The 57,671-nt window shown below is 69.0% G+C and carries 49 protein-coding genes (1 of these 49 running past the window's edge); 31 read left to right on the top strand and 18 right to left on the bottom strand.

The genetic code is table 11. The features are described 5' to 3' along the window. Nucleotides 1-210 precede the first annotated feature (210 nt). The gene (locus WBG06_RS01395; protein ID WP_336734379.1) at nucleotides 211-831 is read left to right on the top strand and encodes a 50S ribosomal protein L25/general stress protein Ctc; all 621 of its coding nucleotides are present in this window, start codon (nucleotides 211-213) and stop codon (nucleotides 829-831) included. A gap of 7 nt (nucleotides 832-838) precedes the next feature. Continuing rightward, nucleotides 839-1,459: an aminoacyl-tRNA hydrolase gene (gene pth / locus WBG06_RS01390; protein WP_336734377.1), complete on the top strand. Its 621-nt coding sequence runs from the start codon at nucleotides 839-841 to the stop codon at nucleotides 1,457-1,459. Here the strand turns inward: pth and WBG06_RS01385 are convergent. After that, a complete protein-coding gene (locus WBG06_RS01385) occupies nucleotides 1,449-2,057 on the bottom strand; it encodes a response regulator transcription factor (RefSeq protein ID WP_336734375.1) in 609 nt (202 codons plus the stop codon). The two genes, pth and WBG06_RS01385, sit on opposite strands and share 11 nt — an antisense overlap. A gap of 419 nt (nucleotides 2,058-2,476) precedes the next feature. Between WBG06_RS01385 and WBG06_RS01380 the strand changes: the two genes are divergently transcribed. The 5 genes from WBG06_RS01380 (at nucleotide 2,477) to WBG06_RS01360 (ending at nucleotide 8,606) form a co-directional block, all read left to right on the top strand. After that, the gene (locus tag WBG06_RS01380) at nucleotides 2,477-3,484 is read left to right on the top strand and encodes a sensor histidine kinase (RefSeq protein ID WP_336734373.1); all 1,008 of its coding nucleotides are present in this window, start codon (nucleotides 2,477-2,479) and stop codon (nucleotides 3,482-3,484) included. Next, nucleotides 3,465-4,157 (top strand): response regulator transcription factor, encoded by a 693-nt coding sequence (locus WBG06_RS01375; RefSeq protein WP_336734371.1) that lies wholly within the window; start codon nucleotides 3,465-3,467, stop codon nucleotides 4,155-4,157. Before WBG06_RS01380 ends, WBG06_RS01375 begins: the two co-directional genes overlap by 20 nt. Before the next feature lie 140 nt (nucleotides 4,158-4,297). Next, complete coding sequence (locus tag WBG06_RS01370) at nucleotides 4,298-5,644, top strand: sugar transferase (protein WP_336734370.1); 1,347 nt, start codon at nucleotides 4,298-4,300, stop codon at nucleotides 5,642-5,644. 81 nt (nucleotides 5,645-5,725) lie between these two features. Next, entirely contained in the window at nucleotides 5,726-7,801 is a 2,076-nt protein-coding gene (locus WBG06_RS01365; RefSeq protein ID WP_336734368.1) for a serine/threonine-protein kinase, read from the top strand. A gap of 10 nt (nucleotides 7,802-7,811) precedes the next feature. Beyond that, nucleotides 7,812-8,606, top strand: coding sequence for a 3'(2'),5'-bisphosphate nucleotidase CysQ (locus tag WBG06_RS01360; protein ID WP_336734366.1), 795 nt, complete (start codon nucleotides 7,812-7,814; stop codon nucleotides 8,604-8,606). A 630-nt stretch (nucleotides 8,607-9,236) separates the two neighbouring features. On the opposite strand, the gene WBG06_RS01355 is transcribed toward WBG06_RS01360, so the two are convergent. Continuing rightward, nucleotides 9,237-9,728, bottom strand: coding sequence for an SRPBCC family protein (locus WBG06_RS01355; RefSeq protein ID WP_336734365.1), 492 nt, complete (start codon nucleotides 9,726-9,728; stop codon nucleotides 9,237-9,239). 24 nt (nucleotides 9,729-9,752) lie between these two features. On the opposite strand from WBG06_RS01355, the gene WBG06_RS01350 reads away from it, so the two are divergent. Next, on the top strand, nucleotides 9,753-10,499 hold the full coding sequence (locus WBG06_RS01350; protein ID WP_336735636.1) for a dienelactone hydrolase family protein: 747 nt from the start codon (nucleotides 9,753-9,755) through the stop codon (nucleotides 10,497-10,499). Further along, nucleotides 10,499-10,996 (top strand): gluconokinase, encoded by a 498-nt coding sequence (locus WBG06_RS01345; RefSeq protein WP_336734363.1) that lies wholly within the window; start codon nucleotides 10,499-10,501, stop codon nucleotides 10,994-10,996. The genes WBG06_RS01350 and WBG06_RS01345 overlap by 1 nt, the downstream gene beginning before the upstream one ends. Nucleotides 10,997-11,169: 173 nt before the next feature. Here WBG06_RS01345 and WBG06_RS01340 read toward each other — a convergent pair whose 3' ends face one another. Beyond that, nucleotides 11,170-12,069, bottom strand: coding sequence for a crotonase/enoyl-CoA hydratase family protein (locus WBG06_RS01340; protein WP_336734361.1), 900 nt, complete (start codon nucleotides 12,067-12,069; stop codon nucleotides 11,170-11,172). Nucleotides 12,070-12,182: 113 nt separating this feature from the next. Between WBG06_RS01340 and WBG06_RS01335 the strand changes: the two genes are divergently transcribed. Beyond that, nucleotides 12,183-13,334 carry a sensor histidine kinase gene (locus WBG06_RS01335; protein ID WP_336734359.1) on the top strand — a complete coding sequence of 384 codons (1,152 nt, stop codon included), beginning with the start codon at nucleotides 12,183-12,185 and terminating at the stop codon, nucleotides 13,332-13,334. Further along, nucleotides 13,331-14,011 carry a response regulator transcription factor gene (locus tag WBG06_RS01330; protein ID WP_336734357.1) on the top strand — a complete coding sequence of 227 codons (681 nt, stop codon included), beginning with the start codon at nucleotides 13,331-13,333 and terminating at the stop codon, nucleotides 14,009-14,011. Before WBG06_RS01335 ends, WBG06_RS01330 begins: the two co-directional genes overlap by 4 nt. Here WBG06_RS01330 and WBG06_RS01325 read toward each other — a convergent pair whose 3' ends face one another. The 3 genes from WBG06_RS01325 to WBG06_RS01315 form a co-directional block, all read right to left on the bottom strand. Continuing rightward, on the bottom strand, nucleotides 14,012-14,788 hold the full coding sequence (locus tag WBG06_RS01325; RefSeq protein ID WP_336734355.1) for an ABC transporter permease subunit: 777 nt from the start codon (nucleotides 14,786-14,788) through the stop codon (nucleotides 14,012-14,014). Continuing rightward, nucleotides 14,788-15,513: an ABC transporter ATP-binding protein gene (locus WBG06_RS01320; RefSeq protein WP_336734354.1), complete on the bottom strand. Its 726-nt coding sequence runs from the start codon at nucleotides 15,511-15,513 to the stop codon at nucleotides 14,788-14,790. The genes WBG06_RS01325 and WBG06_RS01320 overlap by 1 nt, the downstream gene beginning before the upstream one ends. A 99-nt stretch (nucleotides 15,514-15,612) precedes the next feature. Next, nucleotides 15,613-16,971 (bottom strand): LCP family protein, encoded by a 1,359-nt coding sequence (locus WBG06_RS01315; protein WP_336734352.1) that lies wholly within the window; start codon nucleotides 16,969-16,971, stop codon nucleotides 15,613-15,615. A 112-nt stretch (nucleotides 16,972-17,083) separates the two neighbouring features. Here WBG06_RS01315 and WBG06_RS01310 point away from each other — a divergent pair, with 112 nt between their 5' ends. The 8 genes from WBG06_RS01310 (at nucleotide 17,084) to WBG06_RS01275 (ending at nucleotide 27,756) form a co-directional block, all read left to right on the top strand. Further along, a complete protein-coding gene (locus WBG06_RS01310; RefSeq protein ID WP_336734351.1) occupies nucleotides 17,084-18,595 on the top strand; it encodes an LCP family glycopolymer transferase in 1,512 nt (503 codons plus the stop codon). Between the two features lie 83 nt (nucleotides 18,596-18,678). After that, entirely contained in the window at nucleotides 18,679-19,614 is a 936-nt protein-coding gene (locus WBG06_RS01305; protein ID WP_336734350.1) for a glycosyltransferase family 2 protein, read from the top strand. After that, nucleotides 19,611-20,528, top strand: a complete 918-nt coding sequence (locus WBG06_RS01300; RefSeq protein WP_336734349.1) for a glycosyltransferase — start codon at nucleotides 19,611-19,613, stop codon at nucleotides 20,526-20,528. The genes WBG06_RS01305 and WBG06_RS01300 overlap by 4 nt, the downstream gene beginning before the upstream one ends. Nucleotides 20,529-20,565: 37 nt before the next feature. Beyond that, nucleotides 20,566-21,759, top strand: coding sequence for a UDP-galactopyranose mutase (gene glf / locus WBG06_RS01295; RefSeq protein ID WP_336734348.1), 1,194 nt, complete (start codon nucleotides 20,566-20,568; stop codon nucleotides 21,757-21,759). Further along, complete coding sequence (locus WBG06_RS01290) at nucleotides 21,756-23,771, top strand: glycosyltransferase (RefSeq protein ID WP_336734346.1); 2,016 nt, start codon at nucleotides 21,756-21,758, stop codon at nucleotides 23,769-23,771. The genes glf and WBG06_RS01290 overlap by 4 nt, the downstream gene beginning before the upstream one ends. After that, nucleotides 23,755-24,654: an ABC transporter permease gene (locus tag WBG06_RS01285; protein ID WP_336734344.1), complete on the top strand. Its 900-nt coding sequence runs from the start codon at nucleotides 23,755-23,757 to the stop codon at nucleotides 24,652-24,654. Before WBG06_RS01290 ends, WBG06_RS01285 begins: the two co-directional genes overlap by 17 nt. Beyond that, nucleotides 24,651-25,448, top strand: a complete 798-nt coding sequence (locus WBG06_RS01280) for an ABC transporter ATP-binding protein (protein WP_336734343.1) — start codon at nucleotides 24,651-24,653, stop codon at nucleotides 25,446-25,448. Before WBG06_RS01285 ends, WBG06_RS01280 begins: the two co-directional genes overlap by 4 nt. A gap of 163 nt (nucleotides 25,449-25,611) precedes the next feature. Then, nucleotides 25,612-27,756: an N-acetylmuramoyl-L-alanine amidase gene (locus tag WBG06_RS01275; RefSeq protein ID WP_336734341.1), complete on the top strand. Its 2,145-nt coding sequence runs from the start codon at nucleotides 25,612-25,614 to the stop codon at nucleotides 27,754-27,756. Nucleotides 27,757-28,307: 551 nt separating this feature from the next. Here the strand turns inward: WBG06_RS01275 and WBG06_RS01270 are convergent. Continuing rightward, complete coding sequence (locus tag WBG06_RS01270) at nucleotides 28,308-29,018, bottom strand: TIGR03089 family protein (RefSeq protein WP_336734339.1); 711 nt, start codon at nucleotides 29,016-29,018, stop codon at nucleotides 28,308-28,310. Nucleotides 29,019-29,041: 23 nt separating this feature from the next. Between WBG06_RS01270 and WBG06_RS01265 the strand changes: the two genes are divergently transcribed. Continuing rightward, a complete protein-coding gene (locus tag WBG06_RS01265; RefSeq protein WP_336734337.1) occupies nucleotides 29,042-30,151 on the top strand; it encodes a mannose-1-phosphate guanylyltransferase in 1,110 nt (369 codons plus the stop codon). 153 nt (nucleotides 30,152-30,304) lie between these two features. Here WBG06_RS01265 and WBG06_RS01260 read toward each other — a convergent pair whose 3' ends face one another. The 3 genes from WBG06_RS01260 to cofD are packed head-to-tail and all read right to left on the bottom strand — an operon-like array spanning nucleotide 30,305 to nucleotide 33,139. Continuing rightward, nucleotides 30,305-31,087, bottom strand: coding sequence for a DUF3105 domain-containing protein (locus tag WBG06_RS01260; RefSeq protein WP_336734334.1), 783 nt, complete (start codon nucleotides 31,085-31,087; stop codon nucleotides 30,305-30,307). A 40-nt stretch (nucleotides 31,088-31,127) separates the two neighbouring features. After that, nucleotides 31,128-32,105, bottom strand: a complete 978-nt coding sequence (locus WBG06_RS01255) for a coenzyme F420-0:L-glutamate ligase (RefSeq protein ID WP_336734332.1) — start codon at nucleotides 32,103-32,105, stop codon at nucleotides 31,128-31,130. Between the two features lie 20 nt (nucleotides 32,106-32,125). Beyond that, the gene (cofD, locus tag WBG06_RS01250; protein WP_336734330.1) at nucleotides 32,126-33,139 is read right to left on the bottom strand and encodes a 2-phospho-L-lactate transferase; all 1,014 of its coding nucleotides are present in this window, start codon (nucleotides 33,137-33,139) and stop codon (nucleotides 32,126-32,128) included. A 352-nt stretch (nucleotides 33,140-33,491) separates the two neighbouring features. Here cofD and WBG06_RS01245 point away from each other — a divergent pair, with 352 nt between their 5' ends. From WBG06_RS01245 to WBG06_RS01235, 3 genes are all read left to right on the top strand, one after another. Beyond that, nucleotides 33,492-33,746, top strand: a complete 255-nt coding sequence (locus tag WBG06_RS01245; protein ID WP_008361238.1) for a WhiB family transcriptional regulator — start codon at nucleotides 33,492-33,494, stop codon at nucleotides 33,744-33,746. A gap of 176 nt (nucleotides 33,747-33,922) precedes the next feature. Then, entirely contained in the window at nucleotides 33,923-36,829 is a 2,907-nt protein-coding gene (locus WBG06_RS01240; protein WP_336734322.1) for a glycosyltransferase family 2 protein, read from the top strand. Then, entirely contained in the window at nucleotides 36,826-38,688 is a 1,863-nt protein-coding gene (locus WBG06_RS01235) for a DUF5719 family protein (RefSeq protein WP_336734320.1), read from the top strand. The genes WBG06_RS01240 and WBG06_RS01235 overlap by 4 nt, the downstream gene beginning before the upstream one ends. 611 nt (nucleotides 38,689-39,299) lie before the next feature. Here the strand turns inward: WBG06_RS01235 and WBG06_RS01230 are convergent. After that, complete coding sequence (locus WBG06_RS01230; protein WP_336734318.1) at nucleotides 39,300-40,979, bottom strand: DUF885 domain-containing protein; 1,680 nt, start codon at nucleotides 40,977-40,979, stop codon at nucleotides 39,300-39,302. Between the two features lie 111 nt (nucleotides 40,980-41,090). On the opposite strand from WBG06_RS01230, the gene WBG06_RS01225 reads away from it, so the two are divergent. Beyond that, complete coding sequence (locus WBG06_RS01225) at nucleotides 41,091-41,630, top strand: SigE family RNA polymerase sigma factor (RefSeq protein WP_336734316.1); 540 nt, start codon at nucleotides 41,091-41,093, stop codon at nucleotides 41,628-41,630. Beyond that, on the top strand, nucleotides 41,623-42,900 hold the full coding sequence (locus WBG06_RS01220) for a hypothetical protein (RefSeq protein ID WP_336734315.1): 1,278 nt from the start codon (nucleotides 41,623-41,625) through the stop codon (nucleotides 42,898-42,900). The genes WBG06_RS01225 and WBG06_RS01220 overlap by 8 nt, the downstream gene beginning before the upstream one ends. Here WBG06_RS01220 and WBG06_RS01215 read toward each other — a convergent pair. Continuing rightward, nucleotides 42,867-44,213, bottom strand: a complete 1,347-nt coding sequence (locus WBG06_RS01215; protein WP_336734312.1) for a hypothetical protein — start codon at nucleotides 44,211-44,213, stop codon at nucleotides 42,867-42,869. The two genes, WBG06_RS01220 and WBG06_RS01215, sit on opposite strands and share 34 nt — an antisense overlap. A gap of 112 nt (nucleotides 44,214-44,325) precedes the next feature. On the opposite strand from WBG06_RS01215, the gene WBG06_RS01210 reads away from it, so the two are divergent. After that, entirely contained in the window at nucleotides 44,326-45,534 is a 1,209-nt protein-coding gene (locus WBG06_RS01210; RefSeq protein WP_336734310.1) for a cation:proton antiporter, read from the top strand. Nucleotides 45,535-45,751: 217 nt separating this feature from the next. On the opposite strand, the gene WBG06_RS01205 is transcribed toward WBG06_RS01210, so the two are convergent. Continuing rightward, nucleotides 45,752-45,976 (bottom strand): acyl-CoA carboxylase subunit epsilon, encoded by a 225-nt coding sequence (locus tag WBG06_RS01205; protein ID WP_336734307.1) that lies wholly within the window; start codon nucleotides 45,974-45,976, stop codon nucleotides 45,752-45,754. Further along, the gene (locus WBG06_RS01200) at nucleotides 45,973-47,592 is read right to left on the bottom strand and encodes an acyl-CoA carboxylase subunit beta (protein WP_336734305.1); all 1,620 of its coding nucleotides are present in this window, start codon (nucleotides 47,590-47,592) and stop codon (nucleotides 45,973-45,975) included. Before WBG06_RS01200 ends, WBG06_RS01205 begins: the two co-directional genes overlap by 4 nt. A gap of 40 nt (nucleotides 47,593-47,632) precedes the next feature. On the opposite strand from WBG06_RS01200, the gene WBG06_RS01195 reads away from it, so the two are divergent. The 4 genes from WBG06_RS01195 (at nucleotide 47,633) to WBG06_RS01180 (ending at nucleotide 51,219) form a co-directional block, all read left to right on the top strand. Next, complete coding sequence (locus WBG06_RS01195) at nucleotides 47,633-48,442, top strand: biotin--[acetyl-CoA-carboxylase] ligase (RefSeq protein WP_336734303.1); 810 nt, start codon at nucleotides 47,633-47,635, stop codon at nucleotides 48,440-48,442. 24 nt (nucleotides 48,443-48,466) lie between these two features. After that, complete coding sequence (locus WBG06_RS01190) at nucleotides 48,467-49,417, top strand: adenylate/guanylate cyclase domain-containing protein (protein ID WP_336734301.1); 951 nt, start codon at nucleotides 48,467-48,469, stop codon at nucleotides 49,415-49,417. Nucleotides 49,418-49,666: 249 nt separating this feature from the next. Beyond that, nucleotides 49,667-49,966: a winged helix-turn-helix domain-containing protein gene (locus WBG06_RS01185; protein ID WP_229788189.1), complete on the top strand. Its 300-nt coding sequence runs from the start codon at nucleotides 49,667-49,669 to the stop codon at nucleotides 49,964-49,966. A 95-nt stretch (nucleotides 49,967-50,061) separates the two neighbouring features. After that, on the top strand, nucleotides 50,062-51,219 hold the full coding sequence (locus WBG06_RS01180; protein ID WP_336734295.1) for a 5-(carboxyamino)imidazole ribonucleotide synthase: 1,158 nt from the start codon (nucleotides 50,062-50,064) through the stop codon (nucleotides 51,217-51,219). 78 nt (nucleotides 51,220-51,297) lie between these two features. On the opposite strand, the gene WBG06_RS01175 is transcribed toward WBG06_RS01180, so the two are convergent. From WBG06_RS01175 to WBG06_RS01165, 3 genes are all read right to left on the bottom strand, one after another. Next, a complete protein-coding gene (locus WBG06_RS01175; protein ID WP_336734293.1) occupies nucleotides 51,298-51,969 on the bottom strand; it encodes an ABC transporter ATP-binding protein in 672 nt (223 codons plus the stop codon). Further along, nucleotides 51,962-52,804 carry an ABC transporter ATP-binding protein gene (locus WBG06_RS01170; protein ID WP_336734291.1) on the bottom strand — a complete coding sequence of 281 codons (843 nt, stop codon included), beginning with the start codon at nucleotides 52,802-52,804 and terminating at the stop codon, nucleotides 51,962-51,964. The genes WBG06_RS01175 and WBG06_RS01170 overlap by 8 nt, the downstream gene beginning before the upstream one ends. Nucleotides 52,805-52,880: 76 nt before the next feature. Continuing rightward, nucleotides 52,881-55,529 (bottom strand): FtsX-like permease family protein, encoded by a 2,649-nt coding sequence (locus WBG06_RS01165; RefSeq protein WP_336734289.1) that lies wholly within the window; start codon nucleotides 55,527-55,529, stop codon nucleotides 52,881-52,883. Between the two features lie 131 nt (nucleotides 55,530-55,660). Between WBG06_RS01165 and purE the strand changes: the two genes are divergently transcribed. Then, nucleotides 55,661-56,158: a 5-(carboxyamino)imidazole ribonucleotide mutase gene (gene purE / locus WBG06_RS01160; RefSeq protein WP_336734287.1), complete on the top strand. Its 498-nt coding sequence runs from the start codon at nucleotides 55,661-55,663 to the stop codon at nucleotides 56,156-56,158. Between the two features lie 63 nt (nucleotides 56,159-56,221). Here purE and WBG06_RS01155 read toward each other — a convergent pair whose 3' ends face one another. Continuing rightward, nucleotides 56,222-57,671, bottom strand: the 3' portion of a protein-coding gene (locus WBG06_RS01155) for a CocE/NonD family hydrolase (RefSeq protein ID WP_336734285.1). It continues 149 nt past the right edge of the window; 1,450 of the gene's 1,599 nt are visible here — the last part of the coding sequence; the start codon falls outside the window, past its right edge; its stop codon occupies nucleotides 56,222-56,224.

Raw genomic sequence — 57,671 nt, 5'->3', positions numbered from 1 at the left:
CGTCCTCGCAGGTCAGCACGCGCGCGCATTTCGCTGTGAGCGAGATCCGGGGATAGGCTGTGGCAGTTGCCTCGGCGAGGGAGCGTAGTGCGCTCCGTGATCGACAAGGTGGACGTCTCTTCGCAGAGGCGCCGTGCCTTCGTCGCACGGCCTTCGTTGGACCTGCCGGGCGCCATTGACGTCAGCACCACTCATCGAGGAGTTCAACGCATGTCCAGCGAGAAGATCGTCGCCGAGAAGCGCACCGAGTTCGGCAAGGGTGCCGCTCGCCGCATCCGCCGTGAGAACAAGATCCCGGCGGTCGTCTACGGCCACGGCGAGGACCCGATCCACCTGACCCTGCCGGGTCACGCCACCATGATGGCGCTCAAGCACCACGGTGCGAACGCCCTCCTCGAGCTCGACATCGAGGGCAAGAAGCAGCTGGCCCTCACCAAGCAGGTCCAGGTCGACGACGTCCGCCGTGTCATCGAGCACGTCGACTTCGTCGCCGTCCGCGTGGGCGAGAAGGTCACCGTCGACATCGTCGTCAACGTCGTGGGCGACGCCGCGTCCGGCACCATGGTCGTCACCGACGCCAACACCCTGACCGTCGAGGCCGAGGCCACCCACGTGCCGGAGAGCCTCGAGATCAACATCGAGGGTCTCGAGATCGGCACCCAGATCCTGGCCGGCCAGGTCGAGCTGCCCCAGGGCACCACCCTGGTGACCGACCCGGAGACCCTCGTCGTCAACATCACCGAGGCTCGCACCATCGAGGAGCCCGCCGCCGAGGGCGAGGAGTCCGCCGAGGGCGAGTCCGCCGAGACTGAGGCCACCGAGGGCGAGTGACCCACCGGTGACCGACTCGGTGACCGACGGCGTCTGGCTGATCGTCGGCCTGGGCAACCCCGGGCCGACGTACGCCGGGCACCGTCACAACATCGGCTATCTCGTCACCGACGAGCTGGCCAACCGGCTGGACAGCAAGTGGCGTGCCCACAAGTCCGGCCGTGCTGACGTCGTGGAAGGGCGCCTCGCGGGATTCAGAAATGGACACAGCCCTGGGGCGCCCGGCCCACGCGTCGTGCTCGCCCGTGCCCGGACCTACATGAACGAGTCCGGCGGGCCGGTCAAGGCGCTCGCGACCTTCTACAAGGTCCGGCCCGACCACGTCATCGCCATCCACGACGAGCTCGACATCGCCTTCGACACGATGCGGGTCAAGCTGGGTGGCGGCGACAACGGCCACAACGGCCTCAAGTCGATGCGGTCCTCCCTGGGCACCGGCGACTTCTACCGGGTGCGTGTCGGCATCGGCCGCCCGCCCGGACGCCAGGAGGTGCACGACTTCGTGCTCTCCGACTTCTCCAGCGCCGAGCGCAAGGTGCTGCCGTTCGTGGTCGACACCGCGGCGGACGCCATCGAGACGCTGATCACCGAGGGTCTGGAGAAGACCCAGCAGCGGTTCAACTCCTAGGCTGCAGATACCGGTCGTACGCAGCGACCGCAGCCAGCTGGGAACCGACCTCGAACTTCCGCAGGATCGACTTCACCTGGCTACGTACCGTCGCCTGGGCCACGCCGAAGCGTGCCGCGATCTCGGTGACCGTGGCTCCCTCGTAGAGCAGCTCGAGCACCTCGTGCTCGCGCGCGGTCAGCGACCCGACGAGGCGGCGCATCCGGTCCCTCTCGCTGCGCATGAGGTGCCATTGCGCGACCAGCCCGTCGACCTCGGCCGGTGACTGGCCCCGGCGCCCCTCCGCGGCATCGCGCAGCGCGGCCTCGATCGTGTCGGAGTCGGCGTCGGCGGCCAGGACCTCGACCGCGCCGACTTCGAGCAGCGCGCCCCACAGGCCGCCGCGCGGAGCAGTGGTGAGCACGACCCCCGGCAGGCTCACGCCGCGCACCAACGCGCACACCTGGTCCAGTTGGGCCCAGCCGTCGAGGTCGGAGACCATCAGCCAGGTTGCGGGGTCACCGCGGAGGAGATCGGCCGGATTCGCGCCGGTGTCAGCGGTCGCCGTCACGGTGATGCCGTGCTCCTCGAGCACCACTCTCACTGCGTCGAGAGTCATCGTCTCGTCCGCCGAGACAGCGACCCTGAGTCGTACGCTCGAGCCTGCCATGTCTGCCGCGCCGTTCGGTCGTCTCCGGCCCCATCGGATCTCCCGGGGGGTACCGCCATTCTGGCTGGTCACAGACGCGTATCGGGAACATGTTCTACAGTGCCCCAAGTTTGGGGATGACCTGGGACAACGTGTCCCGCAATGTAGGTTGCGGACGACCCCGAAATTCTATGAGTCCTCAATTCTCGGTATTGGCCCGAAATGCGGTCGCGCGACGATAACGTGATGATTACGTTTCCTTCAGCGAAGGAACCGGTCACATCATTCAAATTGGGACGGCCCGACAAGCTCGGGCTGGGTGGAGAAGGGCCTGGACACGGCCCGATCGGGACTCATACCTCACTGGCCGACCCGTCCTGGGGAGCAGTATGTCTACGTCCATCTTCAAGCGGATCAACTCGGGTTGGTTAACTACCGCGTACGCAACCACGACCGCCGTGCTCATCGGCGTCCAGAGCTTTCTCATCGCCGTTCTTCAAGGCCCTTGGGTCTCCTTCCGGTCCCATGACGAGCTCCTCTGGGTCCTCCCGGTGGTCGTCATCACGACCTCGCTGACCGCAGCCGCGTTCCTCCTTCACGGTGCGGTACGCATCTACCGGCGCGTGTGCGCGGCGGAGGCGAAGGCGGCCGACGAGATCTACCACGACCTGCTCAGCGCCCGCGAGACGCAGCGTCTCCAGCGGGCCCGGATGCACGAGGTGACCTCGACCCTCGCCGGCGTGCGCTCGGCCAGCGAGCTGCTGTGCAACTCGGAGACCCTCGACCCGGAGCGCCGCGTCGCCATGATGACCATGATGGGCAGCGAGCTCAGGCGCCTCGAGCGTCTGGTCAGCTCCCACCGGGGCGGCGCCGACACGATGCCCGTCGACGTCGGCGTGATCGACGTCGACGCTGTGCTCCACAACCTCGCCCTGGCCCACGAGGCCAGCGGCACCACCGTCGTCCACGAGCCCAGCAACGCGCTCGCGACCGGGAGCACGGACGCGGCCTCGCAGATCGTCAACATCCTCCTCGACAACGCCGCCAAGCACGGTTCCGGTGCTGTCGACGTCACGGTTCGGCACGAGTCCGGCGAGAGCGGCCAGATGGTCGTGATCGAGGTCTCTGACGACGGTGCCGGTGTGGCCCCTGAGGTGCGGGAACGCATCTTCGACTGGGGCGTCCGGGGGCCGGACTCGGCCGGCCAGGGGATCGGGCTCAACGAGGCCCGCACCGTCGCCGAGCGGATGGGTGGATCCCTCCACCTCGCCGCCACGGAGCGTACGACCTTCGTGGTCTCCCTTCCCAGCGCGGTGATCCAGCCCAGTCCCGTGAGCAGGGGAGCCGAATCCGGAGCAGAGAAGGAAGGCGCCTCCGATGACGCAGTCGCCGCGTAGCCAGTACCGAGTCGTCATCGTCGAGGACCACGTCCTCTTCGCGGAGTCGCTCGAGCTCGCGGTCTCGATGGAGGGATACGACGTACGTCGGGTCCCGATGCCCAGCGAGCCCGTCTCCACCGCCACGATGGTCTCGGTCGTGCTCCGGAACAAGCCGAAGGTCGTGCTTCTCGACCTCGACCTGGGACGCTACGGCGACGGCGTACGTCTCATCGAGCCGCTCGCCAAGGCGGGTGTCGACGTGGTCGTGGTCACCGGTGCGGTCGAGGAGGCACGCTGGGGCCAGGCGCTCCGCAACGGTGCCCGGACGGTGCTGTCCAAATCCCGCCCGCTCGGCGAGATCCTGGGCACCGTCAGACGGCTCTACCAGGGCGCCTGTGTCCTCGCGGTCGGCGACCGCGAGCGGCTGATCCGGATCTGGTTCGACCGTCAGCACGAGATCGCCGAGCTGAGCCGCCGCATCGAGCTGCTCACCAAGCGCGAGTCGCAGGTGCTCGGCCATCTGATGCTCGGCCGCACGGTCCACGAGATCGCCGTCATCGGCGTCGTCTCCGAGGCGACCGTGCGTACGCAGGTGAAGTCGATCCTCGCCAAGCTCCAGGTCACCTCCCAGATCGCAGCGGTCGGGCTCGCTCACCGCCTCGGCTGGCGGTCGCCGCAGTCCCTGGAGTGAGCCCTGGCCCGGTCTGGACCAGTGCGGTGACGTTCCCTCATTTGGTCTAACCGGTGGGGTATCCGTCCCCACGGCCCGGCGAGATCCCGCAGGCTGCAGGCATCGTCGCGTTCGGGAGCGCAGGCCAATGGGGGAGATAGATGACGATCGAACTGGCGTCGGTGGACACCGCAGTCCCGCTCGACGCCGCCCGGAGGAGGGTGCCCCCGAAGGCACCCTCCCTTCGGTTGCAGGCATCGATGCTGGACGGGCTGGCCGTGCTGGCGCTGGCGCCTCTGCTTCTCGGGCAGGAGGTCATCCACGCGCTGGGGTGGGGGCTGGCGTGGGCCCTGACGACGCGGATGACCGCACCGAAGATCCTTCCGGGAGCCGAGCGCCTGCGCGCGACGGTCTCCGGGGTCTTCAAGGCGTTCATGGCGATGAGCATGGCGACCTGGTTGCTGGGCGCCGTGGTCGCGCTGCCGCAGGCGCAGCTGGTCGCGCAGACGATCCTCGGGCTGATGACCGCGCTCGCCTTCCGGGTGGTGGGCTACATCTTCAGCTCGCGGCCGCGCAACCCGCTCCGGGTCGTCGTCGTGGAAGCCACCCATGACACCGGCGCGATCCCGGAGTGGACCCACCGGCTCAGCGGCGGTCTGATGGAGGCGGCGGCGGTCTGCCGCGCCGACGGGCTCCCCGGGGCGATCGCCTCGGTCGCTCCCGATGCCGTGCTGGTCGTTCCCGGCCCCGACCTGGCCGGCCGCGAGATCCAGAGGCTGGCCTGGACGAGCGAGTCCTTCGGCCTGCCGCTGCTGGTCAGCACCCGGATGCAGGACGTCACCCCGCAGCGTACGTCGTCGATGCGACTGGGCTCGATGACGCTCCTCTACGTCGACGAGGCCCTGCGGGCTCGGCTGACCCGGGTCGCCAAGTACGTGTGGGAGTGGCTGGCCTCGGTGGCCGCCCTCGCCGTCCTGCTCCCGGTCTTCGCCGTCGTCGCCGTCCTGATCAAGCTCGACTCGCCGGGACCGGTCTTCTTCCGGCAGGTACGCGTCGGCCGGGGCGGTGACCAGTTCCGGATCTGGAAGTTCCGCACCATGGTCGTGGACGCGGAGTCGCTGCTGCGTACGCTCGACCACCGCCCCGGACACGTGCTCTTCAAGCTCCGTGCCGACCCCCGGGTGACCCGGGTGGGTCGGGTGCTGCGGAAGTACTCCCTCGACGAGCTGCCGCAGCTGTTCAACATCGTGCTGGGTCAGATGTCGCTCGTCGGGCCCCGCCCGGGACTGCCGAGCGAGGTCGCGATGTACGATCGCGACTCTCATCGCCGACTCGCGGTTGCTCCCGGTCTGACCGGGCTGTGGCAGGTCTCGGGGCGTTCGGATCTCTCCTGGGAGGACACCGTCCGGCTGGATCTGGACTACGTCGACAACTGGACGCTGCTACGGGACTTCGGAATCGTCGTGCGCACAGTCAAGGCTGTAGTCCGCGGCTCTGGCGCCTACTAGTGAGAGTCCCCTAAACTCCCGGCCGTTGAGTGAACAACCGTGCACGAACGAACAACTTGATCATCGACGGGACCGTCCCCCATGCAAACCTCCCCCCACCCCACGATCGCCGGCCGTTATGAGCTGCACCGCCTGATCGGGCGAGGCGGTATGGGCGAGGTCTGGCAAGCCCTGGACCTCACCCTGCAGCGCTGGGTCGCGGTGAAGATCGTCAGGACGTCGGCCGACCCGACCATGGTCGAGCGGTTCCGACGCGAAGCGCTCTCCACCGCGGCCGCCAGCCACCCCGGCACCGTGCAGGTCCACGACGCCGGGATCGAGCGGACCGACAGCGGGCCGATGGCCTTCCTCGTCATGGAGCTGCTGCCCGGGCCCGACCTCGGCGAGCGGCTGCGCTCCCACGGTCCGCTGATCGCCCGCGAGGCCGGCGAGGTCGTCGTCCAGGCTGCGCGAACTCTCGCCGCGGTCCACGGTCAGGGCATCGTCCACCGTGACATCAAGCCGTCCAACCTCGTCTACGACGGCGACCGCCGGATCAGGATCGTCGACTTCGGGATCGCCCAGCTCGCCCGGCTGGGCGACCAACGGCTGACCTCCACCCACGACGTCGTCGGAAGTCTCGGCTACCTCTCACCCGAGCGCGGCTCGGGCGGCGAGGTCGGTCCGCCGAGCGACATCTACTCGCTGGGCTGCGTCTTCTTCGAGATGCTCACCGGGCGAACCCCCTACGCCGGCGGTGCGCCTGCGACGGTCGTCTACCAGCACGCCACCGCGCCCATCCCGCGGGTCAGCAGCAGCGTCTCGGTCCCGGGGATCATCGACGACCTGGTGGCGATGATGATGGCCAAGGAGCCCGCACAGCGGCCAAGCGCCCAGGATGTCGTCGCGGTGCTCACCGGGTCGGGTCCGCTGCCGGTCTTCGACGCGCAGGTGCCGAGGCCGCGCGCGACCCACGCCTCGGGCCCGATCAGCACCTCCGGACCGATCAGCACCTCCGGTGCCTTCGAGGCGTACGCCGGGAGCGGCTCGTTCCCTGCTGCTGCCCCCGCGGGGACCGGCGGGTTCTCGAAGATCGGCGCCAGCGGCCCGATCCCGACGGGCGGTGCGCGGGCGGCGAAGCGCCCTGGGCGTAGCCACCGGGCGGTGAGCATCCTGCTGGCCGTCGCCCTGCTCGGGGTGGCCGTCGGCGGCTGGGCGACGTTCGCCGCTTTCCGGGGTTCGTCGGAGACGGGTCGGGCGGCCGCGCTCAGCGAGGCGCTCCCGGAGACCATCGAGCTCGCCGTCGACGTGATCTTCGAACGGGACGCCCTTCAGCCCGTCGCACAGGCGCCGGTCAACGTACGTTCCACCTACCTGCACACCACCGACCTCGCGATCGAGGAGTGGCAGACCGCTGCGGCCAAGATCGACGTGGACGGCGATCCCGAGCTCCGAACCCTGCACCACGACATCAGCGAGGTGCTCGACGACTTCGAGCTCCGCCGGGTCGAGATGCAGGAGGGTGACCGGGCCAGCCAAGAGGCCGCCCGCGAGGTCTACACGGGGCTGGCCAGCAACCTGCTGGCGCTCGCCGCGCAGCTGCCGGAGCTGGAGGACGACGAGACCGGCGACCAGATCCGCAACCTCAGCAACCTGAAAGCGGCCGCCGAGGCGTTCAGCATCGAGCGGGAGATCGTGATCGTGGCGCTCTCCGAGAACCAGATCAGCACGAAGTCGGTCAAGGAGCTCACCGACGCGGAGGCTTCCTGGGTGAAGGCGTCCTCGGCGTTCTACTCGGGTGCCTCGCCCACCCTGCAGGCGGACCTGGACCGGATCTCCGACGGCACCTTCGACAAGGGCTCGGGCGCGATGATGGTGCAGCGCACGGTCCGCGACGTCGCGGCGACCGGCAGCATCAGCGGTGTCGCCAAGGAGCTGAAGGCGGCGTCGAAGGGTGAGCCGATCGTACGCACCTGGTCCGACGGCGCCGTCGCCTATATCCAGAGTCTTCTCGAGGTGATCCTGACCTCGGCCGAGACCATGGCCGACGACGTCACCGATGAGCACGAGCGCGCCAAGACCGGGCTGGTCCTCCGCTCCGTTCTGACCGGGGTGGCGCTGGTCGCCGCGATCGGCCTCGGGCTGGCCCTGCAACGGAACCGGCGGACGTCTCGATAGAGTGCCGCGGGTGACTGAGCCTACGACCGAGATCCTCGCCTCCGACCACCTGCTGGCCGCCTGGCTGGCCGAGACGGCCGGACGCCGCCTGCTCGAGGTGCGTGCCACCTCGGGCCTGGAGGGCAAAGAGCTGAAGGACGCCGGCGACCTGGCGGCCCACGAGCTCCTGATGGAGCTCGTCGCGAAGTACCGGCCGGAGGACGCCGTCCTGTCCGAGGAGGGCAAGGACTCCAAGGAGCGGCTCACCAAGGACCGGGTGTGGATCATCGACCCGCTCGACGGCACCCGGGAGTTCTCCGAGCCGCCGCGCGACGACTGGGCTGTGCACGTGGCGTTGTGGGGCTCGTCCAACGGCGGTGAGCTGATCGCCGGCGCCGTCGCTCAGCCGGCCCTGGCCGACGCCTCCGTGCAGAGCACGTTCCACACCGGCGCAGCACCCGTCGTACCGCCGTCGACCTCACCCCGCCCCCGCATCGCCGTCTCCCGCAGCCGTCCGCCCGCGTTCGTCGAGGCACTGGCCGAGGAGCTCGGCGCCGAGCTGGTCCCGATGGGGTCGGCCGGCGTGAAGATGATGTCGGTCGTGCGGGACATCTCCGACGCGTACGTCCACGCAGGCGGGCAGTACGAGTGGGACTCGGCTGCTCCCGTAGCCGTCGCCGCCGCCGCCGGGCTGTTCACCTCCCGGATCGACGGGTCGCCGCTGCGCTACAACCAGGACGACGTGTATCTGCCTGATGTGATCGTGTGTCGGCCGGAGCTGTCGGAGCAGATTCTCTCGTTCATCAAGCGGCATGGGGTGGAGTGAATTCGGGGTGGCGTAACCCGCTCTTTTGGTGACTGTTTTTCATGGAACTGTGGGCCGCCGCCCCGTTCTTCGAGGGTCTTCTCGCCGTGCCCCGGAGTCAAGGACGGCCTGCGGCCGCCGGCTACGCCGGTCGCCTTCGGCGATCCTTGACACCGGACCACGTCGAGAAAAGATTTGGCTGGCTATCGGGACGGCGGCCCCGGTGTGGCCGGAGGCACACTGTCCCGGGAACAGGCACCCTTCGCGCTGAACGAACGTTCGTTCATCCCACCAAGAGCCCTGTCCACCGGTGAAAGAAAATCTTCTTTCACCCGCCAACCCGTGGTTCCTCAGCCCGGCACGGTCGGGGCTGAACGAACGTTCGTTCAGCCCCCAGACCCAATCCCGCACCCAACCCAGACCTCCGCACCACACCCCTGCCGCCGACCCGATAGCCAGCCAAGTTTTTTCTCGACGTGACCCGGTGTCAAGGATCGCCGAAGGCGACCGGCGAAGCCGGCGGCCGCAGGCCGTCCTTGACGCCGGGTCACGTCGAGAAGACCCTCGAAGAAGGGTCGGCGGCAGCGGCCACCCCAAAACACGACGCCCCCCACGCGGCAAATCAAGAAGCTCAGCCCTCAACGAACTCCTTCAACGAACACCCTCAACCAAAACCCCCTCCAAAGCCTCCAAACCCAACCGCGCATACCCCTTCCACATCCACCCGAACACAGGCATCGCAACCGCTCCCACACGAGAAGAAGGAGTGACGGACCACGACCAGGTGACCCTGGTGCCGGTGCCAGCAGGTGCGAAGGACCAGCGGCCGACGACGTGGCCGACGAGCAGCTTGAGCGGCCCGGTGAGCGGCGTGATCTCGTAGGAGAACGACGACGGGGCATCGATGGTGGTCAGAGTCTCCCGCATGGTCGCTCCGTCGGAGAGGACGATCGTGCGGGTCTCGCCGACGGAGTCCCAGCCGCCGGCCTGGTCGCGGACCTCGGCGATGGGGCTGATCGCGGCGTACCGGCGACCGAAGATCTGCGGCAGCGGAGCAGGGAGAACGCGGGCGAGGGCGGTCTCGTAGGCGGCCGGGATCGCGCGGGAGGACTCGAGGTGCAGCGTTTCTGGGTGCTGGGTCATGGCTACGAGCATGGCAGTAGCGTGATGGTCGTGGTTGAGCTGATCGAGATCCAGACCCCCGACGGCACCGCCGAGGCCTACCTCGCCCGGCCCGAGAGTGCACCGAAGGGCGGGGTGCTCGTCTACATGGATGCGATCGGCCTGCGACCACGGCTGGCCGAGATGATCGAGCAGGTCGCGTCCTGGGGTTACCTCGTGCTCGCGCCCAACACGTTCTACCGCGACGGCAGCGTGGCCGAGCTGGCGCCGACCGCCGACCTCCGCGACCCTGCGGCTCGGGACGCCTACTTCGCGGACCGTGCGATGGCCCGGGTGCGTGGACTCACCGTGGCCCGCCTGGAGGTCGACATCCCGGCGTACGTCCAGGCTCTCCGGACCCACGTCACCGGCCCGCTCGCGACGCACGGCTACTGCATGGGCGCGCGGCTGGCGGTGCGGACCGCCGGGCTGTTCCCCGAGGAGTTCGTCGCGGTCGGCGGGTTCCACGGCGGAGGGCTGGTCACCGCGGCCGCGGACTCGCCGCACACCTGCATCGCCGGGACGACGGCGGAGTACTACTTCGGTCATGCCGACCACGACCGTTCGATGACGCCGGAGCATGTCGCCGATCTCGGTCGGGCGCTCGAGGACGCCGGGGTGGCTCACACCAACCTGATCTACCCCGACGCCCCGCACGGCTACACGATGGCGGACACCTCCTCCTACCAGGAGGCGGGGACGCAGCGGCACTTCGCCGACCTCGAGGCCCTCTACGCCCGTACGATGGTCTGATGGCGAAACCGGTGCTGGTCGTGATGGGTGTCTCGGGCTCGGGGAAGTCGACGATCGGGGCGGCGATCGCGGGCAGGCTGCGGGTCCCGTTCGAGGACGCCGACGACCTGCACCCGCAGGCGAACATCGAGAAGATGACCGCCGGGATCGCGCTCGACGACGACGACCGCTACCCGTGGCTGGAGGCGGTCGGGGAGTGGCTCGCCCGGCACGCCGAGCGTGGCGGTGTGATGAGCTGCTCGGCGCTGAAGCGGAAATACCGCGACCAGCTCCGCCGGCACCTCCCCGAGGTCACCTTCCTGCACCTGGAGGGCACCCGCGAGGTGATCGCCAGACGTCAGGCGAGCCGGCCGGGCCACTTCATGCCGGCCTCGCTGCTGGAGAGCCAGTTCCGGACGCTCGAGCCGCTCGAGAAGGACGAGGCCGGGTGCGCCATCGACGTCGACCAGCCGGTCGACGCGATCGTCGAGGAGTACGCACGCCTGATCGGCGCGTAGGGCTGGCATCTCCTGGGACGGCGCCGAGAGGCGGCCGACACGCGCCCATCTCGGGTTGGGCACTGCGTGCCGGCCGCGGCCACACCCGGGTGAGGGACCAGCGGGCGGGCCCACTTTCGACGGTAGCCCACGATCTCCCGACAGGCCAGGGGGTATGTGGCCAACGGTGCAGGTCAGCCCGTAAAAATATCCCCGGGGAAGACGTCAGGAACCTCGGACGCCTTCGCGGCGAACTTCGGGTCACGCTTCTCCAGGAAGGCCGCGACGCCCTCCTTGCCGTCGCCGATCGAGCTGTAGAACATCGCCAGCGAGTCGGCCAGGTGAGCCTCGATGGGATGGCGTGCGGAGGCATTGCGGGTGATCAGCTGTCGCACGAGCGCGGTGCCGGCGGGGGACCGGTTCTGGGTGAACCTCCGCGCCAGCTCGAAGGCCGCGGGCAGCAGCTCGTCGGGCAGGTGGATGCTGCGGACCAGGCCACCGTCGAGCGCCTGGTCGGGGTCGAGGATCTCGGCGGTGTAGAGCCACTCCAGGGCGCGGGGGATCCCCACGACCCGGGGCAGGAAGTAGGAGGAGCAGGCCTCGGGGACGATGCCGAGCTTGCCGAAGACGAAGCCGATCTTCGCCTTGGACGACGCCAGGCGCGCATCCATCGCGCACAGCATGGTGGCGCCGATGCCGACCGCGGGCCCGTTGACCGCGGCGATCACCGGCTTGGGGAGCGCGTGGATCGCGAGGGTGACCTTGCCCCCGGTGTCGCGTACGCCCTCGGCGTACTCGGGGTGCTTGGCCGGGTCGGCGAGGTGCTCGGCGAGCTTCTCGGGCGTCGGCTGCAGCGACTCGTCGAGGCCGAACACGTTGCCCTCCGCCGACAGGTCCATGCCTGCGCAGAAGGCGCGTCCGGCGCCGGTGACGATCACCGCGCGCACCTCGTCGGCCATCGCGTCGGTGGTGAAGACCTCCTCCAGCTCGCGCGCCATCGTCACGGTGAACGAGTTGAGCGCGTCGGGGCGGTTGAGGGTCAGGAGCGCGATGCCGTCGGCGTCCACGTCGAAGGTCAGGGTCTCGTAAGCCATGGGCCACAGTCTGTATCGCTTACGTTCGGCTACGGAAGGGTGGGTCTGCCTGGTGTCTACATACTGTCGAAAGTCGGTACGTCCGGAGCGAAGCCGCAACTACCGTGGTGAGGGTGAGTCTGCTGCGCCGGCCCCGAGCCTGGGCTGAGCCATTTCGCGTCCTGGGGATCCTCTCGGGACTGCTCGTGGTGGCGGTCGCCGCCGAGCACCTCTACATGAGCAGTGCCGGCCACCCGCAGTGGTCGGGCTGGTCGGCGGTGGTGGGTGTCTTCGGTGTCGCGCTCGCGATGTGGGTCCGCCCCAGGCACCCTGCGGTCGCGGTGGCGCTGGTGTGTGCGCTGGTCGGTGGCACGGTGGTGGCCAACGACGGCTGGATCCTGATCAGCTATGTCGCTTTCGCGGTCCTGATCAGCTTCCTCGTCGGCAGATGGGCCGACCGGGTGTGGCCGTCCGCGGTCGTGACGGCCGTAGCCGTGGCGACGCTGACGGTGATCGATGCGGTCGTGAACGACGGCGGGGTACGCGTGGCGCTGGCCGGCAACATGATCGTCTTCATGGCGCTGCCCTGGCTCAGCGGCCGCTATCTGCGCCAGGTCGCCCGCAGCCACTCGACGGAGATCGAGCAGGTCCAGCTCACCGAACGCGCCCGGATCGCCCAGGAGATGCACGACTCGCTGGGTCACGAGCTCAGCCTGATCGCGCTCCGCGCCGGCGCTCTCGAGGTGGCTCCGGGGCTCTCCGAGCCCCATCAGAAGGCGGCCGGCGCCATCCGTACGGCCGCCGCCGAGGCGACCGAACGGCTCGGCGAGATCGTCGGCGTCCTTCGCCCAGCGGAGGAGGAGCCGCCGCTGACCCCGGGCGCGCCCGGGATCGCCGGATTGGTCGAACGCGCGCGGGAGTCGGGGATGGACGTACGCCTGACGGGCTCGCTCGACACGAGCTCCGGCGCCACGGCGGTGCGGGACGCCGCCGCGCACCGGATCGTGCAGGAGGCCCTGACCAACGCTGCCCGACATGCCCCCGGATCGGTTGTGACGGTCTCGGTGGACACCACGGCCGACGGCGTACGTCTCGTGGTGAGCAACGGCCGCGCGACCCTCCCGCCCCGGGCCGGCGCGACCACCGGGCTCGGTCTGGCCGGGCTCGAGGAGGCCGCCCGCGCCGCCGGTGGCACGCTGCGTCACGGCCCCACCGCGGCCGGCGGGTTCGAGGTGGTCGCCGATCTCCCGGCCCGTGCCGACCGACGACGCGAGGTGAAGCTGTGATCCGGGTGCTGCTCGCCGATGACGAGGCGATGGTCCGCGCCGGCGTACGCGCGATCCTGGAGACCGACGCGGCGATCGAGGTGGTCGCCGAAGCCGCCGACGGGCGCGAGGCGGTCGACGCCGCACAGCGCCACCGGCCCGACGTCGCGCTGCTCGACGTACGGATGCCGCGGATGGACGGCCTGGCCGCCGGGGCCGAGATCGCCCGGACCGTGCCGGAGACCGCACGGGTCATGCTGACCACCTTCTCCGAGGACGCCTACATCGCCCGAGCGCTCGGCGACGGAGCGAGCGGGTTCCTGCTGAAGTCCGGCGACCCGCGCGAGCTGCTCGCGGGCGTGCATGCGGTCGCCGAGGGCGCCGCCTACCTCTCGCCGCGGGTCGCCCAACGGGTCATCGCCGAGCTCGGCGCCGGTGCCGGCGACCGGATGTCGCGCTCCGCCGATGCGCGGGCCAAGGTCGCCGCTCTCACCGACCGCGAACGCGAGGTGATGGCGCTGGTCGGCGCAGGGCTCTCCAACGCCGAGATCGGCCGCCGTCTCCATCTCGTGGAGGGCACCGTGAAGGCCTATCTGAGCAGCGCTTTCGGGCGTCTCGGCGTACGCAACCGGGTGCAGGCAGCGATCCTCGCCCACGAGGCAGGGCTCGTGAGCGAGGATCGGGCTTCTCACCGGTGATCAGGCATCGCGTCGGCGGAACACCACATAACCTGCCAGCAGCGTGACGGCGGACCAGGCGGCGAAGAGCCCGAGTCCGCCGGCGGCGTCATACGGGAGCCCGTCGTCGAGTCCGAAGAGCGTCGCGATCCCGATGCCGAGATACTCCGTCCCGGCCGTCCCCGGCAGGTAGTAGGAGACGTCGGTCATCAGGTCCATCCCGCTCATCATCAGCACCATCGGCAGCAGGAAGAGCGCCAGGAAGGCGACCACGAGCGCACCCGCGGTGCTGCGCAGCGCCACCGCCAGCCCGATGGCCAGTGCGACGACGACGCCCATGTAGACGCTGACCTTGCCTGCAGTCGTGGCCACCGCGGAGAGGTCGAAGACCCCGTAGTCACCCGCCGTCAGATAGCCGAGGCCTGCACCGAGGAAGGCGAGCAACGCTCCGGCGACCAGGGCGACGGCCTCGACCACGACGAGCTTCGCGGCCAGCACCCGGCCGCGCCGGGGTTCGCACTGCAGGGTCGTACGCATGCTGCCGGAGGCATACTCCGAGGTCACCGTCAGCAGGGCCAGCGCGATCAGCGCGAACTGGGTGAACAGCAGCCCGGCCGTGGCGACGTCCTCGACGTGGAGGAGCTGGTCGGCGTGGGAGAGGTCCGGGTTGGGCTCGGCCGCGTCGAAACCCAGCGGGACCGAGTAGAGCGCCATCAGCGCCGCCGCGCCGATCAGGCACCACCAGGTCGAGCGGACCGACCAGAGCTTGGTCCATTCGGACGAGATCGTGGCAAGCATCAGGCCACCTCGCTTCCCGTGTACTCGACGCTGCCGGCGGTCAGCCGGAAGTACGCCTCTTCGAGCGACCCGTGCCCGGCGACGAACGAGTCCAGCGGCGAGTCCGCGAGCAGCCGCCCGCGACCCAGCACCACCAGATGGTCGGCGGTCTGCTGCATCTCGCTCATCAGGTGGCTGGACACCAGGACCGTACGCCCCTCCGCGGCCAGCGACCGCAGCAGCTTCCGGATCCACATCACCCCGTCGGGATCGAGCCCGTTGACCGGTTCGTCGAAGAGCATCACCCGCGGGTCGCCGAGCAGCACGCCTGCGATCCCGAGCCGCTGGCTCATCCCGAGCGACAGGTTGCCGGCCCGCCGGCGGGCGACCCCGGTCAGCCCGACCCGCTCGAGCACCTCGTCCACCCGGGCCACCGGGATCGAGTTGCTCCGCGCCATCGCCACCAGATGCGTACGCACCCGGCGACCCGGGTGCACGGCCTTGGCGTCCAGCAGCGCCCCGACCTCGCGCAGCGGACGCCGCAACGAGACGTAGGGCCGGCCGTCGATCGTGGCGGTGCCGGAGGTGGGTCGGTCCAGTCCGAGGATCATCCGCATCGTGGTGGACTTCCCGGCGCCGTTGGGTCCGAGGAAGCCGGTGACCCGTCCGGGTTCTATCTGCACGGTGAGGTCGTCGACCGCGGTGGTCGCGCCGTACCTCTTGGTCAGGTGGTCCAAAGTGATCATGCTCCGAACCTAGGGACGTACGCGGCCACGGACAGTGGACGAAAAGCAGCCGTCCCTACCGACGAAAGTCAGTAGGGACGGCTGCGTTCGGGGCTGAGATCAGCCGGTGACGCTCTTCGGCAGGCCGGTGGGCGTGCAGAGCTCGTTCGGGATGTCGTCGATGGTGTCGTCCTTGATGTGGCCGAACATCTCCAGGGCCCGGTCCTTGTCCCAGTCGACCGACATGTTGGCGATCGGGACGCCGCAGGTCATCGCGGAGCCGTCGGCCAGCGACTTGAACGCCCAGGCGAACTTCGCGCCGCCGAAGACGCTCATGCCCTTGCCGACCTTGAGGCCCTCGGCGCCCTTGCCCATCTGGGCGAGCTTGAACGGGTTGAGCACGGTGCCCGGGTTGGTCATCTTCTTGCCGATCCCGGAGATGACCTCGGTCTGGTTGACGCCTCGCGCCAGGTCGCCGGTGCTCTCCACGTGCCGTGAGCGTGCGTACGCCAGTGCGGTCGCGCCGTCGACCTCCTGGCAGCCCTTCTCGATGTCCAGCCCGGCCAGGTCGTCCTTCATGTCCTGCTTGGGACAGATCTTGACGCCGCCGACGCCGTCGACCAGCCGGGCGAGCCCGCCCATGCCGATCTCGACGTAGCCGTCGATGCGGATGCCGGTGTTCTCCTCGATCGTCTGCACCAGCAGCTCGGGGCCGCCGTGCGCGAACGCGGCGTTGATCTTGGTGCGCCCGTATCCGGGCACGTTCACGTTGGAGTCGCGCGGGATGGTGACGACGATGGTCTTGCCGCCGCCGGTGTGCAGCAGCTTGATCGTGTCGGTGCGGCTGCCGGCGGCGTCGCCGGTGTGCAGCTTCTTCTTCTCCTCGGCGGTCAGACCTTCGCGCGAGTCGCTGGCGACGATGAGGTAGGTCTTGCCCGGCTGGTCCGCCGGCCGCTCGCCGGCGGTCGGCTCGTAGGCCACCTTGTCGACCTTGTTCCAGGCGCTGATGCCGATCCAGGCGACGGCGCCGACCAGGATCAGCACCGGGATCAGCACGATGGCGAGAAACGTGCGGAACGGGTGGCGCTTCTTGGGCTTCGGAGCACGGCCCCCGCGACCGCCGCCGTAGCCGTCGCCCCGACCTCCGGGACCGCCGAAACCACCGTTGCCGCCGCCGTACTCGCTCGGCTGGCTCCAGCCACCCTGCTGGCCGTAGCCCTGGTCATACCCCTGGTTGTAGCCGTGGTCACGGCCCTGACCCGGCGTCGGCGCGATCTCCCCCGGCTGGGGAAGCGGCCGATCGTAGCCGCCGCGCGGCGGCGCCGGGGGCGGCGAGCCCGCGGAGGGTCGCCGGACCGTGGGCATGACGTTGGTGGGCTCCGGTCCGGAGGACGGAGCGGACTGGCCACTCCCGTACGCCCAGCCGTACTGCTGCGACCGGGGATCGTTGGGGTTGCCAGGGTTGCGGGGGTTTGGCATGCGCTCAAAGGTACCGTGCCGCGCCGATAGAGTTGGTCGGCGCGTCGCACCCCCGTGTTACGTGTGTGACTAGTGATACTGGCGGTGCAAACTCTTACCCGAGGGACGAGTGATGGCTGATCAGAACTACCGGCCCCAGCGTACGGCCGCCGAACGCGCGTCTCGCGTGCGGTTCCGCCGTGCCATGGCGCTGCTGCTGATCACGCTGCTCCTGCCCGGCTCGGCCCAGCTCGTCGCCGGCAACCGCCGCGTCGGCCGGATCGCGATCTGGACCGTCATCGGCCTCGCGCTCACCGCCGTCCTGGTCTTCCTCATCTCTCTGGTCTGGCAGGGCCTGCTCTTCCAGCTCGGCACCAGGCCGTGGCTGCTCGGTGTCCTCCGGCTCGGGCTCATCGTCGGCGGGATCGCCTGGGCGGCGCTCTTCGTCGACGCGTGGCGCCTGGGCCGTCCGCTCGAGCTCGACCTCAAGCAGCGCCGGATCGTCGTCGCGATCAACGGCGCGCTGGCCTTCTCGGTGGCCGCGACCATGCTCTTCGGCGCTCACCTGGTCAACGTGCACAAGGGCATGGTCGAGACGATCTTCGCCGGCGCCGAGGCCGCCGAGGCCCACAACGGCCGCTTCAACATCCTGCTGGCCGGCGCCGACTCCGACGGTGGGAAGACGCGCACGGGCCTGCGCCCGGACTCGCTCACGGTCGCCTCCATCGACGCGATCACCGGCCGCACCGTCCTCATCGGCCTGCCTCGCAACCTGCAGAACTTCCCCTTCGACGACGGCTCGCCGATGGACAAGGAGTTCCCGCGCGGCTTCGACTGCGACGGCTGCTACCTCAACGGGGTGAGCACCTGGGCCAACGACAACAAGGTCTACCAGGACGAGAAGGACCCGGGCATGGCGGCCACCGTCGACGCCGTCGAGGGCATCACCGACCTGCAGATCAGCTACTACGCGATCGTCGACCTCAACGGCTTCGAGGAGATCGTGGACGCGATCGGCGGCGTCACCCTGAACGTACGCCAGCCGATCCCGGTCGGCATCCCCTCCGACGACTTCTACACCCACATCGAGCCGGGCGTGAAGAAGCTCGACGGCTGGGAGACCCTCTGGTACGCCCGGGCCCGTCACGACTCCGACGACTACTCCCGGATGGCCCGCCAGAAGTGCGTCCTGAACGCGATCCTGCAGCAGACCAGCCCCGCCGACGTCGTACGCCACTACCAGGACGTCGCGAAGGCGACCGGGGCCACGATCACCACCTCCGTCCCGCCGAGCGAGATCGAGCTGTTCTCGAGGCTGGCGCTGAAGGCGAAGTCGCAGAAGATCTCGACGCTCTCGCTGGTGCCGCCCGTGGTCGACACCGCCGACCCGAACATGTCGAAGATCCATGCCGAGGTCCGCAAGGCGGTGAAGAAGGCCACCCCGAAGAAGGAGGAGGCGTTCAAGTCGCAGAGCGAGTCGTCCGGCACCGGCGAGGACGGCGAGACCAAGGCGCCCGCCCCCACGAACAAGCCCGAGGCCACCGGCGACTCCGGCAAGGGCGGTCCCGTCACCGGCGGCTCGCTCGGTTCGCGCAACAAGGGCTACCAGGCCAACGAGACCGACGACCTCGCCTCGGCGTGCTGAGCCTGTTGAACAACGCGTTAACGGGGGACCGCGGCGACTCGCTGATTCCCGGGATACCTGGCGGTCGCGGATAGTCTGGATCCGTGCCAGGGAGCAAACGTGTCGCCGCCGTCGTGGTGACCTTCAACCGTCTCGAGCTGCTGCAGCGACTGCTGGAGCGGCTCGACGTGGTCGACGGCCTCGACGAGGTGATCGTCATCGACAACGCCTCCACGGACGGTACGTCGCAGTGGCTCGCCGAGCTCGACGGTGCCGAGGAGCCGGGTCAGCGCCAGGTTCCGGTGCTCGCCCGCACCCTGCAGCGCAACAGTGGTGGCGCCGGAGGATTCCACGACGGCCTGGAGCTGGCCATCGAGCGCGGTGCCGATCTGGTCTGGCTGATGGACGACGACGGTCTGCCCGACCCTGACTGCCTGGCACTGCTGCTCAAGCAGACCGACCTCGACTTCTGGGGGCCGCTCGTCGTCGACGAGGACGACCCCGGCCGCCTCGTCTTCCCGATCCGTCTTCCCGGCCGCTCCAAGGTCGTGCACCAGCTCGCCGACGTCGAGCAGGCCGCGACCGACGGCCTGATCCGGGACATCGTGATCCCGTTCAACGGCGTTCTGGTCACCCGCGAGCTCGTGGAGCGGATCGGCTACCCCCGCGCGGAATACTTCATCTGGGGCGACGACCACGAATACCGCCTGCGGGCCGAGAAGGCCGGAGCCCGGATCGCGACCGTCGTAGGGGCTCAGGTGCGCCACCCGGCCGTCGGTGATCTGGGCACCCCGATGGCGTGGGGGAGGGCGACCTACAACCACACCCCGAGCGACCTGAAGCACTACTGCATGGCGCGCAACAACCTGCTCAACCTGCGCGACTACCGCGGGTGGCCCTTCGCTTTGGCTTTCGTGGCGAAGACTCTATGGTTCTACCTGCTCACCAAGCCGCAGCCGAGCCGGATCCGGCTGTCGATGCAGGCGTGGTGGGCGGCCGTCCGGGGGGACTTCAGTGGACACGAGAGGTTCCTTCGTTGAGCACCACCCGTGAGACGGTCGCGATCGTCGTCGTCACCTACAACCGCGCGGACATGCTGCGTGGGCTGCTCGACGGGCTCACCAAGCTCGACCAGCCCGCCGATGCCGTGATCGTCGTCGACAACGCGTCCACCGACCACACCGCCCAGGTCCTCGCCGAGGCGGTCACGCCCAACCTCCAGGTCATCGACAGCCCGGAGAACCTCGGCGGCGCCGGTGGCTTCCACCTCGGCACCAAGGCCGCCGTGGAGCAGGGCTGGGATCGCCTCTACCTGATCGACGACGACGTCGTCCCGGCCCACGACTGCCTCGAGGTGCTGCTCGCCCAGGACGAGGACTGTCTCTTCTCGGTGCGCGAGGACCGCAACGGCAAGCTGATCGAGCTGGCCGCGCTGAAGTTCGACCTGCGCAACCCGCTCGCGATCAAGCCCAAGACCGCCGCGGTGATGGACACCTACCCGACCCGTGACGCCATGCCCGAGCGGGTCCCGGTGGAGAACGTCGCCTTCGAGGGCTTCATGATCCGCCGCACCGTCCTCGAGGAGATCGGGCTCCCCGACCCGTCCTACTTCATCTTCTACGACGACGTGGATCTCGCGATCCGCGCCCGCCGCACCGGCCGCACCATCTGGGCCGTGCGCGACGCGGTGCTCGTGCGTCAGCTCGACTTCAGCCAGCAGCACGACCTGGCCGGCTGGAAGGGCTTCTACATGTACCGCAACCTCTTCGTCGTCCACTTCCGCTACGGCGAGAACGTCCTCGTACGTCTCAAGCCCTGGCTCATCACCGCGGCTGTGGTCCTCCTCAGCCCGCTACGCGGCGGCAAGCACGAGGCCGTCAACGTGATCAAAGCCCTGCGCGCTGCGCGGGGCATGCGAACGCTGCCCAATTCAGCACCCTCCACCTCCTCCTGACCGACCCCTTACCCACAGAGACCTAGACTGAGCGATCGTGTCCTTCCCTGAAACCACCCCTGACCTCGTCGTCGTCGGCTCCGGCCTCTTCGGCCTGACCATCGCCGAGCGCGCCGCCTCCGAGCTGGACAAGAAGGTGCTCATCATCGAGCGCCGCCCCCACATCGGTGGCAACGCCTACTCCGAGTTCGACGAGGAGACCGGCATCGAGGTGCACAAGTACGGCACCCACCTCTTCCACACCTCCAACGAGAAGGTGTGGGACTACGTGCGGAAGTTCACCGACTTCACCGACTACAAGCACAAGGTGTTCGGCAAATACAAGGGGCAGGTCTACTCCCTGCCGATGAACCTCGCGCTGATCAACCAGTTCTTCGGGAAGTCGCACACCCCTGACGAGGCGCGCGCACTGATCGCCGAGCAGGCCAGCGAGTTCAAGACCGAGGAGGCCCAGAACCTCGAGGAGAAGGCGATCTCGCTGATCGGCCGCCCCCTCTACGAGGCCTTCATCAAGGGCTACACCGCCAAGCAGTGGGAGAAGGACCCCAAGGAGCTGTCGCCGGACATCATCACGCGCCTCCCGGTCCGCTACACCTTCGACAACCGCTACTTCAACGACAAGTACGAGGGTCTGCCGGTCGACGGCTACACCGCGTGGCTGGAGCGGATGGCCGACCACCCGAACATCACGGTGATGCTCGACACCGACTTCTTCACCGTCGTCGACGACTGCAAGGGCAAGGTCCCGATCGTCTACACCGGCCCGGTCGACGAATACTTCGACTTCTCCGCCGGCAAGCTGTCGTGGCGCACCGTGGACCTCGAGTCCGAGATTCTCGACGTGGACGACTATCAGGGCACCGGCGTGGTGAACGCCAACGACCCCGAGGTCCCGTTCACCCGTGAGCTGGAGTTCAAGCACCTCCACCCCGAGCGTGCCGACCGCTACAAGCCGGGCAAGACCGTCGTCGTGCGGGAATACAGCCGCTTCGCCCAGGAGGGCGACGAGCCCTACTACCCGATCAACACCGCCGACAACCGCGAGAAGATCCTGGTCTACCGCGACCTGGCCAAGAAGGAGCCGATGGTGCTCTTCGGTGGCCGTCTCGGCACCTACAAGTACCTGGACATGCACATGGCGATCGCCTCGGCGCTCACCATGTTCGAGAACAAGCTCCGTCCCCACTTCGAGGACGGCACCCCGCTCACCTCCGGAGGCGTTGACGAATGAGCGTGACCCGACTGCTCCAGCGGCAGATCCTGCCGTTGGACCGTGACTCCGACGTGATCCCGCTCTACGTCGACAACCAGGCCGCCATCCTCGACGCCGACAAATACGAGGTCGGCTCCGACAAGACGGCCCAGGCGCTCAACAACGCCCAGATCCGTCAGTCGATCAACGACGGGACCCAGATCCACCCCGACCAGATCGAGTCGCGGACGGCGCTGCGTATCCAGAAGAGCGAGCGACTCTCGCTCGGCACCTACTTCAACGCCTTCCCGGCCAGCTACTGGCGTCGGCACACTGTGGTCACCGACGTGAAGCTGACCGTCGCGCTCCAGGGCCGCGGCGCCAGCGTCATCGTCTACAAGTCGATGGCCAACGGCCGCTCCCAGCGCGTCGACGCCGCGGACACCGGCACGAACCCCGAGGGCACCTTCACCTTCGACCTGCCGCTGAAGCCGTTCGTCGACGGCGGCTGGTACTGGTACGACGTCGTCGCCTCCGACGAGGACGCCGTCATCACCTCGGCCGAGTGGACCGCGGAGGTCCCCGACGACCGTGCCGAGCACGGCACCGTCGACATCTGCGTCACCACGATGAACAAGCCCGACTTCTGCGCCAAGCTGCTCGCGCAGATGGGTGAGGACGAGCAGCTGCGTCCCTACCTCGACACCGTCTTCGTGATGGAGCAGGGCACCAAGAAGGTGGCCGACGACGTCGAGTTCCCGGCGGCCGAGAAGGCCCTGGGTGACCTGCTGCACATCATCGAGCAGGGCAACCTGGGTGGTTCCGGCGGCTACGCGCGTGGTCAGCTCGAGTCGCTGCGCAAGGGCACCGCGACGTACGCCCTGATGATGGACGACGACGTCGTCTGCGAGCCGGAGGGCATCATCCGTGCGGTCACCTTCGGTGACCTCGCCAAGCGGCCGACCATCGTCGGCGGCCACATGTTCTCGCTCTACGCCAAGTCGCGCCTGCACTCCTACGGCGAGATCGTCCAGCCGTGGCGGTTCTGGTGGCAGTCGGCTCCCGGCGTCTACGGCGACTGGGACTTCGGCGCCCGCAACCTGCGCTCGACCCGCTGGCTGCACAAGCGCGTCGACGTGGACTTCAACGGCTGGTTCATGTGCCTGATCCCGCGCAAGGTGATCGAGGAGATCGGGCTCTCGCTGCCGGTCTTCATCAAGTGGGACGACTCCGAATACGGCCTGCGGGCCAAGGAGGCCGGCTTCCCGACCGTGTCCTTCCCGGGTGCGGCCGTGTGGCACGTCCCGTGGACCGACAAGAACGACGCCCTCGACTGGCAGTCCTACTTCCACCAGCGCAACCGCTTCGTCGCCGCGCTGCTGCACTCGATCTACGACGACGGCGGCCGGATGGTCACCGAGTCGTTCTCCCACCAGATCAAGCACCTGGTCTCGATGCAGTACTCGACCGTCAAGCTGCGCCACCAGGCGCTGCTCGACGTGCTCGCCGGCCCCGCGAAGCTCCACGAGACCCTGGCGACCCAGCTTCCCGCCGTACGCGAGATGGTCAAGGAGTTCCCGGACGCGCAGCTCAAGGCCGACCGTGACGAGTTCCCGCCCGTACGCCGCCACAAGCCGCCGCGGAAGGGCAAGGAAGACACCGAGGTCCCGACCAACCGCGAGGTCAAGCTGGCCGCGCTCAAGGCGCCGATCCGGCAGCTCATGAAGCCGCGCAAGCTCTCCACGGAGTTCCCCGAGGCCGAGCTCGCCGCGATGGACAACCAGTGGTACCGGATCACCAAGTACGACAGCGCCATCGTGTCGATGAATGACCAGCAGGGTGCTGCCTTCTACCGCCGCGACAAGAAGCTCTTCAACCAGATGCTGAAGGACACCATCAAGGTGCACCGTCAGCTCAAGCGCCGTTGGCCCAAGCTGGCCGAGGAATACCGCTCCCAGCTGCGCGAGTTCACCTCGCCCGAGGCGTGGGAGAAGACCTTCGAACCGTGGAAGGTCGCTGAGGAGAAGGGGACCGATGGCAACCGGAGTTGATGAACGTCCCGTCCGGATCGTCGATGCGCCGCTGGCGCCGCCCGCGGAGAACCTCGGGCTGCTGTCGGTCTTCAAGCGCCGCTACCTGCTCAAGCTGCTCGTGCAGCGGGAGATCAGCGGTCGCTACTCCAACTCGATCCTCGGCGTCTTCTGGTCCTACATCAACCCGCTGACGCAGTTCTGCGTCTACTGGATCTTCATGGGCAAGATCATGGGCGCGGACAAGGGGATGGACAACTACCCGGTCCACCTGTTCGCCGGGCTCGTCATCGTCCACTTCTTCACCGAAACCTTCGGTGCCGGGACGCGTTCCCTGCTCGGCAACAAGGGACTGTTGAAGAAGATGGCGATGCCGAAGGAGATGTTCCCGGTCGCCTCGATGCTGGTCTCGCTCTACCACCTGGTGCCGGCGACTCTCATCCTGGTGGTCGTCTGCGTGTTCAGCGGGTGGACGCCGTCCTGGGACACGGTTCCGTCCCTGCTGCTCGCGCTCGGCATCGTGATGGCGCTCGGCACGGCCCTCGCCCTGGTCTTCAGCCTGGCCAACGTCTTCTTCCGGGACTTCGGCAGCGCGGTGCAGATCCTGACGAACTACATCCGCTTCGGCGTACCGATGATGTACCCGTTCTCGATGATCGAGGACGCCCTCGGGGACAAGTCGTGGATCTACCTGCTCAACCCGATCTCGGACGCCGTGCTGCTCTTCCAGCAGGCCTTCTGGGTCGGGGTGACCAAGGACCCGGAGGCGACCGCTGCGAAGCATCTGCCTGATGATCTGTGGCTGTGGGGCCTCGGGGCTTTCATCGGCTCGTTGGTGCTGCTGGTGATCGCGCAGCTGATCTTCAGCAAGTACGAGAACAAGATCCCGGAGCGTCTGACATGAACCCCGATTCGATCGTGGTGGACGGAGTCACCAAGAACTTCACGCTCCGCTACCACCGCAGCATCAAGGACATCACCGTCGCCAAGATGAAGGGGCGGGCCGTCTCCAACACCTTCAAGGCGCTGGACGACGTCACCTTCACGATCAAGCAGGGCGAGTCCGTCGGTCTCATGGGGCTCAACGGCTCCGGCAAGTCGACGCTGCTCAAGCTGATCAGCGGCGTGATGCGTCCCGACCAGGGCGTGGTGAAGACCCGAGGCCAGATCGCCGGCCTGATCGCGACGGGTGCGGGCTTCCACCCGCAACTGTCGGGTCGGGAGAACATCTTCCTCAACGCGGCGATCTACGGCCTCTCCGCCGAGGAGACCGCCGAGATCTACGACGACGTGGTGAAGTTCGCCGAGCTCGGTGACCACCTCAACTCGCCGGTCGGCAACTACTCCTCGGGGCAGTACTCCCGGCTGGGGTTCTCCGTCGCCGTCCACATCGACTCCGACATCTTCCTCGCCGACGAGGTCCTCGCCGTCGGTGACAAGCCCTTCAAGAAGAAGTGCATGGAGAAGATGGAGGAGATCCGCGACAGCGGCCGCACCGTGGTCTACGTCAGCCATGCCGCCGGCTCCGTCAAGCGCATGTGCGACCGCGTGATCTGCCTGGAGAACGGCCGGCTCGTCTTCGACGGCGACGTCGACGAGGGCATCGAATACCTCCACTACGGTGAGGACGACGCCAAGGGCTCGGCCAAGCTCAAGCAGCTCGAGGCCGCCGACAGCGCGTTGGGTGCTGAGGTCTGAGCCTGCGAACCCGCGAAGCGGGTCGAGATCCTGCTTGAGCGGAACATCGCGCCGGGAAGCCTGCGGAGAATTACAGATCTGTAGTTCCCCGCGGGCTCTTCCCATACCCTGTGACTGATGTGAAAGATGTTCCCTGGTGTTACGGAACCAGGGGGATCCAAAGATGTTTTCGCAGGCCGGACAGCAGGAGCCGAAGGACGCGCAGCGCGCTCGCTCCCGCTACGTCGTCTCGACCCAACAGCTGCTCGTGCTCGGGGTCGTCATGGCCGCATTGGTCCCGGCGAGCACCGTCGTCGACCTGAGGGTGGTCCGCCCCGGCGAGGTCCCGGTCTCCGGGAGCCAGGCGGCCGTGCCGTCGTCGGCAGAGGTGCCTGCTGACCCGGTCAGTGCCCACCTCGAGGAGATCCCGCTGACCGCGCCCCCGGCCGCGGGCCACCGGTCGGGACGCAGCGTCGTCGGCCGGCTCACCGCGGAGGCGCGGAAGAGCGCGTCCCGGGGCGATGCGGTGACCGTGACCAGCCTGCCGCAGCCGGTGGACGGCTTCGGGACGATCGGGCTCACCTGGTCGCCCGGTGCGGTCGTTCCGGAGGAGGCGGTCGGGGCCGACGTACGCACGCTGGAGGACGGGACCTGGAGCGACTGGCAGGCGTTGGACGTCCACCTCGACGACCATGCTCCCGACCAGGGTTCCGCGGAGTCCGACGGCTCGCGTCCGGGCACCATGGAGGCGATCGTCGGTGAGGTCGAGCAGGTGCAGACGCGGCTGCGGCTCGACGGTGCGCAGGTCCCTGCCGACCTCCGGCTGGCCGTGATCACCTCCGGCGAGACAGGCGCGACCCGCCGGGAGTCGCCCGAGATCGACACCGGCGCCGACGATGCGCCGGAGCCGGCCTCGGGTGGCGCGGATGCCCAGACCTCCGACGTCGAGGAGGGGGCGGCCGCGACGCTGTCGGCGGCTGCGTACACCTCCAAGCCCAGCATCTACAGCCGTCGGCAGTGGGGTGCCGACGAGCGCGTGCGCGAGTCCGGCCCTCCCGACTATCACGAGATCCGCGGCGGGTTCGTCCACCACACCGTCAACACCAACTCCTACACCAGGGATCAGGTGCCCGGCATCATCCGGAGCATCTACGCCTACCACGTCAAGAGCCGCGGCTGGCGCGACATCGGCTACAACTTCCTGGTCGACAAGTTCGGCCGCATCTGGGAGGGCCGCTACGGCGGCGTCGACCGTCCCGTCGTCGGCGCCCACACCTCGGGCTACAACAGCTACAGCTTCGGCGCCTCCGCGATCGGCAACTTCGACAAGGTCGCGCCGCCGACCGCGCTGGTGAACGCCTTCGGCACGCTGTTCGCGTGGAAGCTGTCGCTGCACGGGGTCCGTGGCAACAAGGGTTCCACCAAGATCGGCGACCGCACCTTCTCGCACGCGATCATGGGTCATCGCGACGCCGGCTCCACCGCGTGCCCGGGCCGCTACCTCTACGCCAAGCTGAGCACCATCCGCTCGCAGGCGGGCTCGAAGCAGGCGAGCTGGGCGGCGCGGGAGCTGCAGTCGCAGATCAGCGGGCGCGGCTACCCCGACCTGGTCGGCCGGCGGGCCACCGACAAGCGGATCGTCGTGCTCCGCACCGACGGCAACGCCCGCTTCGGTACGCCCCGGGCCACCAACCTGATCGGCAGCACCTCGGCCACGCTGATGAACGCCGGTGACTGGGACCGCGACGGCGACGGCGACATCCTGATCCGCCACACCGACGGCACCATCCGGGTCAACCGGGGCAACGGCACCGAGACGTTCGCCCGCGGTGTCATCATCGGGCGCGGCTTCGAGTCCGTCCCGGTCATCGACGTCGTCAGCGACATCACCGGCGACGGCTGGCCCGACCTGGTCGGGAAGCACTCCACCGGCGAGATCCGGGTCTGGCCGGGGCGGGGGACCAGCGCGCTGGGTGCCTCCTACCGGATGCGCAGCGGGGTGGGTGGCTCGAGCCAGGTCATCGGCGCCGGCCGCTTCTACGCCGACGACGGCTCACCCGAGGTGATCTTCAAGGTCTCCAGCAAGCTGCTGATCTTCCGCACCAACGGTCCCGGCGGCCTGACGACATACTCCGACCCCGGCATCGACACCAGCGTCTTCGACTTCATCCTCGCGACCAAGGACCTGCGCGGCGCCGCCACCGGCGGTGACCTGCTGCTGCGCCGCAAGTCGGACGGAATGTGGTTCGCCTACGAGCACAACCAGAGCGGCGGCTGGGACCGGAAGACCCAGATGGGTGTCCTCCGAGGCTACGACCAGGTCGGATAACACTGGAGCCGGGAGAATTCTTCTCGCTGAGAGGGCCTGTTCCGGGTCCTGTTTATCGCGGCACTTTTCATGAATTCGTGGACAGCGCGCGCGACATATGCTTAATGTATTTCTCAGCGAGTTTGCGGCAGGGGAGGACGCAGCGCGCTTTCTTCGCCGGTGGCTGTCTCGCAATTCTAGGTTTCTCGGGTACTTGGAAAGGAGTCTGTCATGCCTGATCCCGGCATCATCCAGGAGATCATCCAAGCGTTGATCGACCTTCTGAACAGCCTGTAGGCCGCCATGACGCCCCGCGGCAGCGTGGGTGGCCCCTGCGATGGCTACGCCTCAGGGCGTCAGAGTCCGTCCCTGACCAGCAGGATCGCCACTGCGTGACACGCAGGGCGCCCGACCGGTGTTGGCCCCGGATCAAGAATTCGGGGCTGACGCCGATTTGTCGTTATCGGGCGGATAAGTGAATTCAGCGCGTGATTATCTGGTCAAGAAAAGACGTGCTGCTCAGTTTTGTTCGGGCGAGATGATCGCCATGACAACTGTGTAATACCGAGACATCATGACGGGTTATCCGGGAATGGCGTTGCGCGCTCGTTCGCGGCAAGGGCGGCGAGACGCTCCTCGGTCGCACCGGTGACCAGGACCAGCGACCCGCCGCCGGCGAGTAGGCCGGCGAGGAGCTCTGTGCCTTCCGGAGAGGCCGGAGGGGCGGTCGAGAGCAGCCGTGCGTCGCTCCCGGACCTCCCGAGCAGGTCCGCCTGGGTGGTCTCGGCGCCGGCCCACGACGTGGCCGTGTCCTCCGGAGCGGGCGGGTCCCACGGGGTGAACGCATCCGGCTGCCCCCACACCTCGACGCCGACGTCGTGGACACCCGGTGGCAGCGGGTCGGCGAAACGTACGCCGAAGGGCAGCAGCGAGCACGCCAGGGTGGGCCGTTTCTCGGCCTCCTCCGCCCAGCTCGGCAACGTCTCGGGGCCACAGACGACGGCGTCGGGGCTCGCGGAGTCGGTCACCACGAGGCCGGTGTTCCAGGCGGCGCCGAGGAAGACGGTGGCCAGCCAGTGGGCGGGCAGGTCGATGCGGATGCTGTCCCCGCGCTCGAGCCCGTGCTCGTCGACCAGCAGGCCGGAGGCCTTGGCCACCCAGTTGGCGTACGTCGTGGTCGACAGCTCCTGGCGTTCGCCGCTTCCCTCGTCGTAGAACGTGACGAAGGGGTTGCCCGGCGCCATCCGCAGGGCTCGGGCGAGGGTCTCGGGAAAGCTGCTCACGTCGAAACTCTATGGTGTGCGGCATGAGCGAGCGCCAGCGAGCGACCAGTGGGTCCATGACGTTGTGGGCAGTGATCCCTGCCGGCGGTGCCGGCACTCGGCTGTGGCCGCTCTCGCGGTCGTCGGAACCGAAGTTCCTACGGGACCTGACCGGTCACGGCCGTACGCTCCTGCAGGAGACCTACGACCGCCTCGAGCCCGTCGCCGACGGCATCATGGTGGTGACGGGTGCCGTGCACGAGCGGGCGGTGTGCGAGCAGCTGCCGGAGGTGCCGCACGACGCGATCCTGGCCGAGCCGAGCGGGCGTGACTCGATGGCCGCGATCGGCCTGGCAGCGGCCTTCCTGGAGCGGCGCGACCCGGATGCGGTGATGGGCTCTTTCGCCGCGGACCACGTGATCCGCAACATCGACAGCTTCCACGAGACCGTACGCAGCGCCGCGGCGGTCGCCGCGGACGGCTGGCTGGTGACGATCGGGATCTCGCCGACGTTCGCCTCGACCGCCTTCGGCTACATCGCCGAGGGCACGCCGCTGGAGGGACACCGGGGCGCCTACCTGGTCGACGAGTTCGTCGAGAAGCCGTCCGCCGAGGTCGCCGCGGGCTATCTCGCGACCGGTCGCTATCGCTGGAACGCCGGCATGTTCGTCGTCCGCCCCACCGTGCTCCTCGACCTGCTCGCGGAGTCGGACCCCGGCTTCGCGGAGCGACTGCGGGCGATCGCCGCCGAGCCGTCGCGGCTCGAGGAGCTGTGGGAGACGCTGCCGAAGATCGCGGTCGACCATGCGGTCGCGGAGCCGGCCGCTGCTGCCGGCAAGGTCGCCACGGTGCCCGCTGACCTCGGTTGGGACGACATCGGCGACTTCGACTCGCTCGCGACGCTGCTCCAGGCTGCCGCCACCGCCTCGCCCGAGGGCCCCACGATCCTTGGTGACGACTCCCTCGTCCATGCCCTCGACTCCACCGGCCTGGTCGTGCCTCACTCGGGCCGCACGATCGCCCTCATCGGCCTCGAGGACATCGTCGTCGTCGACACCGACGACGCCGTCCTGGTCACCACCCGCACCCACGCCCAGCAGGTCAAGCGGATCGTCGCCGCGCTCAAGGACTCCGACCGCACCGACCTCACCTGAGCCGAGACGTCGCCCCGGTCGGCCGAGACGTCACTCCGGTCGATCGAGCCGGCAACGCCGTGCCCACTCGAGCGACCGGAGCGACGTCTCGATGAGAGACGGCCGCCTCCCCGTCGGGGAGGCGGCCGTGTCGAAGGTCCGGAAGGGCCAGGATCACATGGCCTGGGGCTCCGGGGTGTCGGTGTAGGGGTACTTCTGCATGAAGTCCTTGACCGCCTCGCCGGAGACGCCCTCGCAGTACTGGAAGACGCCCTTCTGGGTGGAGGCCTCGGTCGGGTTGGCCGGGTCGGCGTACCAGTGGGTCATCGCGATGTGGGTGCCCGCGGGGAACTCGGTCTTCTTGTCACCGGCGACCGCGGTCTCCTTGGCGTCGGCAGCGGTCCACGGGGCCGCGATGAACTTGTAGCGGAAGTTCGACGTGCCGGAGAACTTCTGCCCGATGGCGCGGAGCTCGTCCAGCTCGTCCTCGGTGACGGTCTCGTCGTACCACACGATCGTGTAGCCGTGCTCGAGGTTGTGCACCAGCGCCTCGAGGTCGGGGCGGTCCTCGGGGGTGTAGAACTTGCGCGACATGTCGGCCGGCGCGACGTTGGCCTCGTTCCAGTGGGGGCCGAACGCCGGGGGAGCAGTCGTGTAGGTCTGCTCGGTGCCGGTCTCGAGGTGCTCTGATGAACCGTTGGCAGCTGCCTCGGTCACCTTCTGGCATCCGGCGGCCTTGGCGCTCTTCCCGATGTCCTGCAGCGCGACGTCGTCGTACTTGCTCTGCTTGAAGAAACCGGTGATCGGCTTCCATGCGGCTGCCCCCACCATCAGCACCGCGATGACGAGGCAGACACCGATGATCGCCGCACCCCGGACACGCTCAGCGCGGCCCTGCTTCTTGCGGATGTCATTGATGACCGCACGGCGGTCCTTGTTGAGCGACTTGTTGGCCACTGTCGGCTTACCTCGGGTCTCTGGTCGGGACGCGCAGATTCTAGGTGGTCAGTGGTTGCAGATGGGAAGTCGCCCCGTGATTGATGTCATCACGTTCGCATCGCCAGCCGTGCGCGAAAGCCAGCGCTGCGACCACCGCGGGGTCGGCTCCGTCCACCCGAAGACCGCCCTCGTGCGGGACAGGAGCGGTCCCGGTCACCTCCGCGACGGCCGCGGAGAGCTCCTCGACGCTCGCCGGGGCACCGAACGGAGCCTGGTCCTCGGTGGCACCCTTCAGTGCGCGTACGACGGCCTCGCGGGCGCCGAACCCGAAGAAGTCCGAGCCTTCGGGGCGGATGAGCGCGCTCGCTCCCGGCCCGTCGTCGCCGGGTTCCCGGACCAGGTCCGCACGGCCGCGCAGGACCGCGAAGGGCCGCGCGCCGAGCTTGCCCTGGGAGATCTCGGCGGCCGATGCGATCTCGTCGACGACGGCGGGAGCGGTGACGACGAGGTCGTTGCCGTAGGCGTCGACCTGGCCGGCGAAGCTCTCCAGCACCTCGAGCCCGGCGGCGCCGATGGCGATGTCGGTCTGGCCGTCGCGCCAGGCCCGCCCGGCGGTGTCGGTGATGACCACCCCGACGTTGGCGCCGGTGCGGTCGCGGAGCGTGGCCCGGAGGGCGCGAGCGGAGGCGTCGGGGTCCAGGGGAAGCAGCACGATGTGGCCGGCCTCGACGTTGGAGGCGTCGATGCCGGCGGCGGCCATCGTCAGGCCGAGCCGGCTGCGCACGATCTGGGTGGGCCCACGTCGGGCCACGACCCGCGTCGTCTCGCCGGGGAGCGCGTCGTCCCGGGTGCCCTCCCGGACCTGGCCCTCGGCCTTGGAGACCACCTTCGAGGTGACCACGACGATGTCGCCGTCGGCCAGAGGGGACGCCGGGCCGGAGTCGAGTGCAGTGAGGAGCAGGGCGGTGAGGTCGTCGCCCTTACGCACCTCGGGTACGCCGTCGGGGGCGGTGACGGTGATGCCCAGTCCGCTCATCGGCCCGCTCGTGGACCGCGTCATCGGGTCACCAGGTCGACCGCGGCGGCGGCGATGTCGGCCGTCGCGTCCTCGGACGACATCCACAGCGGTACGGCGGCCGCCTTCAGGCCCGTCTCGGTGAGCGAGGGGACCGCGGCGGCGTCGGCGGTGTCGACGAGCCAGCCGTCGAGGACTCCGCCCGAGCCTCGCGTCCCATAGTGCAGACCGACTCCGGCGGCGGTCGCGTCGACACCGATGGCGGCGAGCATCTGCTCCGCCATGCCGCGTACGTGGTGGCCGCTGATGATCGGCGAGACCCCCACCACGGGGGCCGAGGTGGCGACCAGGCCCTCCCGGATCCCGGGGACGCCGAGGATGGTCCCGACCGAGACGACCGGGTTGGACGGGGGCACGATCACCAGGTCGGACTTCAGCAGCGCGTCCATCACCCCGGGGCCTGGCTTCGACTCGTCCTGCCCCACGAAGATCAGCTTCTCGACGGGCACGCCGGCTCGGAGGCGTACCCAGTATTCCTGGAAATGGACCACCGACAGGCCACTGGGTGAGTTCTCGTCCTTGACCGCCACATGCGTCTCGACACGGTCGTCGGTCATCGGCAGCAACCGCACCCGGTCGCCCCAGGCGGGCTTCAGCCAGCGGTCGCACAACGCCTCGGTGACCTGCGACAACGTGAATCCCGCCTCGAGCATCTGGGTGCGCACGAGGTGGGTGGCGATGTCGCGGTCGCCGAGCCCGAACCAGGTTCCGGGCACACCGTAGGCCTCGAGCTCCTCCTTGATCGACCACGTCTCGGCCTTGCGGCCCCAGCCGCGATCATGGTCGAATCCGTTTCCGAGGGTGTACATCACCGTGTCGAGGTCGGGGCAGACCTTGACGCCGTGCATCCACAGATCGTCGGCGGTGTTGGCGATCACGGTGACCCGGGCATCTTCCCCAATGCCCGGGACGCGGCCGGTGGAGATGCCGTGGAGGAGTCCGGAGATGAACTTCGAGCCACCATGGCCGCCGGAGAGAACGGTGATGTCGCGCATGGTCCTAGCCTCTCAGACGAGGGCCAGCACCCCTGCTCCAGCCGGTGCAGCAAGCCTGTGTTAAAGCACCCCTAGCAGATTTGAGGGTTGACTTGTGGCACCGACAGGCATGTAATTTCATCAGTGTGATTCGAAACTGAACCGGGAGCACGACCGCGCTGGAGACAGCGTTCAGTAATCTCGGGAAAGTTTTGGCAGGGGACTGCATCAAGTCAGCGGCTTAGGACGTAGCTAGGGGCAGTTCCCGAAAAAACGGGGGGATCGGTTACCTGCCGATGGCATGAGGTGACTGGCCCAAGATGGGGTCGCGGTCCCGAAATTAGCTGAATAGGGTCGAAAGGTCGGATAGACGATGAGAGAGCTGTTTCTCCTCGAGCCGGACACCGACGAAGGGGGCTGGCAGGAGCGCGCCCTGTGCGCGCAGACGGATCCGGAGGCGTTCTTCCCTGAGAAGGGTGGATCGACTCGGGAGGCCAAGAAGGTCTGCCAGACCTGCGAGGTGCGCCAAGACTGCCTTGAGTCTGCTCTGGGCAACGACGAGCGCTTCGGAATCTGGGGTGGTCTCTCCGAAAGGGAGCGCCGCAAGCTGAAGAAGCGCGCAGTCTGAGGCATCAACCAAGCACGAACCAGCAAGGCCCGGACCTCACGGTCCGGGCCTGCTGTTCTTATTTGCCGATGGCGCGGCGACGATGCATCGGACGCCCATGATGCCCAGGGGGATATCGCCGATCGCTCGACAGGTCCATTCGGTCTATCACCAGATGGGCACTAGGGTTGCCGATCGTGCAAGCGTCGGTCGCCCTCGTCCTCGTCTCTCATAACGGCGCCGGCTGGCTTCCGACCGTCATCGACGGGATTCGGAACCAGCAGGCGCCGGTGAGCTTTGCCGTCACGATCGACACCGGTTCGACCGACCGGTCGGTCGAGATCTTGGAGGAGACCTTCGCCCAGGTGGTCAAGCTCCCGGCGTCGACGACGTTCGCGGACGCGGCCAACGAGGCGCTCGCCATCCTCCACCAGGCCGCCCAGCCGCCGGAGTGGATCTGGTTCCTCCACGACGACTCGACCCCCGACCCGCACGCGCTCGCGACCCTGCTCAACGCCGCCGAGGAATACCCGGAGGCCGACATCCTCGGCCCCAAGATCCGGGAGTGGCCCTCGCTGCGCCGGATGCTCGAGCTCGGCGTCTCGATCTCGGTCACCGGCAACCGCGAGACCGGGCTGGAGCGCGGCGAGTACGACCAGGGTCAGCACGACGAGGTACGCCGCGTCCTGGCCGTCAACACCGCCGGCATGCTGATCCGCCGCGAGGTCCTCGAATACCTGGGTGGCTTCGACAAGCACCTCCCGGTCCTGGGCACCGACATGGACCTCGGCTGGCGGGCCGCCAACGCCGGCTTCACCACCATCGCCGTCCCGGATGCGGTCGTCTTCCACGTGGAGGCGGCCCATCGTGGCGTACGCAAGACCCAGCTGACCGGTCGCCGGATCCACTATCAGGAGCGACGGGCCGCGCTCTACACCCTGCTGGTCAACAGCCGGCCGGGGACGCTGGCGCTGTGGATGGTCCGGTTCTTCTTCCAGACCCTGTGGCGGATGCTCGGCTTCATCCTCGTCCGCGACCCCGGCGCGGCCCTCGACGACCTGGCCGCACTGGGGTGGATCTACGGCCACACCGGCCAGATCGTGCTCGCCAAGCGGCGTCGCCGGAAGCAGGCGCACGCCGACAAGGACGTCGTGAAGTCGCTGCTGCCGCCACCGTGGCTGCCCTACCGGCACGGTCTCGACTTCGTCTCCGACGTCGCCAACGCGGTCACCCAGCAGGCCTCCGACATCGCCGAGCGGCGCCAGATGGCGCAGGCCGAGGCGGATCCGGCCTCCTTCGCCGCCAAGCGGCAGGCCGAGCGGTCCCAGCTGGAGGAGGACGAGATCCCGGCCGAGACCGGATGGCTGGTGCGTCTGTTCACCAACCCGGTCGCGGTGCTCCTGGTCGTCGTCGGCATCCTCGGCGTCGTCGGCGCGCGGGCGGCGCTCGGTGGCGTGGCGGGTGGCGGCCTCGGGCCGACACCGCAGAACGTGGGCGACTGGTGGCAGCTGCAGTTCGAGTCCTGGCACGCGATCTCGCAGGGCACCGGTGTGCCCGCGCCGCCGCACGTCTTCCCGCTGGCAGTGCTCGCGACGTTCCTCGGCGGCAACCCCGGTCTGGCGGTCTCTGGCGTCATGCTGCTCAGCTTCCCGGTCGCGCTCGGCGGTGCCTGGCGGCTGCTGCGCGTCGTGGGCCGGCTGATCAGCCACCTCGGCGCACCTCGCTGGCTGCTGCTGTGGGGGGCGACGGCGTACGCCCTGGTCCCCTACGCCAGCGGGGCCTTCGGCGACGGCCGGATCGGAACGGTCGTCGTCGGCGCGCTGCTGCCGTGGCTCGCCCATGCCGCGCTCGGGTTCAGCGACCCGGTCGCCGACCGCCGCTGGCGGGCCGGGTGGCGCACCGGCCTGCTGCTGACCATCATCACCGCGTTCGCGCCGATGGCCTTCCTCGTCGCCGCCGTCTTCGCCGCGGTCATCTTCATCGCCGTACGCAGGCTGATGCCCGCCGTCCTGCGGGACCGTGACCAGTGGGGGCCGCCGGTCGCGGCCATCGCGACGCCGATCGGTCTGCTGATCCCGTGGTGGCTGCCGCTGCTCTTCTCCGGCGGCTGGGCCGGGCTGCTGCTCGACCCGGGCCGGCTCCCGGCCCCGGCGGCCGGCGGTCTCGACCTGCTCGTGGGCCGTCTGACCGGGCTCGACGGTGCCACCCTCGGTGCCCCGTGGTGGCTGGGTCTGGCGCTGCCGCTGCTGGCGGTGCTCGCGCTGATCCCGAGCCGCACCCGCATCCCGGTCCTGGTCTGCTGGATCGGGGCGGTTGCGACCGCCTTCGTCACGATGCTGCTGTCGTGGATCCCGATCCCGCTGGACGCCGGCATCGCCCGCGTCGGCTGGGGCTTCCCGCTCGTCGCCATCCAGGGTTTCGCGGTGGTCGCGGCGGTGCTGGGTGCCCAGGGCGCCATCCTCGACGGTCTGCGCGGGCTGCGGAAGATCATGGTCGGCGTCGCTGCCGCGGCGGCGACGGTCGGCGTGGTCGGCAGCCTCGGCTGGTTCGTCTACGCCGGCTCCGGCGATCTCACCGACAACACCCGGGCGCTCGGCCACACCGGCGTACCGTCCTACATGCTCGACCCGACCTCGACCACGCTCGGCCCCGAGGACGGCGTCCTGGTCCTGCGCGGCTCGGTCGACGAGGGCATCCGCTACGCCGTCCTGCGCAACGACGGGATCACTCTCGGCGAGGACGAGATCGCGCAGGTCGCCGGTGGCGCCGACGAGCTCACCGGTGTCGTACGCCGTCTCGCTGCCGACCCCGACGACGCGGTGATCGGTGACCTGGCCGCCCAGGGCGTGGCCTACATCGTGATGCCCGGACCGGCCGACTCCTCGGTCGCCGAGGGCATCGACGCCTCCGGGTCGGTGACCCAGGCGAGCACCGTCGAGCGTTCGACGCGCGCCTGGCTGCTCGACTCCAAGCCGAGCGACCCGGGCGTGACCGATTCGCAGTCCATCATCCGTACGATCCTGTTGGTCCTGGCCGGGATCGGGCTGTTCGTCGTCCTCGTCCTGTGCCTGCCGACCTTGGTCCAGAGGAGGGAGTCGGCATGAGTCATCCACATGACCCCTACGACCGCTCGCACGATCTGCAGGACGACGACGTCTACGGCCAGGAGCCGTGGATGTTGGACCCCTACGCTGATCCCTACACCGGTCAGACTCCTGGTCATCTGGCCCCGGAATACACGCCCGAGCAGATCTACGCCCAAGAGCCCTACGTCCCGGGCCCGGAGACGGGGCAGATGGTCGCGCAGACGGGCTATTCGCCGGCCTACGAGGGCGAGTACCGGACGGGTGAGTTCCGGACGGGTGAGTTCCAGGCCAGCGAGTTCCGGACCGGCGATGTCCCGGGTGCCTTCGAGCCGGAGTTCGAGGCCTGGCCCACCGCCGACGAGATGCGGGCCGCTGATCCCGCCGTGGAGCCCGAGCGCGCGAAGGGCGGTCGGATGGCGGCTGCCGCCGCAGCGGCAGCCGCGGCGCGTCCCCGGCTCCGCCGCGTACGCCGGCAGCGTGGTCGCCGCCTCGACAACACCGCTCTGGTGGCTCTGGGGCTGATCGCCGCGATGGCGGTCGCGCTGCTGCTCAACCGGCCGCACCAGTGGGAGCAGCCGACGCTCGCTGCCGACAGCAGTGCGCCGACGGCAGCCACCGTGGTGTGCCCCAGCAAGCCGAAGAACGGTGCCGACCAGGTCGCGGTCACCAACGCCGCCGACGGGTCCGGCGAGGTGACGCTGAGCGGTCCGGGCGCCGGTAAGGGCGCGGAAGCCACCGTGGGCTCCGGGAAGGTCACCAGCGTGCCGGCCAAGCCCGGCTCTGTCGTGGTCAAGGCCGGCAAGGAGGTCGCGCCCGGCCTGGTCGCCGGCCGCTCGACCGCCAAGCCGCTCGCTGCGACGGGCTGCCTGCCTCCGCAGGCGGAGGCCTGGTTCCCCGGCGTCGGTGCCGGTGCCACCCACAACTCGGTCCTCGAGCTCACCAACCCCAACAGCGGTGCGGCCACGGTCGACATCTCGCTCTATGACGACAAGGGCGCGGTAGCGGTCCCCGAGGATCTCCGCGGCGTCGCGATCCCCGGCAACACCACCCGCACCTTCGACCTGCTGCACGTCATCCCGCGCAAGGGCGAGCTGTCCCTGAAGACCACGGTCGTACGCGGCCAGGCCGGCGTGATGGTCCGCGACCGCGCCGTCGCGCTCGAGACGCAGGCGGTGTCCGAGGACTACTTCCCGGGCCAGTCGACGCCCGCCGAGACCAACCTGCTGGTCGGTTACCCCAACAGCTCCGCGAGCCGCACGCTCACCGTCGTCAACCCGGGCGACGCCCAGGTGAGCGCCGAGCTGCGCCTGCTCACCCCCAAGAACGTGCTCACCCCGCAGGGCGCACCCGAGATCAGCGTGCCGCCCAACGGACAGACCCAGGTCGACCTGACCAAGCTGCTCGGCAAGGACAGCGCTGACGACGCCTACGGCATCGAGATCGTCGCCTCCGGCCCGGTCACCACCGCGATGCGCTCGGTCGACGGCGGCGACGTCGCGATCACCACGGCCACCGAGACCATCTCGAAGGCCACGTCAGTGGTCGTCCCCGCCGGCGCCGGCATCGGCAAGAAGCGGGTCGTGATCGCGGGCCCGGTCGCCAAGACCGGGAGCAGCGGCACCGTCCAGGTGGTCCCGGTGACCGCGAAGGGCAAGGCGCTCAAGGCCAAGTCCGTCGAGCTCGGCCCCGGCCTGGGCGCCGAGCTCGAGGTGCCCGCGGAGGCGGCGCTGATCCAGCTCGTGCCCGAGGGCGTCTCCGTCAATGCGGCTGTGGTGATGAGCGGGGACGGGGATGCCGTGGTGCCGTTCCGGCCGTTGCGGTCGGAGGTGCGGACTGCTGGGGTGGCTCCGGGGTTGCCCTTGCCTGTTTCGCCCTAGCTTCACTTTTGACTCGTCTTTCGGCTGGGGTGTTTTGGGGGTGGCCTCTGCCGCCGACCCTTGTTCGAGGGTCTTCTCGACGTGCCCCGGCGTCAAGGACGGCCTTTGGCCGCCGGCTTCGCCGGTCGCCTTCGGCGATCCTTGACTCCGGGTCACGTCGAGAAAAAAGATGGCTGGCTATCGGGTCGGCGGCAGGGGTGTGGTGCGGAGGTCTGGGTTGGGTGCGGGCTGGGGTCTGGGGCTGAACGAACGTTCGTTCAGCCACGATCGTGCCGGGCTGGGGACATGCGGGTTGGCGGTGAAGGAAGTTTTTCTTTCACCGGCGGAGGGGACTCTCTTTGGGATGAACGAACGTTCGTTCAGCGAGAAGAGCGTGTCTCATCCCAGGGGCAGCGTGCCTCCCGGCCACACCGGGGCCGCCGTCCCGATAGCCAGCCAAAATCTTTTCTCGATCAGGCCCGGTGTCAAGGATCGCCGTAGGCGACCGGCGTCAGCCGGCGGCCGCAGGCCGTCCTTGACTCCGGGACAGATCGAGAAGACCCTCGAAGGAGGGTCGGCGGCCCACCCCAACCCCGAAAGAGCAGTCACCAAAGAGAGCGGGTTACGCCGACCTACAACCGCCCCAACGCCGCCCGCAGAGGATCGAGCCCGAGCGACCCGAGGTCGAGCGCAGCCCGGTGGAACGCCTTCAGATCGAAGTCATCACCAGCCCGAGCCCGCGCATCGTCGCGGGCCTGGAGCCAGATCCGCTCGCCGACCTTGTAGGACGGGGCCTGGCCCGGCCAGCCGAGGTAGCGGGCGACCTCGAAATCGAGGAAGGCGTCCTCCATGAGGCAGTGCTGGCCGATGAACTCGCGGCCGAGCTCGGGGGTCCAGATCTCGCCGGGGTGGAAGCCGAACGGGTTGTCGGCCGGGATCGGGAGCTCCAGGTGCATACCGATGTCGATGATCACCCGGGCGGCCCGGAAGGACTGGCCGTCGAGCATGCCGAGGCGGTCGCCGGGGTCGTCGAGGTAGCCGAGGTCGTCCATGAGGCGCTCGGCGTAGAGCGCCCAGCCCTCGCCGTGGCCCGAGACCCAGCACATCAGCCGCTGCCAGCGGTTGAGCAGCTCGGCGCGGTAGGCGGTCTGGGCGACCTGGAGGTGATGGCCTGGTACGCCCTCGTGGTAGACCGTGGTCAGCTCGCGCCAGGTCCCGAAGGAGGTGACCGACTCGGGTACGGACCACCACATCCGGCCGGGACGGGAGAAGTCCTCGGAGGGGCCGGTGTAGTAGATCCCGCCGTCGGAGGTCGGCGCGATCATGCACTCGATCCGACGTACCGGCTCCGGGATGTCGAAGTGCACGTCGGCGAGCTCCGCGATGGCTCGGTCGGCGGTGGTCTGCATCCACTCCTTGAGCGCGTCGGTCGAGGTCAGCTGCCGCGCGGGGTCGCGGTCGAGATGAGCGGCCGCCTCGACCAGGCTCGAACCCGGCAGGATCCGGTCGGCGGTGGCATCCATGTCGTCGGAGAGCCGCTTGAGCTCCTCCCAGCCCCAGGCGTACGTCTCCTCGAGATCGATCTCGGCGCCGAGGTAGCGCCGTGAGTAGAGCTGATAGTCGTCGCGCCCGACGGCTTCCTTCGGCAGCCCGCGGGGGACCAGGTCATCGGTCATGAACCGCCCGAACTCGGCGAACGCCTCGTTGGCCTTCGCAGCCGAGGCCTCGAGCTCGGCGCGCAGGGATGCGGGCGTGGTCTCCGGGGCCCGCGCGACCAGCCCGCTGAAGAAGTCACCGGAGCCCTTCTGCCCGGTCCAGCCCAGGATCTGGTCGGCGACCTTCACGTACTGAGCCGCCGCCGAGACCCGCCCGGCCGCGGCCTCGTCGCGGAGGGTCGCGGTGTAGCCGGCGACCGCGTCCGGCATCGCGGTCAGCCGGGCTCCGATCGCCGCCCAGTCGTCCTCGGTGTCGGTCGGCATCAGGTCGAAGACCTCGCGCAGGTTGTGGATCCCGCTGGCGATGACGGAGACGAACTTGCGGTCGAGCTGGGCGTCGGCGAACTCGATGTCGAGGCCAACCCGCTCCAGGAAGGCTTCCTTGGCGACCTGCTCACGCTCATCGACGGGCTCGATCGCCGCCACGTCCGCAAATGCCGCCCGGTGGAGGTCCTCCACCGCCTGCATACCGTCGGGGGACAGGTCGGGGAGCTCCGCGTCGTGGCCGGCGACACCGACGTAGGTCGCGGTCAGAGGGTCGAGGGCGCAGAGCTCCTCGACAAAGCGGTCGGTGCGGGCGTCTACTTCGCGGGTCACCTGGCCAACCCTAGGTCCGCGACCGGCTGGGGCAACTCAATTCCGTGCTACACGCAACGAACCCGACAGACTTCGCGTAGGAGGTGTGTGAACGTGCCAGAGGAGGTGTCCGTGGATGCCGCTGAGGAGGAGAGGGAGCCAGACTTCGGGGCCTGGGTGGCTTCGAGGGGTCCCGCGCTGCAGCGGTTCGCCTACCTGGTGACCGGCAACAGCTCCGACGCTCCTGACCTGGTGCAGGACGCCCTCACCCGCGCACTGCCGAGGTGGGAGTCGCTGGCGGCGTCCGGGACGGCGGAGGCGTACGTGAAGAGGAGCATCGTCAACGGTTCGATCAGCGGCTGGCGCAAGAGGCGCCGGCTGGTGCTGGTCGAGGACGTCGAACCGATGGCCACCAGGCATGAGCCGGGGCCCGAGGAGCGCGACGCCGACGAGGCGTGGGCACTGGTGCAGACGCTGCCGTCCAACCAGCGAGCGGCGGTGGTGCTCCGGTTCTACGAGGACCTGTCGTTCGCCCAGATAGCCACGGTGCTCGACTGCGCCGAGGCCACCGCCCGCTCGCACGTGCACCGGGCGCTGGCCAAGCTGCGGCAGCGGTTGAACGAGCAAGGCTCTGCTGATCAGAGAGGGAACGAGGGGGTTGAACATGAGTGACTTCGAGCGCGAGGAGCGGGCCTTCCGGGCTGCGCTGTCCCGTGCGGCGGACGGCTTCGAGCCGCGGGAGCTCGACATCCCCGGGGCCACCGAAGCCACTGACGAGGTGGAGACGACAGACGAGAAGGCACCCGTACGCCGCCGGACGACGTGGATCCTGGCTGCCGCTGCCGCGGTGCTGGCCGTCGTCGGCCTCGGTGGAGTGGTGGCGAACCTGCAGTCGAACGGCGGGGGCGACGCGACCACGGCGGCGAGCGACGAAGGCGCCGCCGAGGACAGCTCCGGCGGCGCGCCGAAGGCGCTCTCCGAGCAGGGGGAGGCGGCGCCCGAAGGCACCTACACCGACCGGGGCCGCACCGATCTGCCCGCGCCCGCGGAGGGGATGCGCTGGGCGGTCCGCTACGACATCGCCTTCCAGGTGCCCGAGGAGTGGGCCGACGCCACCGCGCCCGCGCGGCCGGACTGCATCGCCGAGCCGGGTGACCAGTGGGACACCGTCCCGCGGACGCCCTACGTCGCGAACGTCACCAACCAGCCGGTGCCGATGATCGCCTGCAACGAGACCGCTGACCGCGACTTCCCGGCACAGTTCGGCACGGTGCCGTTCTCGCTGTGGCAGCCCTACGTCCTGGTCGAGAAGCCGGAGCCGAACGCAGCGGAGCCCGAGACCGGCTCCTGGGAGCACGAAGGCTGGCTGCTGACCCGGGTCCAGATCGAGGATGCGTACGCGACGATCCTGACGGGTCCCGGCGACGATGACGTGAACGCCCAGATCAAGGGGTCGCTGCGGACGACGCCGAAGGACCCTTACGGCTGCGAGACGGCCTCGCCGCTGGCCGAGGGCGACCCGGTGCGCCCGAAGACCGAGCCGAAGACGTCAGCGCTCGAGGGTGGTGTTCCGGAGTCGATCGCGGTCTGCCGCTACGAGCCGTCCTCGGCCTCGCTGACGGGTTCGCGGGAGATCACTGGCGCGGCCGCTGCCGCTCTGGTGGAGGCGATCCGGATCGCGCCGGCCCGCTCCGGTCCCAACACGCCGCAGAACTGTGCCGCGGGGCAGCCGATCACGGCGTACGTCATCCTGCGGATCTTCCGCGAGGAGGGTGCGCCCCGGGACGTCTATGTGAACTACGAGAACTGCGACGACCACGGGTTCTTTGACGGAACCACCGTGCGCGAGCTCACCCCGGCAGCCTGCCGCCCGGTGTTCGCCGAAGAGCCGGTCACGATCTACTCGGCTCAGGGCGACGTCGCCAGGGTCTGCCTCTCCTGACCCTCGGCTGCTGGCCGCCCCCGCTCGGGGAGGGCGGCCAGCAACCGAGTGGTGCGCCACGCGGCGTAGAGGAAGAGGAGCACCAGGAGGCCGTTGCGCCAGGCCAGGACCTCGGTGATCCACGGTGAGCCGACGTCGTCGAAGGTGAGCATGTAGCCGTACATCCGCGGGAAGATCTCATGGGTCAGCAGCGTCACCGCGACCAGTACGACCGACCAGACCCCGAGCCGCGTCCGCGCGCGGCCGTGGAGCAGAACCATCCCGGCGGAGGCGGCGGGCAGCAGCCAGAGCATGTATTGCGGGCTGAGCACCTTGTTGGTCACCAGGAACCCGGAAACGGTCGCCAGCACCAGCCACACGATCGTCTCCTCGGTCCGCCCGCCGCCCCGGAGGCGGCGCCAGGCGAGCACCCACCAGACGATGAAGATCGTCCCGGCGACCACCGAAGCGATCGTCGCCGCGAGGAGCAGACCTTCGACGGACGGCCCGCTGATGTCGTAGGCCTTCCACTCGGTGTAGTCGACGGTGAGACCGCTCGCCGGGCCGTGGTGCCCCCACTCGACCATCGCCGGGGTCGCGAAGACCGACTCGATCTGAAGACCGCGATCCCCCTGGTAGCCGAGCGGCGTCCAGAGCCGGTCCCAGCCACCGAGGACGAGACTGAGGCCGGCGAGCGCCACGCCGGTGGCCGCGACCGTGAGGATCACCTGCCGGCGGGTGCTGCGGACCGCCGCGAGCGCGGGGATGACCAGGATCGGCCAGTACTTCGCGCCGGTCGCGAAGGCCGCGAACGCTGCCGCCACCCGCGGCCTCCTGACCGCGTAGAGCACGGCCAGGCCGACCATGATCCCGGGGAAGAGATCGAAACGGGCGTACGCCGTCGCGCCCAGCGCCGGGACCGCAGCGATCCACAGCGCCTCGGCGCCGGAGACCCCGAACCGCGGGTGCTCACCTCGGCGGTTGCGGACGATCAGCACCATGAAGAGGAGATCGGTCAGCGCGGCCATCACCAGCACCGCCACGATGTACGCCTCGCCGCCCAGATGGAGCAGGCCCATCGCTGCGTACGGAATCCAGAGCAGCAGCAGCGCCGGCACCGGATACTCGATGAGCGTCCCCGCCACCCCGTCGGTGGCCAGGGCGTCCAGGCTGTCGCGGTAGTAGTTCACGTCGCCCACGACGCCCCACTCCGCGCCCCACCAGTCGACCCAGCCCTCGGCCGCCGCGGGGAACCCGTAGAGGACGACCACCCATCCCCGCGTCACCAGCCATGCCAGGGTGACCAGGAGATAGCGCCGAGAGAACGTGACCACAGTGCGATCATGACATTGCCTCGAATCGGGGTGACGCAACGGCCACAAGAGGCTGGGTGACTCGCAGGGGTTGTGCCGCGTCGTTTCGGTGCGGAGCGGTTAATCTCGGCGCATGGCCGAAGCGCACTCGCTCGTCGACAGCCTCGTGCCGTTGTGGTGGATCGCGCTGGCGGCCGTGCTCGGCCCGGTCCTCGCGCTCGTGACGAAGCGGGCGGTCCCCGATGTCGTCTGGCTCCTCGTCTTCGGCATCGTCATCGGCCCGCACATGCTCGGCTTCGCTGAGATGTCGGAGGCCATCGTGCTCGTCCGGGAGCTCGGGATCGGGTTCCTGTTCCTGCTCGCCGGTTTCGAGATCAACATCGCCGACATGCGGGGCAAGCAAGGCCGGAACGCGGCGCTGACCTGGGTGATCTGCGCTGTCCTGGGCGTGGGGGCGGGGCTGCTGATCATGCAGGGAGAGTGGGAGGTCGCGCTCGTCCTCGGGATCGCGTCGACCTCGACGGCCCTGGGAACGCTCCTGCCGATCCTCAAGGACTCCGGTGCGATGGCGACGCCCTTGGGCCGCGCGACGATGGTGCACGGTGCGTACGGCGAGCTGCTGCCGATCGTCGCGATGTCGGTCCTGCTCTCCACTCGTGGCACCTGGCAGGCGGCCCTGGTGCTGGTGGGTTTCCTGGTGGCCGCGGTCCTGACGGTCGCGATCCCCGGCCGGATCTTCCAGCGGATACCGCTGCTCGGACGCGCCTTCGTCGCAGCGTCGAACTCGACGATGCAGACCACGCTGCGTGTCACCGTGCTCATCCTCATCACGCTCATGCTGTTGACGTCGATCCTCCATCTCGATGTCGCGCTCGGCGCGCTCGCGGCCGGGCTGCTCATCAACGCCGGGCTGCGTAACGCCGTCCCCGGTCATGCCGACGAGGTGATGCACAAGGTCGAGGTTGTCGGCTTCAGCCTCTTCATCCCTGCCTTCTTCGTCACCAGCGGGATGAGCATCGACCTTCTCGCTGTCCTCGCCCGGTGGCCCCTGCTGATCGGGTTCATCCTCATGATCGCGGTCGTACGGGGCCTGCCGGTCTTCCTGCGCGAGGCCTGGACACCGACCCATTCGGGCCTCGAGTCGAGACGCGAAGAGGCCGCGCTCGGGCTCTATGCGGCGACAGGACTGCCGATCATCGTCGCGGTGACCCAGATCGCAGCGGCCTCAGGGGTCATCTCCACGACGGTCGCATCGGTGATGGTCACGGGCGGTGCGGTGACGGTGATGGTGTTCCCGTTCATCGCGCGGCGGCTGACGGCGGAGTTGGCCGACGAGCGATGACCAGGCGGGCGTGACGGTCAGTTAGGTTCTCCGCCCGTCAGCGCGGTGTACGCGGCTTCCGAGAGCTCTCCGGGGTGCCCCGGCGTACGACGTTGCGCAGGTTTCCTAGGCAGTTGGACCAGACGTTCTCGACGTCGCTGAACGAGCTCACGTCGAGGATGCTGTCACTGCGATCTGTCTGGGGCGAACGAAAGCTCGTTCGCCCCAGACAGGAGCGTCAGTGGGGGAGGCCGCTGGCGCGCCAGGCGTTGGGGCCGGGGTGGAGCGGGGCGCGGAGCTGGGGAGCGGCCCAGAGGGAACGCTCCTTCTTCTTCGGGGCCTCGGCCGAACCCATCGCGGTGAAGACGGCCACGATCGCGGCTACGTCCTCGGGGGTGGCGTTCTGGTCGATGACCTTGAGCAGGGGCTTCTGCTCGGCCTTCGGCCCTTCTGGCGCGGTCACAGCGGGATGTTCCCGTGCTTCTTCGCGGGAAGAGTTTCCCGCTTGGTGCGCAGCAGTCGGAGCGCGCGGGTGACCTCGGCACGGGTCTCGTGCGGGGGGATGACCGCGTCGACGTAGCCGCGCTCGGCGGCGATGTAGGGGTTGGCGAGGGTGGTCTCGTACTCGTCGATGAGCTCGGCGCGCTTGGCCTCGACGTCACCGCCGGCGGCCTCGACCTCTGCCAGGGTGCGGCGGTGGACGATGTTGGCCGCGCCCTGAGCGCCCATGACCGCGATCTGGGCGGTGGGCCAGGCGAGGTTGATGTCGGCGCCGAGGTGCTTGGAGCCCATGACGTCGTAGGCGCCGCCGTAGGCCTTGCGGGTGATGATCGTGACGAGCGGGACGGTGGCCTCGGCGTAGGCGTAGATCAGCTTCGCGCCGCGGCGGATGATGCCGTTGTGCTCCTGGTCGGTGCCGGGCAGGAAGCCGGGGACGTCGACCAGGGTGATGACCGGGACGTTGAAGGCGTCGCAGGTGCGTACGAAGCGGGCGGCCTTCTCGGAGGCGTCGATGTCGAGGGTGCCGGCGAACTGCATCGGCTGGTTGGCGACGATGCCGACCGGGCGGCCCTCGATGCGGGCGTAGCCGGTGATGATGTTGGGCGCCCACAGCGCCTGGACCTCGAGGAACTCCTCGTCGTCGACGATGTGGGAGATGACCTCGTGCATGTCGTAGGGCTGGTTGGCCCCGTCGGGGATGAAGGTGTCGAGCTCGCGATCGAGATCTGAGATTTCCAAGTCCGCGGTCTCGTCATAGGCCGGCGGCTCCTCCATGTTGTTGGAGGGAAGGTAGGAGAGCAGCGCCTTGACGTAATCGATCGCGTCCTCCTCGTCGGAGCCCATGTAGTGGGCGACGCCCGACTTGGAGTTGTGGGCGAGCGCGCCGCCGAGCTCCTCCATGGTGATGTCCTCGCCGGTCACGGTCTTGATGACGTCGGGGCCGGTGATGAACATGGCGGAGGTCTTGTCGACCATGATCGTGAAGTCGGTGACGGCGGGCGAGTAGACGTGGCCGCCGGCGCAGTTGCCCATGATCAGGCTGATCTGCGGGATCACGCCGGAGGCGTGGACGTTGCGCTTGAAGATCTCGCCGTAGAGGCCGAGGGAGACGACGCCCTCCTGGATGCGGGCACCGGCGCCCTCGTTGATGCCGATCAGCGGGGAGCCAGTCTTGATCGCGAGGTCCATGATCTTGGTGATCTTCTCGCCGTAGACCTCGCCCAGCGACCCGCCGAAGACAGTGAAGTCCTGGGAGAAGACGCAGACCTGGCGGCCGTCGATGGTGCCGTAACCGGTCACCACGCCGTCGCCGAAGGGGCGGTTCTTCTCGAGCCCGAAAGCGGTGGAGCGGTGGCGGGCCAGCTCGTCGACCTCTTGGAAGGATCCCTCGTCGAGCAGCATCTCGATGCGCTCACGGGCGGTCTGGCGACCCTTGGCGTGCTGCTTCTCGACAGCCTTGGCGGAGCCGGCGTGGACGGCCTCGTCGAGACGACGCTCCAGCTCGGCCAGCTTTCCGGCCGTCGTGTGCAGGTCGATGCTGGGCTCGTTCTCGGGCTGAGGGGTGGCTTCGGCGCTCACGTTGCTCCTTTGGACTTCGTGCGGTGCGGGGGCCAATCTAATGCGTGTGACACCTTCTGCGATGCGACGCCCGTCACTTGACCACACTCGGCTCGATGGGCTAACAGGTGGGTGGCGAGTCGAGATCCTCGACTCGACCCCGTCCACGAATGCCGAGCTGGCGACGCGCGCCAGGTCGGGCGAGGAACCGGGCTTGGTGATCACCACCGAGCACCAGACCGCCGGCCGAGGGCGACTGGACCGAGGCTGGACCACCCCGGCGCGCTCGGCGCTGACCGTCTCCGCGCTGCTGCGCCCGGATCCGTCGATCCCGGTGGAGCGCTGGCCGTGGCTGCCGCTGATGACCGGCGTCGCGGTTGCGTCAACGCTGCGGAGGAAGGGGTACGCGGCGGGGCTGAAGTGGCCCAACGACGTACTCATCGAGGGCCGCAAGGTGTGCGGGATCCTGATCGAGCGGATCGAGAGCTCCGAGGGTGCGGCTGCGGTGATCGGGTTCGGGCTCAACACCTCGTTGACGCGCGAGGAGCTGCCGATCGAGACCGCCACCTCCTTGGAGCTGGAGAGCGGCGCGCCCGTCGACCGCACCGAGATGCTGGTCGCCCTGTTGGAAGAGCTGGCGGCTGCGTACGAGGTCTGGGGTTCGGATTCCACCGAGCTCGCTCGCCGCTACCGGGAGCTGTCGGTGACCGTCGGCGAGCAGGTGCGGGCCGAGTTGCCGGGCGGGGAGGCCTGGGAGGGCGTGGCCACCGAGATCGACGACTTCGGCAGGCTGGTCATCGCGACCGACGCGGGGCCGCGGGTGGTCGGTGCGGGCGACGTGATCCATGCCCGGCTCCGTCCGCGGCCATGATGATCCGGGTGGCATGATCAGGTCGTGGCGAAATCGAAGCAGCCCGTCAGCCTGACCTCGGCGGAGGTCGCCGAGAAGGCAGGCGTGACCCTGGACCAGGCGAAACGTCTGTGGCGCGCGCTCGGGTTCCCGGAGATCGGGGATGACGAGGCGTTCTTCGACGAGGCCGACGTGCAGGCTCTCGCCAAGGCCAACGAGATCTCGGGCAACGGTCTGGTCAGCTTCGACCTGGTGGTCAACCTGACCCGCGGCATCGGGCAGTCGATGGCTCGGCTCTCCGACTACGAGGTCTCCGCGCTGCTGCACCACGTCGAGACTCAGAACGAGGACGAGCGGTCCCCCTCCGAGCTGCTGAAGGCGGCCGTCTCGGTCTCGGAGCAGTTCGAGAGCGCGTTCGAGGAGATGATGATCTTCGCCTGGCGCCGGCACACCCGCGCCGCGCTCGCGAGGGCGGAGGCGTCGGTCGCGGGACCCGAGGAGCAGCTGGGTACGGTCTGGCAGACCGTCGGCTTCGCCGACATCGTCTCGTTCACCGCGCTGTCGAACACGCTGACCGAGGAGAAGATCGGCGATCTGGTCGAGCTCTTCGAGTCGCGGTGCGCCGATGTGGTCGCGACTTGGGGCGGCCGGATCATCAAGTCGCTGGGCGACTCGGTGCTCTTCGTCAACGACGACCCGCTGCAGGCCTACGGCACCGCCGAGGGGATCATCAACGTGATCGGCCGGGATCCGCGGATGCCGGACGTGCGTGTCGGGCTGGCCTCCGGCAACGTCGTCTCGCGCCTCGGGGACGTCTTCGGGCCGCCCGTGAACATGGCCGCCAGGCTGACCGCGGTCGCCCGGCGCAACCGGATCATCGTCGACGAGGCGACCGCAGGCACCATGCCGGAGGACGAGTTCGAGACCCGGCGACTGGCCGCTCGACCGGTGCGAGGTTTCGGGATCGTGGAGCCTGTCGCTGTTCGTCGTGTCTGAATCGTGACCTTTCATGGTGCCGCTGACCTGCGATTTCGCAGATTTGTTCACATTCCGTTGTAGTTAACAGTCGATCAACGACGCGCGTAGATCGCTTTACCTCGCTGGGCCTTCGTGGGCATGGTGGAGAGCGTCGTTCGGGGGCGATCGTTTGGCATGCCCAATTCGTTGCACTCTGGCATGAAGATGTCAGTGGCAATATCGTGCAATCCTTTGCCAAGGGCTCTTTACCTCCCTAATGTCGGTCTCATGATCGAGGTACAGGAGATCAAGCTCGACCCCGAGACCCGGCGAGCATGGCGGAACGATGAGGAGCTGACGCTCTCTCGCAAGGAGTTCGACCTGGTTCATGCCCTGATCAAGAGGGCTGGCAACGTCGTCTCCCGCGACGAGTTGATGAGGGACGTGTGGAACGCGACCTTCTACACCTCGTCGAAGACCATCGACGTTCACCTGGGATGGGTGCGTCGCAAGCTGGGCGACGACCCCCGGAAGCCCCATCTGATCACCACTCTGCGCGGCAAAGGCCTGCGCTTCGAGAAGGCCTGACCTTCGCCCAGCCTGCCGGGGGCCCGGTTTCGCGGATGGCGTGAGGGGGATCCGCGAAATCGGTCCCGGCAGGGCGATCTCTCTATCCTGTCGTCGTGACCCTCGCACCGACACTTGCGATCATCGGCGGCGGCCAGCTGGCCCGCATGATGGCTCAGCCTGCAATCGCGCTCGGCCTCCCGCTCCGGCTCCTCGCCGAGGGTGAGGGCGTGTCGGCCGCCCAGGTCATCCCCGACCAGCTGGTCGGTGACTACCGCGACCTGGACACCTTGAAGAAGGTCACCGAGGGATGCGACGTGGTCACCTTCGACCACGAGCACGTCCCGACCGAGCACCTGCACGCTCTCTCCGCCGCCGGCGTCGCCGTACGCCCCGGGCCTGACGCTCTGGTGCACGCCCAGGACAAGGGCGTCATGCGAGCCCGGCTGACCGAGCTCGGCATCCCGTGCCCGCGCAACGCCATCGTGTCGTCCGTGGCCGAGGTCGAGGAGTTCGGGTTCCCGTGCGTGCTCAAGACCACTCGCGGCGGTTACGACGGTAAAGGCGTGTGGGTCGTACGCGGCCTCGCCGACGTCGCCGAGCCGCTTCGCGTCGCCGAGGAGGCCGGCGTCCAGGTGCTCGCCGAGGAGCTCGTCGACTTCCGCCGTGAGTTGTCCGCGATCGTCGCCCGTTCGCCGAGCGGTCAGGCTGCTGCGTACCCGGTCGTGCACACCTACCAGGAGAACGGCGTCTGCAAGGAGGTCATCGCTCCGGCTCCCGACCTCTCGCCCGAGCTCGCCGTCCAGGGCGAGCAGATCGCGCTGCGTATCGCCGGTGAGCTCGGCGTCGTCGGCATCCTGGCGGTCGAGATGTTCGAGACCGTCGACGGCCGGCTGCTCGTCAACGAGCTCGCGATGCGCCCCCACAACACCGGCCACTGGACCCAGGACGGCGCCGTCACCTCGCAGTTCGAGAACCACCTGCGCGCGGTCATGGACCTGCCGCTCGGCTCGCCGGCGCCCCGTGCGAGGTGGTCAGTGATGGTCAACATCCTCGGCTCGACCCGGGAGAACGTCGGCCGTCTCTACGACGGCTACCCCCACGCCATGGCCCGCGACCCGCACCTCCGCGTCCACCTCTACGGCAAGGAGATGCGCCCGGGCCGCAAGGTCGGCCACGTCAACGTCTACGGCGACGACCTCGATGACTGCCTCGAGCGCGCCCGCCACGCCGCCGACTGGTTCCAGGGCGACCTCGGCAACGACTCCGACTGACCGTCGAGGCGTCACCCGCGTCGTCCGAGGCGTCACCCGCGTCGGCCGACATGGCATGTGGCTGCCACCTCGGCTGACCTAGCTGACGCCTCGGCCGGGGAGGGGGCGGACCCAGGTCGCTGCGCCCTCGTCGAGGGCGAGCTCCGCATCGGCCTCGGCAGCTGCGTCCGGGTCGTGAGTGGCCAGGACGACGATCGCGCCACGCGCGGCCTCAGCCCGGAGGGCGGCGATCATCCGCTCCCGGTTGCCGGCGTCGAGGTCGCTGGTGGACTCGTCGGCGAGGATCACCGTTGCTCGCGACGCGAACGCGCGGGCGAGGGCGATCCGCTGCTGCTGACCACCGGAGAGCTCATCGATGAGGTGGCGGCCGGACTCCTGCAGACCGACCAGCTCGAGGGCGGACTGCGTGCGCGTACGCGCCTCGGCGGGCGCGATGCCGAGAGCCAGCAGCGGCACCAGGATGTTCTCGGCCGCATTGAGCGACCCGGCGAGCCCGTTGCCCTGTGGGATCAGAGCGACCCCGAGCCGCGCAGCCGTGTCCCGTCCGTCCAGCCGGGTCCCGGCCAGGCTGAGGCTGCCTCCGGCCGGTGTGACCGCGCCGCCGAGGGACCACAACAACGACGACTTTCCGGCGCCGGACGGGCCGGTGACGGCAAGCACAGCCCCCGGGCTCAGGCGCAGGTCGAGCGGACGCAGGGCGACCAGGTCGCCGTACGCCACGCTCAGCTGCTCGACGACCAGGTCACTCATCCTCGACTCCTCTCTGCTCCGGCACCAGCTCGTAACGGTCGCCGGCCGGGTGGAAGCGGACCAGCGTGCCGGGCGGTAGGTCGTCGCGTACGTGGTGCGGCAGCGGCAGGAACCCGTCGGCCGTCACCACGGCGTACTCCTCACCGCTGCGCCCCTCGCCACCGATCCGGCCGTCGCGGATCGTGACGGTCCGAGGCAGGAAGGCGGCGACATGCGGATCGTGGGTGACCAGCACGACGGTGGTCCCGTGGGCGCGGTTGATCGTCGCCAGTCGTTCGAGGACCCGGTCGCGGGCATCATGGTCGAGCTGGCTGGTCGGTTCGTCGGCGAGCACCAGCCCGGGGCGGGTGCTGAGTGCGACCGCCATCGCCACCAGCTGCAGCTCACCGGGAGTGAGCCGGGAGAGCGGGTGGTCGGCCACGGCCGGGATGCCGAGCTCCTCGAGCACGACCTCCGGGTCGGGCAGATCCATCCCGGCCGACCGCGCGGCGTGCTGGGCGAAACGTACGTTGTCAGCCGGTGTCGCGTAGGGCAGCAGATTGCGTGCGGCGCCCTGCAGGATCAGCGACACCTCGGTCGCCTGGAGCCGGTCGAGCTCCTTCGTCGAGGCCGCCGAGACCTCGTGCTCGCCCACGAAGATCTTGCCGGCGCTGGGCCGGAACAGGCCCGCGAGCAGGCTCATCAGGGTCGACTTTCCGGACCCGGACGGACCGAGCAGCCCCATCAGCTCGCCGGCTCCGACATCGAGGTCGATGCCCGAGAGAGCGGCCACGTCGTGCCCATCGGCGTGGTAGATGTGCACCAGTCCGTGGGTGCGGATCGCCAACCCGTTCATGCCGCCGCCTCCGTCGAGACGGCGAAAGCATACGGAACCGGCGGTCTGAAGCCTGTGGTCGCTCGCTGGCGCTCGCTCATGCGGTCTCCCGGAGTCGGTCGTATCGAACCTTGGCGGCCACCGAGCGACCGAGCAGCGCGGCCGCGGCGCAGAGCACGACCAGGCACCCGACGGTGGTCGTCGCGACAGCCGGCCAGGGGATGCTCAGATCGGTCACGTCGACCGCAGGTGTCATGGCAAGCAGCGGGATGTCCGGCAGCGTCAGTGCAGCGCCGATCACGCCGCACGCGGCACCGGCCAGAACCCCGACGAGTACCGACAGCAGCTGGGCGTCGGTCGGGATCCGAGCCACGGTGCGCCTGTCCACGCCGGCCATTCTCAAGGCGGTCAGGTCGACGGCCCGTTCCCGCCAGCTGGTGACGGTGAGAACGGTCAGCGCGACCACCGCGAGGAGCACCGCGGCGATCCCGACCACACCACCGAGCCAGAGACTCCAGGAGGCCATCGAGGAATCGAGGCCGCGGCGAACGCCGGCCAAGGTGCGGGTGTCGGCCGCGTACACGCCGTTGCCCGCCAGCTCGGTGGTGACCTCGTCGATGAACTTCTGGTCCTCGGAGGCGAACCAGAGCGAGATGCTGGACTCGTAGTCGGGCTCGGCGAGCTTCGTGGCGGTGGCCAGGTCGACCACGGTGAGATTGGGGCCGTCGCCAGGGATCCGGTCGACCACGGCAACCCGCGTGGCGTCCTGCAGGACCCCGTCGACACCGTGGACCTCGATCTCGTCGGCCTTGGCGTCGGCGGCCTCGCCGGTGGCTATGGTCGGGATCCGTCCCCGGGCGGTCCCGGCGGACAGGGCGGACCAGGCCTTCTGGCTGGGCGCATCGTCGCCGAAGAGCGCGATCCGGCCGAAGGCCAAGGGGTCGACCGCGAGTGTGGCGATGGCGTTGCTGGCCGGGGCGGTGCGTACTACCGGGGTCACCCGCATTCCTTCGGGGTCCAGGTCCGCGAGCACCGACTCGACGGCCGCCAGCCGGGTGGTGGTGAGAGAGGTGCTCTGTAATTCGACCACCGCTGGTGCTCCGGCGATCTGCTCGGCGGCGAGTTCGCGGTTGCGATCGCCGACGACCACTCCACAGACCGAGAACACCGCGAGGGCCGCGGCGACGGTGGCCAGAGCGACCGTACGCCGCGTCATGACGCTCCGCGAGGCGTCCAGCAGCGAGACGCCGGCACGCAGTCGGCCCCGTTGGAGGAGCGAGCCGCCCAGTCGGGCGGCGGCCGGGGGAACGAGCTGGCCGAGCAGCAGGCCGACGAACACCGAAAGCAGCGCCGGCGCGGCCAGCGCGAGGGTGCCGGTCAGGCTGCCGGTCGCGAAGGCGACCACTCCCGCACCCGAGACAGCGATCGCGATCGCGTCACCGATGCCCGGGCGCCATCCGGGACGATGGCCGGTCGTCCGGTGCAGCAGGATGCCGAGCGGTTCGCGGGAGACCCGGACGACGGCGACGTACGTCACGAGCACGAGCACCACCACGGCGGCGAGGGTCGCGACCAAGAGACCCGGGGGGAGCTCGAACGGCGGATCGCCGGGCAGGAAGTAGGTGCGCACCAGCCACGAGCCGATCAGGGCGATCACCACTCCCGGCACGACCCCGAGCAGTGTCGCCGGAACGAGCTCGCGCATCAGCAGCGTCCGGGCGCCCGCACTCCCGCGTCCACGCAACCGGGCGACCACCACCTCGGACCGGCGCTGGTCGGTGGCCGCGCGCAGCATCAGCCAGAGCACGAGGAGGCTGAGGAGACCGAGCTGACACAGCAGCAGCGGGACCGTGATCCGTCCTTGCTCGATCTGTGCCTCCACCTGCCCGGCGAGCTCCGGCAGCGAGGTGTAGGCGTTCGGGGACGGGTCATCGCCGGCCGTCGTGATCGAGCCTGCGCTCGTCTGATCCTCGAGCATCGCTCTGAGCCGGGTCAGGTCGGTGGCGATGGTCCTGAGGTCGTCGATCCCGACGGCATCAGTTCGCAGCCGGTAGCCGACCCACGGGCGCTCCTGAGACAACAGCGGCGTGGGCGAGGCGAACGTCGACTCGTCGGTCAACCAGACGTCGTGCCGGGGGACCTCGCTGGTGGCCACACCCGCCAGTCCGTCGAGCTGCAACCCCTGCCACCAGACCGGGTCAGAGGCTCGGTAGATACCGACGATTCGGTAGTAGACGAACAAAGCTTCCTGGCTGGTCGGGTCGACCACGAGCGTGGAAGGCTTGGCCTTCACGGTCGTGCCGACGGCCAACCCGTAGGTCTGTGCCTCGTTCTCGGAGACCATGATCTGTCGGCTCTCGGTCGGACAGGAACCGGCCGTCACGACGACGTGCTCGCACTGGCCGGCACGCCACCAGAGCTCGCCCACGATGGGGTTGTGGAGATCCAGGTCGAGCTTGGTCGAGGCCGAGACGCCGCGCACGGGCTCATGGAACAGGTGGTCGGCGTCGGGAATGAGGCCGAGCAGCTCGTCCGGCGTGCTGCGCAGCTGGGACCAATCCGAGGCCGGACCGTAGATCTGCAGATCGCGCAGCGCGCTCGGCGCCTCCTGGAGGGTCACCGCGACGGCCGCCTGCTGCATCGCCCGGTCGTAGAGAGGGGCGAAGGCGGCGCAGGCCGTGACCAGGGCGGACAGGAGTGCGATGACCACCGCCTGACCGGCGCGGAACCTCAGGGCCGACAGCATCGGCCAACGATGGCAAAGTCCGACAGGTTCGGAAAGGTAATTTCGGCACCGGCGCAGAAGAAGTCGCCGACTGCGGCATCGCCTCGACCCCGGGTCCGTCGTGGAGGCCCGGTTCGGCCTAGCCTGTCCCCATGAGCGCTCGCGTAGGCATCGTGATGGGATCCGACTCCGACTGGCCGACGATGAAGGCCGCGGCCGACCTTCTCGACGAGTTCGGGATCGAGTGGGAGGCCGACGTGAAGTCGGCTCACCGGATGCCGCAGGAGATGCTCGACTACGGCCGCGAGGCCGCCGGTCGAGGCCTCTCCGTGATCATTGCCGGAGCCGGCGGTGCCGCTGCGCTCCCCGGGATGCTCGCCTCGGTCACCCCGCTGCCCGTCATCGGCGTCCCGGTCCCGCTGAAGTACCTCGACGGCATGGACTCGCTGATGTCGATCGTGCAGATGCCCGGCGGGATCCCCGTCGCCACCGTTGCCATCGGCAACGCGAAGAACGCCGGCATCCTCGCCGCCCGCATCCTCGGCGTCGCCGACCCCGAGCTGCAGCAGAAGCTGGTGGCCTACGAGAAGTCCCTGGCCGAGCTGGCCGCCGCCAAGGGTGAGGTCGTCCGCAACGCCACCCGATCGTGAGTTGTGAAGCTCAGAGTGGCCTATAGACCACTCTGAGCTTCACAACCTCGTGCTGTTTCCGGGTCAGCCGAGCGTGCCCTCGAGAACCGGCACGATCAGCCGCGATCCGCGGGCTCCGACAACGACGGACACGTGTCCGGGGAGTGCGACCGAGTCGATCTCCGGGTAGTCGTCGCTGGAGAGGCGCACCACCAACCGGTGCCCGGCAGCCAGGCGGTAGTGCGTGGGCCAGACGTGCACGCCGAGGTCATAGACCTGGCCCGGCCGCACCGGCAGCGGATCGGCGTGCGACCGTCGGTGGCTGGCCTTGAGCCAGCCTTCGGTGACGCGGGTCCGGGTTCCGTCGGCCGCCTCGTCGTAGACCACGAGGGCGAGATGGCCGTCGGTGGCGGTGAACGAGGCCCGGATGGTCGCCTCGATGCTGCCGGCGACGACGACGTCCTGGGCCACCGGGCGGGTCCGGAAGAGCAGCTGCTCGTGGTCCTCGGGCGGCGTGGTCTCGGTGTTGACGGTGAACTCACGGGTGCCGGGCCGACCACCACCGGGGCGCAGACCTTCCCCGGCGCTGAGCGCCAGGCTGACCTCGCCGATCCCTGCGGGCGGCCACTGGCCGTACTGCTGCCAACCCTCACCGTCCCCCGGTCCGGGGATCTCGTAGGACGTGACCTTCGCCGCGGGCAGCGGAGCGCTCGGCTCGTGACGGAGCCAGCGGTCCCACCAGGCAAGGTAGCCGCCGCGGCCGATGTCGGCGTGCTGTCCCTCGGGGTAGCCGTGCCGCCACGGGCCGGAGACGAGCCAGACGTTGTCGGGCCGGGCGAGGAAGTTGCCGACCATCCCGTCGCGATACCGGTCGTACCAGCCGTTGATCTCCAAGGTCGGGACGGTGAGCCGGTCCCAGCGCGACTTGACGCTGCGACCGCGCCAGAAGTCGTCGTACGACGGGTGCTGCGGGTACGTCACGAGGGTGCCCGGCGCCGTGCTCGCCTGCCAGCTCCGGATCTGGGCGTTGGGGATTCCGCCGCGATAGATCGTGTTCTCGTACCAGTCGCTCAGCCCGTTGATCGGAATGATCGCCCGCAGGCTCGGCGGGCGGTTCACCGCGGCGAGCAGGGTCGTGTGCCCGCCGTAGCTGAGCCCCATCTGACCGATGTCGCCGGTCGAACCCGGGTGATCGGCCAGCCACTCGATGACGTCGTAGTTGTCACGCTGCTCCTGCGGGCTGAACGGGTCCAGCTCACCGGGCGATGCTCCGGAGCCACGCACCTGGCAGACCAACGCGTTGTAGCCCCGCTCCACGAAGTACGCGGCGCCCTGGCCGAACGCTGCGGCGTTCGAGGCGTACGCGGTGAACTCGTAGACGATCCCCGGGAACTCGCCCGGCGCCGGCTCGATCGGCGACGTACCCGGGCGGTAGAGCTGGCAGGCCAGCGAGCTCCCGTCACGGACCGGGACACGCACATCCTCACGGACTACCTCGTACGTCGCGGCTCGCGCGTAGCCGAAGAACGGATCG

It is taken from the genome of Nocardioides sp. CCNWLW239, from assembly GCF_037137035.1.
Taxonomy (GTDB): Bacteria; Actinomycetota; Actinomycetes; order Propionibacteriales; family Nocardioidaceae; genus Nocardioides.
This window is presented reverse-complemented; position numbering and strand designations above follow the sequence as displayed.

Excerpts from the sequence above, each read along its gene's own strand:
- WBG06_RS01395 (WP_336734379.1), top strand. The coding sequence starts at position 211 with ATGTCCAGCGAGAAGATCGTCGCCGAGAAGCGCACCGAGTTCGGCAAG.
- WBG06_RS01385 (WP_336734375.1), bottom strand. The coding sequence starts at position 2,057 with ATGACTCTCGACGCAGTGAGAGTGGTGCTCGAGGAGCACGGCATCACC.
- WBG06_RS01380 (WP_336734373.1), top strand. The coding sequence starts at position 2,477 with ATGTCTACGTCCATCTTCAAGCGGATCAACTCGGGTTGGTTAACTACC.
- WBG06_RS01375 (WP_336734371.1), top strand. The coding sequence starts at position 3,465 with ATGACGCAGTCGCCGCGTAGCCAGTACCGAGTCGTCATCGTCGAGGAC.
- WBG06_RS01370 (WP_336734370.1), top strand. The coding sequence starts at position 4,298 with ATGACGATCGAACTGGCGTCGGTGGACACCGCAGTCCCGCTCGACGCC.
- WBG06_RS01365 (WP_336734368.1), top strand. The coding sequence starts at position 5,726 with ATGCAAACCTCCCCCCACCCCACGATCGCCGGCCGTTATGAGCTGCAC.
- WBG06_RS01355 (WP_336734365.1), bottom strand. The coding sequence starts at position 9,728 with ATGACCCAGCACCCAGAAACGCTGCACCTCGAGTCCTCCCGCGCGATC.
- WBG06_RS01350 (WP_336735636.1), top strand. The coding sequence starts at position 9,753 with ATGGTCGTGGTTGAGCTGATCGAGATCCAGACCCCCGACGGCACCGCC.
- WBG06_RS01345 (WP_336734363.1), top strand. The coding sequence starts at position 10,499 with ATGGCGAAACCGGTGCTGGTCGTGATGGGTGTCTCGGGCTCGGGGAAG.
- WBG06_RS01340 (WP_336734361.1), bottom strand. The coding sequence starts at position 12,069 with ATGGCTTACGAGACCCTGACCTTCGACGTGGACGCCGACGGCATCGCG.
- WBG06_RS01325 (WP_336734355.1), bottom strand. The coding sequence starts at position 14,788 with ATGCTTGCCACGATCTCGTCCGAATGGACCAAGCTCTGGTCGGTCCGC.
- WBG06_RS01320 (WP_336734354.1), bottom strand. The coding sequence starts at position 15,513 with ATGATCACTTTGGACCACCTGACCAAGAGGTACGGCGCGACCACCGCG.
- WBG06_RS01315 (WP_336734352.1), bottom strand. The coding sequence starts at position 16,971 with ATGCCAAACCCCCGCAACCCTGGCAACCCCAACGATCCCCGGTCGCAG.
- WBG06_RS01310 (WP_336734351.1), top strand. The coding sequence starts at position 17,084 with ATGGCTGATCAGAACTACCGGCCCCAGCGTACGGCCGCCGAACGCGCG.
- WBG06_RS01290 (WP_336734346.1), top strand. The coding sequence starts at position 21,756 with ATGAGCGTGACCCGACTGCTCCAGCGGCAGATCCTGCCGTTGGACCGT.
- WBG06_RS01285 (WP_336734344.1), top strand. The coding sequence starts at position 23,755 with ATGGCAACCGGAGTTGATGAACGTCCCGTCCGGATCGTCGATGCGCCG.
- WBG06_RS01280 (WP_336734343.1), top strand. The coding sequence starts at position 24,651 with ATGAACCCCGATTCGATCGTGGTGGACGGAGTCACCAAGAACTTCACG.
- WBG06_RS01275 (WP_336734341.1), top strand. The coding sequence starts at position 25,612 with ATGTTTTCGCAGGCCGGACAGCAGGAGCCGAAGGACGCGCAGCGCGCT.
- WBG06_RS01265 (WP_336734337.1), top strand. The coding sequence starts at position 29,042 with ATGAGCGAGCGCCAGCGAGCGACCAGTGGGTCCATGACGTTGTGGGCA.
- WBG06_RS01255 (WP_336734332.1), bottom strand. The coding sequence starts at position 32,105 with ATGAGCGGACTGGGCATCACCGTCACCGCCCCCGACGGCGTACCCGAG.
- cofD (WP_336734330.1), bottom strand. The coding sequence starts at position 33,139 with ATGCGCGACATCACCGTTCTCTCCGGCGGCCATGGTGGCTCGAAGTTC.
- WBG06_RS01245 (WP_008361238.1), top strand. The coding sequence starts at position 33,492 with ATGAGAGAGCTGTTTCTCCTCGAGCCGGACACCGACGAAGGGGGCTGG.
- WBG06_RS01235 (WP_336734320.1), top strand. The coding sequence starts at position 36,826 with ATGAGTCATCCACATGACCCCTACGACCGCTCGCACGATCTGCAGGAC.
- WBG06_RS01220 (WP_336734315.1), top strand. The coding sequence starts at position 41,623 with ATGAGTGACTTCGAGCGCGAGGAGCGGGCCTTCCGGGCTGCGCTGTCC.
- WBG06_RS01210 (WP_336734310.1), top strand. The coding sequence starts at position 44,326 with ATGGCCGAAGCGCACTCGCTCGTCGACAGCCTCGTGCCGTTGTGGTGG.
- WBG06_RS01195 (WP_336734303.1), top strand. The coding sequence starts at position 47,633 with ATGCGTGTGACACCTTCTGCGATGCGACGCCCGTCACTTGACCACACT.
- WBG06_RS01185 (WP_229788189.1), top strand. The coding sequence starts at position 49,667 with ATGATCGAGGTACAGGAGATCAAGCTCGACCCCGAGACCCGGCGAGCA.
- WBG06_RS01175 (WP_336734293.1), bottom strand. The coding sequence starts at position 51,969 with ATGAGTGACCTGGTCGTCGAGCAGCTGAGCGTGGCGTACGGCGACCTG.
- WBG06_RS01170 (WP_336734291.1), bottom strand. The coding sequence starts at position 52,804 with ATGAACGGGTTGGCGATCCGCACCCACGGACTGGTGCACATCTACCAC.
- WBG06_RS01165 (WP_336734289.1), bottom strand. The coding sequence starts at position 55,529 with ATGCTGTCGGCCCTGAGGTTCCGCGCCGGTCAGGCGGTGGTCATCGCA.
- purE (WP_336734287.1), top strand. The coding sequence starts at position 55,661 with ATGAGCGCTCGCGTAGGCATCGTGATGGGATCCGACTCCGACTGGCCG.